Origin of the sequence: Flavobacterium sp. SORGH_AS_0622 (assembly GCF_030818825.1) — a bacterium.
Lineage (GTDB): Bacteria > Bacteroidota > Bacteroidia > Flavobacteriales > Flavobacteriaceae > Flavobacterium.
This window is the reverse complement of record NZ_JAUTAX010000001.1, coordinates 2,998,918-3,056,588: the sequence shown is the minus strand read 5'-3', so window position 1 is coordinate 3,056,588 and position 57,671 is coordinate 2,998,918. Positions and strand designations below refer to the sequence as shown.

General features: G+C 33.9%; 45 protein-coding genes (2 of these 45 only partly in view). 31 read left to right on the top strand and 14 right to left on the bottom strand.

Features of this window, described 5'->3' with window-relative positions; translation table 11 throughout:
- On the bottom strand, window positions 1-433 hold the start of the coding sequence (locus tag QE431_RS13010; protein ID WP_307296548.1) for a TolC family protein. Its footprint begins 953 nt before the window's first position; 433 of the gene's 1,386 nt are visible here — the first part of the coding sequence; it begins with the start codon at window positions 431-433; its stop codon lies beyond the left edge, outside the window.
- Window positions 434-608: 175 nt separating this feature from the next.
- Here QE431_RS13010 and QE431_RS13005 point away from each other — a divergent pair, with 175 nt between their 5' ends.
- From QE431_RS13005 to QE431_RS12990, 4 genes are all read left to right on the top strand, one after another.
- Window positions 609-1,646 carry a sensor histidine kinase gene (locus QE431_RS13005; protein ID WP_307296546.1) on the top strand — a complete coding sequence of 346 codons (1,038 nt, stop codon included), beginning with the start codon at window positions 609-611 and terminating at the stop codon, window positions 1,644-1,646.
- Entirely contained in the window at window positions 1,643-2,347 is a 705-nt protein-coding gene (locus QE431_RS13000) for a LytTR family DNA-binding domain-containing protein (RefSeq protein WP_307296543.1), read from the top strand. Before QE431_RS13005 ends, QE431_RS13000 begins: the two co-directional genes overlap by 4 nt.
- A gap of 136 nt (window positions 2,348-2,483) precedes the next feature.
- The gene (locus QE431_RS12995; protein WP_307296540.1) at window positions 2,484-2,957 is read left to right on the top strand and encodes a PepSY-like domain-containing protein; all 474 of its coding nucleotides are present in this window, start codon (window positions 2,484-2,486) and stop codon (window positions 2,955-2,957) included.
- Between the two features lie 59 nt (window positions 2,958-3,016).
- On the top strand, window positions 3,017-3,469 hold the full coding sequence (locus QE431_RS12990; protein ID WP_134141907.1) for a hypothetical protein: 453 nt from the start codon (window positions 3,017-3,019) through the stop codon (window positions 3,467-3,469).
- 325 nt (window positions 3,470-3,794) lie between these two features.
- Here the strand turns inward: QE431_RS12990 and QE431_RS12985 are convergent, their stop codons facing one another.
- The 10 genes from QE431_RS12985 to QE431_RS12940 all read right to left on the bottom strand — a co-directional run bounded on the left by QE431_RS12985 (window position 3,795) and on the right by QE431_RS12940 (window position 13,799).
- The gene (locus QE431_RS12985) at window positions 3,795-4,559 is read right to left on the bottom strand and encodes an SDR family oxidoreductase (protein ID WP_281865940.1); all 765 of its coding nucleotides are present in this window, start codon (window positions 4,557-4,559) and stop codon (window positions 3,795-3,797) included.
- Window positions 4,560-4,706: 147 nt separating this feature from the next.
- Window positions 4,707-5,432, bottom strand: a complete 726-nt coding sequence (locus QE431_RS12980; RefSeq protein WP_307296536.1) for an SDR family oxidoreductase — start codon at window positions 5,430-5,432, stop codon at window positions 4,707-4,709.
- A 326-nt stretch (window positions 5,433-5,758) separates the two neighbouring features.
- Window positions 5,759-6,682: an AraC family transcriptional regulator gene (locus tag QE431_RS12975; protein ID WP_307296533.1), complete on the bottom strand. Its 924-nt coding sequence runs from the start codon at window positions 6,680-6,682 to the stop codon at window positions 5,759-5,761.
- 177 nt (window positions 6,683-6,859) lie between these two features.
- Window positions 6,860-7,423, bottom strand: a complete 564-nt coding sequence (locus tag QE431_RS12970) for a 2'-5' RNA ligase family protein (protein WP_307296530.1) — start codon at window positions 7,421-7,423, stop codon at window positions 6,860-6,862.
- Between the two features lie 21 nt (window positions 7,424-7,444).
- Entirely contained in the window at window positions 7,445-8,614 is a 1,170-nt protein-coding gene (locus QE431_RS12965) for an alginate export family protein (RefSeq protein ID WP_307300547.1), read from the bottom strand.
- A gap of 34 nt (window positions 8,615-8,648) precedes the next feature.
- Window positions 8,649-8,816 carry a hypothetical protein gene (locus QE431_RS12960; protein WP_307296528.1) on the bottom strand — a complete coding sequence of 56 codons (168 nt, stop codon included), beginning with the start codon at window positions 8,814-8,816 and terminating at the stop codon, window positions 8,649-8,651.
- 3 nt (window positions 8,817-8,819) lie between these two features.
- Window positions 8,820-10,607 (bottom strand): amidohydrolase, encoded by a 1,788-nt coding sequence (locus QE431_RS12955; protein WP_307296526.1) that lies wholly within the window; start codon window positions 10,605-10,607, stop codon window positions 8,820-8,822.
- Window positions 10,608-10,757: 150 nt separating this feature from the next.
- Window positions 10,758-11,447, bottom strand: a complete 690-nt coding sequence (locus QE431_RS12950) for a hydrolase (RefSeq protein ID WP_134141916.1) — start codon at window positions 11,445-11,447, stop codon at window positions 10,758-10,760.
- Window positions 11,448-11,672: 225 nt separating this feature from the next.
- Window positions 11,673-11,987 carry a hypothetical protein gene (locus QE431_RS12945; protein ID WP_057116199.1) on the bottom strand — a complete coding sequence of 105 codons (315 nt, stop codon included), beginning with the start codon at window positions 11,985-11,987 and terminating at the stop codon, window positions 11,673-11,675.
- A 780-nt stretch (window positions 11,988-12,767) separates the two neighbouring features.
- Complete coding sequence (locus QE431_RS12940) at window positions 12,768-13,799, bottom strand: AraC family transcriptional regulator (RefSeq protein WP_307296524.1); 1,032 nt, start codon at window positions 13,797-13,799, stop codon at window positions 12,768-12,770.
- A 107-nt stretch (window positions 13,800-13,906) separates the two neighbouring features.
- On the opposite strand from QE431_RS12940, the gene QE431_RS12935 reads away from it, so the two are divergent.
- The 3 genes from QE431_RS12935 (at window position 13,907) to QE431_RS12925 (ending at window position 19,073) form a co-directional block, all read left to right on the top strand.
- Window positions 13,907-16,300 carry a TonB-dependent receptor gene (locus QE431_RS12935; RefSeq protein ID WP_307296523.1) on the top strand — a complete coding sequence of 798 codons (2,394 nt, stop codon included), beginning with the start codon at window positions 13,907-13,909 and terminating at the stop codon, window positions 16,298-16,300.
- Window positions 16,301-16,322: 22 nt separating this feature from the next.
- Window positions 16,323-17,555: a DUF4374 domain-containing protein gene (locus QE431_RS12930; RefSeq protein ID WP_307296521.1), complete on the top strand. Its 1,233-nt coding sequence runs from the start codon at window positions 16,323-16,325 to the stop codon at window positions 17,553-17,555.
- 75 nt (window positions 17,556-17,630) lie between these two features.
- Window positions 17,631-19,073: a PepSY domain-containing protein gene (locus QE431_RS12925; RefSeq protein WP_307296520.1), complete on the top strand. Its 1,443-nt coding sequence runs from the start codon at window positions 17,631-17,633 to the stop codon at window positions 19,071-19,073.
- 82 nt (window positions 19,074-19,155) lie between these two features.
- Here QE431_RS12925 and QE431_RS12920 read toward each other — a convergent pair whose 3' ends face one another.
- Complete coding sequence (locus QE431_RS12920) at window positions 19,156-20,094, bottom strand: alpha/beta hydrolase (RefSeq protein WP_307296519.1); 939 nt, start codon at window positions 20,092-20,094, stop codon at window positions 19,156-19,158.
- A 406-nt stretch (window positions 20,095-20,500) separates the two neighbouring features.
- On the opposite strand from QE431_RS12920, the gene QE431_RS12915 reads away from it, so the two are divergent.
- The 9 genes from QE431_RS12915 (at window position 20,501) to QE431_RS12875 (ending at window position 31,586) form a co-directional block, all read left to right on the top strand.
- Entirely contained in the window at window positions 20,501-21,970 is a 1,470-nt protein-coding gene (locus tag QE431_RS12915) for an MFS transporter (protein WP_307296518.1), read from the top strand.
- A 47-nt stretch (window positions 21,971-22,017) separates the two neighbouring features.
- A complete protein-coding gene (locus QE431_RS12910; protein WP_307296515.1) occupies window positions 22,018-23,334 on the top strand; it encodes an MFS transporter in 1,317 nt (438 codons plus the stop codon).
- A gap of 98 nt (window positions 23,335-23,432) precedes the next feature.
- Window positions 23,433-24,272 carry a 5-dehydro-4-deoxy-D-glucuronate isomerase gene (gene kduI / locus QE431_RS12905; protein ID WP_082586765.1) on the top strand — a complete coding sequence of 280 codons (840 nt, stop codon included), beginning with the start codon at window positions 23,433-23,435 and terminating at the stop codon, window positions 24,270-24,272.
- 4 nt (window positions 24,273-24,276) lie between these two features.
- Window positions 24,277-25,068: a gluconate 5-dehydrogenase gene (locus QE431_RS12900; RefSeq protein ID WP_057116191.1), complete on the top strand. Its 792-nt coding sequence runs from the start codon at window positions 24,277-24,279 to the stop codon at window positions 25,066-25,068.
- Window positions 25,069-25,092: 24 nt separating this feature from the next.
- Window positions 25,093-26,496: a glucuronate isomerase gene (uxaC, locus tag QE431_RS12895; protein WP_307296509.1), complete on the top strand. Its 1,404-nt coding sequence runs from the start codon at window positions 25,093-25,095 to the stop codon at window positions 26,494-26,496.
- A 63-nt stretch (window positions 26,497-26,559) separates the two neighbouring features.
- Window positions 26,560-27,582, top strand: coding sequence for a sugar kinase (locus tag QE431_RS12890; RefSeq protein WP_307296506.1), 1,023 nt, complete (start codon window positions 26,560-26,562; stop codon window positions 27,580-27,582).
- A gap of 10 nt (window positions 27,583-27,592) precedes the next feature.
- Complete coding sequence (locus QE431_RS12885; RefSeq protein WP_057116188.1) at window positions 27,593-28,261, top strand: bifunctional 4-hydroxy-2-oxoglutarate aldolase/2-dehydro-3-deoxy-phosphogluconate aldolase; 669 nt, start codon at window positions 27,593-27,595, stop codon at window positions 28,259-28,261.
- A 219-nt stretch (window positions 28,262-28,480) separates the two neighbouring features.
- Window positions 28,481-29,926 carry a tagaturonate reductase gene (locus QE431_RS12880; protein WP_307296502.1) on the top strand — a complete coding sequence of 482 codons (1,446 nt, stop codon included), beginning with the start codon at window positions 28,481-28,483 and terminating at the stop codon, window positions 29,924-29,926.
- Between the two features lie 37 nt (window positions 29,927-29,963).
- Window positions 29,964-31,586, top strand: coding sequence for a UxaA family hydrolase (locus QE431_RS12875; RefSeq protein WP_057116186.1), 1,623 nt, complete (start codon window positions 29,964-29,966; stop codon window positions 31,584-31,586).
- 351 nt (window positions 31,587-31,937) lie between these two features.
- On the opposite strand, the gene QE431_RS12870 is transcribed toward QE431_RS12875, so the two are convergent.
- Window positions 31,938-32,966 carry a LacI family DNA-binding transcriptional regulator gene (locus tag QE431_RS12870; protein ID WP_057116185.1) on the bottom strand — a complete coding sequence of 343 codons (1,029 nt, stop codon included), beginning with the start codon at window positions 32,964-32,966 and terminating at the stop codon, window positions 31,938-31,940.
- 285 nt (window positions 32,967-33,251) lie between these two features.
- Here QE431_RS12870 and QE431_RS12865 point away from each other — a divergent pair, with 285 nt between their 5' ends.
- The 14 genes from QE431_RS12865 (at window position 33,252) to QE431_RS12800 (ending at window position 55,649) form a co-directional block, all read left to right on the top strand.
- The gene (locus tag QE431_RS12865) at window positions 33,252-34,697 is read left to right on the top strand and encodes a glycoside hydrolase family 28 protein (protein WP_307296497.1); all 1,446 of its coding nucleotides are present in this window, start codon (window positions 33,252-33,254) and stop codon (window positions 34,695-34,697) included.
- A 33-nt stretch (window positions 34,698-34,730) separates the two neighbouring features.
- Window positions 34,731-37,835: a TonB-dependent receptor gene (locus QE431_RS12860; RefSeq protein WP_057116183.1), complete on the top strand. Its 3,105-nt coding sequence runs from the start codon at window positions 34,731-34,733 to the stop codon at window positions 37,833-37,835.
- A 12-nt stretch (window positions 37,836-37,847) separates the two neighbouring features.
- Window positions 37,848-39,521, top strand: coding sequence for a RagB/SusD family nutrient uptake outer membrane protein (locus QE431_RS12855; RefSeq protein ID WP_307296494.1), 1,674 nt, complete (start codon window positions 37,848-37,850; stop codon window positions 39,519-39,521).
- 100 nt (window positions 39,522-39,621) lie between these two features.
- The gene (locus tag QE431_RS12850; protein WP_307296491.1) at window positions 39,622-40,560 is read left to right on the top strand and encodes an alpha/beta hydrolase; all 939 of its coding nucleotides are present in this window, start codon (window positions 39,622-39,624) and stop codon (window positions 40,558-40,560) included.
- Window positions 40,561-40,591: 31 nt separating this feature from the next.
- The gene (locus QE431_RS12845; RefSeq protein WP_307296488.1) at window positions 40,592-41,812 is read left to right on the top strand and encodes a glycoside hydrolase family 105 protein; all 1,221 of its coding nucleotides are present in this window, start codon (window positions 40,592-40,594) and stop codon (window positions 41,810-41,812) included.
- Window positions 41,813-41,834: 22 nt separating this feature from the next.
- A complete protein-coding gene (locus tag QE431_RS12840) occupies window positions 41,835-43,058 on the top strand; it encodes a glycoside hydrolase family 105 protein (protein ID WP_281865918.1) in 1,224 nt (407 codons plus the stop codon).
- Window positions 43,059-43,385: 327 nt separating this feature from the next.
- The gene (locus QE431_RS12835; RefSeq protein WP_307296485.1) at window positions 43,386-44,975 is read left to right on the top strand and encodes a glycoside hydrolase 43 family protein; all 1,590 of its coding nucleotides are present in this window, start codon (window positions 43,386-43,388) and stop codon (window positions 44,973-44,975) included.
- Window positions 44,976-44,981: 6 nt separating this feature from the next.
- Entirely contained in the window at window positions 44,982-46,982 is a 2,001-nt protein-coding gene (gene pelA / locus QE431_RS12830; RefSeq protein ID WP_307296481.1) for a pectate lyase, read from the top strand.
- A gap of 110 nt (window positions 46,983-47,092) precedes the next feature.
- Window positions 47,093-48,448, top strand: a complete 1,356-nt coding sequence (locus QE431_RS12825) for a glycoside hydrolase family 28 protein (protein ID WP_307296478.1) — start codon at window positions 47,093-47,095, stop codon at window positions 48,446-48,448.
- Between the two features lie 202 nt (window positions 48,449-48,650).
- Window positions 48,651-49,394, top strand: a complete 744-nt coding sequence (locus QE431_RS12820; protein ID WP_307296476.1) for a rhamnogalacturonan acetylesterase — start codon at window positions 48,651-48,653, stop codon at window positions 49,392-49,394.
- Window positions 49,395-49,965: 571 nt separating this feature from the next.
- On the top strand, window positions 49,966-52,974 hold the full coding sequence (locus tag QE431_RS12815) for a hypothetical protein (RefSeq protein WP_307296473.1): 3,009 nt from the start codon (window positions 49,966-49,968) through the stop codon (window positions 52,972-52,974).
- 22 nt (window positions 52,975-52,996) lie between these two features.
- On the top strand, window positions 52,997-53,383 hold the full coding sequence (locus QE431_RS12810; protein WP_057116173.1) for a hypothetical protein: 387 nt from the start codon (window positions 52,997-52,999) through the stop codon (window positions 53,381-53,383).
- A 460-nt stretch (window positions 53,384-53,843) separates the two neighbouring features.
- On the top strand, window positions 53,844-55,166 hold the full coding sequence (locus QE431_RS12805) for a glycoside hydrolase family 28 protein (RefSeq protein ID WP_307296470.1): 1,323 nt from the start codon (window positions 53,844-53,846) through the stop codon (window positions 55,164-55,166).
- A gap of 306 nt (window positions 55,167-55,472) precedes the next feature.
- The gene (locus QE431_RS12800; protein WP_026729959.1) at window positions 55,473-55,649 is read left to right on the top strand and encodes a histone H1; all 177 of its coding nucleotides are present in this window, start codon (window positions 55,473-55,475) and stop codon (window positions 55,647-55,649) included.
- Window positions 55,650-55,791: 142 nt separating this feature from the next.
- Here the strand turns inward: QE431_RS12800 and QE431_RS12795 are convergent, their stop codons facing one another.
- Window positions 55,792-56,547 (bottom strand): response regulator transcription factor, encoded by a 756-nt coding sequence (locus tag QE431_RS12795; RefSeq protein WP_307296448.1) that lies wholly within the window; start codon window positions 56,545-56,547, stop codon window positions 55,792-55,794.
- A gap of 214 nt (window positions 56,548-56,761) precedes the next feature.
- On the opposite strand from QE431_RS12795, the gene QE431_RS12790 reads away from it, so the two are divergent.
- Window positions 56,762-57,671: the 5' portion of a serine hydrolase gene (locus QE431_RS12790; protein ID WP_307296446.1), read on the top strand. It continues 269 nt past the right edge of the window; 910 of the gene's 1,179 nt are visible here — the first part of the coding sequence; the start codon lies at window positions 56,762-56,764; its stop codon lies beyond the right edge, outside the window.

Here is a 57,671-nt window from a genome sequence, read left to right as displayed (position 1 = left end):
CCTGCTCTAAATCTTTTTCTTTGGCCTGAACATCAATCTTAGACAAATTGATTTTTTCTTTCATTTTTCCAAACGTGAAAAAATCCCAGTTCATGTTGACCAGATAAAGTGCGCCAAACGCTGAGTTCCAGTTTTGTTCAGGTAATGGAAGTCCTGATGAAGCAACTCCAAGTCCTCCAAAACCATAAAGAGGTCCGTTTTGTCCGTTTACAGTTCCGTAATCTTGCTGCGCCGACAAATTTAAGTTAGGCAGATAATCACGACGAGATTGTTTTAGAGTCTCTTTTGATGCATTGGTGTAATTGTTTTTTGCTCGGATGGAACCGTAGTTTTCAAGCCCAGTTTTTATTGCTTCTTTTAAAGAAAGGGTCTGAGAGTAACCAATTGAGGCAAAAATCAATAAAAATAAAATGGTAATTTTTTTGAAATACATAAACTCAAGGTGTGATATGAAATGTTTTTTGATGAAACAAATTTATTTCTCTTACGCTGATAAAAGTCATGTTAAGTGATGTACTGCACTAGTAAATGACGAATTGAATTTGTCATTTTTTGAAAAAAATAATTAAATATTTGTTCGTACTTTGTAAACTATTTCCAAATTAAGAATGAACAAAAAAGTCGATAACATATTGGATAACAAATGGTGGCAGGAGGTTGCCGTTGTCCTTTTTTCATTTACAATTTATACCTTAAAAAATGATTGGATGCTATTTAGTTCATTCATTTCTATTTTAATGGGGGTATTTTTCTATTGTATTTTATACATGCACGCCCAATTTAACCGTTTCTTTCTCCTTCCAATTTTATTCAAAGCAAACAAACCTTTTACGTATATCATATTGACATTGTTTGGAGTTTTTGTGTTTTCTGTCATATTGTACGAAATCACAATGCTGGATATGTTTGCCAAATGTCATTTGTATCAAAACTCACATCAAAGAAGTTACGCTTATCAATTGGCCAGCGTTTTAGGAACTTTAGTCTGTATTCTGAGTCCGATAATTGTATTTAAATTTTATCGTATCCACAGAAAACAAACCGATGCGGCTTTATTGTTCAATCAAATGCAGTTAAATTCTTTGAAAGGACAATTGAATCCGCATTTTTTGTTCAATACTTTTAATACACTTTACGGAATAAGTCTTCAATTTCCAGACCGAACACCAGATTTGATCATGAAAGTTTCGCAGCTCATGCGTTATCAATTGGAAAGTAACAGTAAACAATGCGTTTCTTTAGAAGACGAATTGGAGTTTATAAACAGTTATGTTCAGCTTGAAAAAGAACGTGTTGGCTATCGCTGTGACATTACATTTGATGCTGATATTGACAACGAAAACGCTTATAAAATTTCGCCAATGCTTTTAATTGCATTTGTTGAAAATGCCTTTAAACATGGAACTTGTGCAATAGAAAACTGCTATGTAAAAATTACAATTACGGTAAAAGAAGGGTTACTACATCTGCATGTTACCAATTCGATTCCGAAGAAAAACGATGTGATTTCGACCAAAATCGGCTTAAAAAACACAATCGAACGTTTGAATTTAATTTATGGGAAAGATTATAAATTAGATATTCAAGACGATAAACAGACTTATATTGTTGATTTGGAAATACAACTTAAAAAGTTTGTAGGATGAGAGAAGCAAAAAAATGCATTATTGTAGACGATGAACCAGCGGCGCATTATGTTTTGGCGAATTACATCAAACAGAATCCGCAGTTAGAATTGGTTTTTCAAGGCTATAATGGCATTGAAGCAATGAATTATCTTAGAGAAAATACAGTTGATTTGATGTTTCTGGATATTAATATGCCTGAAATTTCTGGAATGGAACTGCTGAAGATTCTTCCAACCCATCCAAAAACTATTTTAACAACCGCTTATTCTGAATTTGCTTTAGAAAGCTACGATTACGGCGTAATTGATTATCTGCTGAAACCGATTTATTTTCCAAGATTTTTAAAAGCAATTGATCGTTTTTTTGCCACAGAAAATGGAAAACAAAAACCAGAAGAAGCAATTAATTCGGTTAACGTAAAAGTCGACGGCTACTTAATGAATATCGAATTGGATCAGCTTTTGTTTGCGCAGAGTTTTGGGAACTATGTAAAACTGCATACAATTAAAAGAACTTATCTGGCATCGATTACAACAACTGAATTTGATAAATGCCTGCCAGAAAAAAGTTTTATGCGTATTCATAAATCGTATATAGTTGCCTTAGATAAAATTGAGGTTACTGAAAAAGATTTTGTGGTGATTAAAAATGAAAAAATTCCAATAGGAATTACTTATAAAAGAGAGCTAACCGATAGATTAAAAAAGCTGGAATTATAAATTGATTTCTGTTTAAGTGTTTGTTTTTAAGATGATTAATTTGCGTTCATTAAAAATGTTGTTCACTTCATTTGTTCTTAATTAAAAAGTAGTACTTTTAATACGTTATTTAAAGTTTAATTTAAAAAATGAAGCCATGAAAAACGTGTTTTTGACTTTTACTTTTTTATGCAGCAGTTTTTTAATTGCACAAGAAGGAACTAATATGAAAAAAGTAGTTACACCTCCAGAAGTTGTGAGACTTGCTTTTGAAAAGGAATATCCGGGTAAAGTGCCGGTTTGGGCCGAAGAATATGTGGGAGATGACAATGATGAAATTCGTTACGAAGCACGATATAATGTAAATAACACAACCAAAGCATTAGCGGTTTACGACAATTTGGGTGCTATGAAAGCTTATGAATTACAAATTCCTTTAAGCCAGCTGCCACCAAAAGCACAAGCTTATTTAAAGAAAAATTACCCGGCCAAAGCTATTCGCGAAATTGCAGTTGTTGTAGATTATAAAAAAATAACGACCTATGAAGTTGGAATTGAAAAAGACGCCAAATTCTATGATATACAGTTTGATAAAGACGGCGGTTTTAATGTGATAGTAGAGAAAAATTAATTTCGTAGGAAAATTATTAATATTTGTTTAGTTTTATATTTTTAATTTAAAATCTAAGCATGAGAAAAATTATTTTATTCGCCTTTGTAATTTATAGTAATTTTCTAATTGGCCAAAATGGGATTATAGTGCCGCCAGAAAATATTAGAACAGCTTTTGAAAACCAATATCCGCAAAAGAAACCAGTTTGGGATATTGAATACGGTAAAAATGAAGATATCATTTTTGAAGCAAAATTTAATGAAACAGCAAAAACAATTGCTTTTGCCCGATATGATAAAGAAGGAAATTTTAAAGCTTACAAAACACAAACATTATTAACCAAACTGCCGAAAAAAGCACAAGCTTATCTTAAAGAAAATTATCCCGTTAAGTCTTTGAAACAATTTTTTGCTGTCGTAAATAATTTAAATATAAAAAGTTATGAAGCGGGAGTGGTCAAAGATGCAAAGTTTTACAATGTAGTTTTCGATCAGGACGGTGAATTTTATAAAAGAATCCAAATTAGGTAAACTTCTTACTAATTCAAATATATTTGAAATGACAAACCCGATAAGTTTTTAAAGCTTATCGGGTTTTGTTTTTTATGGGTTAAGAAATTAAAAGTTAAAAGTTAAAAGTTAAAAGTTAAAAGTTAAAAGTTAAAAGTTAAAAGTTAAAAGTTAAAAGTTAAAAGTTAAAAGTTAAAAGTTAAAAGTTAAAAGTTAAAAGTTAAAATTACCACTAACCATTCCACAATCAACCACTAACCATTAACCATTAACCATTAACCACCATCAACCACTAACCATCAACCATTAACCATTAACCATTAACCATCAACCATCAACAATTAACTTAAAGCATCATCCCACCAGAAACTTCAATGCGTTGTGCATTTATCCAGCGAGCTTCTTCAGTACATAAAAAAGCTACGACACCACCAATATCGTCAGGTAAACCAACTCTTCCTAAAGCGGTTACAGAAGCTATTTGTTGGTTCATTTGTTCATTATCGCGAACCACTCCGCCGCCAAAATCTGTTTCGATTGCGCCTGGGGCCACAACATTTACTTTGATTTTTCTAGCGCCTAATTCTTTTGCCTGATATTTAGTTAAGGTTTCAATTGCCCCTTTCATTGCAGCATAAGCAGCATAACCAGGGAACGAGAATCTAGCTAAACCTGTAGAAATATTTACGACTCCGCCGCCGTCATTCATTATATTTAATCCTTTTTGGGTTAAGAAAAACGGACCTTTGAACTGAATATTAGTCAATTGATCAAATTCCGCTTCAGTTGTTCCAATGAAAGAATTGTGAATTCCGATTCCAGCGTTGTTTACCAAAAAGTCAAATTTATCAGTATTAAAAACACTTTTTAAAGTTGATTCTACTGCTGTAAAAAATGCATCAAAAGTACTTGACTCAGCCACATTTAATTGAAGCGAAGCCGCTCTCTGACCTAAATTTTCAATTTCTTTCACCACCAAATCAGCTTCTTCTTTTTTGCTGTTGTAAGTGATAATTACGTCAATTCCTTTTTTTGCTATTGCAATTGCCATATTTTTTCCTAAACCTCTGCTTCCGCCTGTAACCAGAGCTATTTTTGTATTTACTGCCATTTTTTATAATTGTTAATTTGTGAAATGTATAATGTAAAATGTAAAATGTTAGTTGTAAGATGTGAAATGTAGATGTGAAATTTTTGTCATGTTTTTTTAAGGTAGAATTCCTTTTTTGCATCTCACATCTCACATTCAACATTTTACTTAATTAGAATGCAAAGCCTCAAATGATGCCTTCAATTCTGGTACACTTGCGTTTAATCTGGTTTCGCTGGTTCCAAAGGTAAGTTCTGTTCTGCCTTCTTTTAGTTGTTCAAAAATAGAAACAATAAAATCGTTTACACTTGGATGTGCGTCGTGTAAACCAACTCCACCCAAATCTGTATTTAGTGCCGGCGGAATAATTTCGATTACTTCGATATTTTTCGCTTTTAATAAATGACGAAGTGAAATCGTAAACGAACGGAAAAACGCTTTCGTAGCCGAGTAAACCGGAACTTTTGCAAAAGGGGAAAATGCCAATCCAGAAGTTACATTCATAACTGTTTGTAAAGATTTTAACTCTATAAATAATGAAGTTAAATGTAAAGGAGCTTCGATATTTGTCGAGATTTCAGCTTTCATACTTTCGTAAAAACCAGCATCTGTAACAGAAATCCATTTTTGAATTCCAGCATTATTGATTAATACGTTTAAGTCCGGATGATTTTCAGAAATCCATTTGTAAAGTTCGATTCTTTCTTCTTCTAAAGATAAATCGCAGACTTTTGTTATCACCGATGGAAATTTTGCTTTTACTTTGTTTAAAACAGATTCTCTTCTGCCGCATATTATAACGGTATTGTTTTCTTGAATAAATCGTTCAGTAAGTCCAAGTCCGATACCGCTTGCACCACCCGTAATTAAAATTTTGTTGTTTGATAAATTCATCTTTTCGATCTTTTAAATTGATAAGACAAAGGTAGGAGCAAAGTAGATTTGGGAATTGTAAATATCAAACCGATGTTTGCGAAATTCAAATCAGATAACTGAAATTCATTTTTTTTTAAATTCCAAAAATCCAATTCTTATTTTATGTATTCCTGAGCGAAGTCGAAGGACACGCACAGAATATACTTAAAGCATAGTCTTTGCGAGGAACGAAGCAATCTCACTTGCTACAGGTACTCATACTAGTGCGGTTGCTTCGTTTCCTCGCAATGACAAGTATTGCGCGTATTTGTATAATCTAAAATCTAAAATCTAAAATCAACAATCTACAATCTAAAAGCCAAAGGCGTCAACGACGTTTGTTTCTTAAAGAAATTAGAAAAATGCGCTAATTCTTCAAAACCAAGTGAATAGGCAATTTCAGAAATATTCCAATCGGTTTGTTTCAAAAGGATTTTAGCTTCGTTTGTTAATCGGCTGCTGATTAATTCTGTTGTGGTTTTTCCAGTGTTTTCCTTTAAAACCTTATTTAAATGATTGACATGAACTGATAGTCTAGATGCAAAATCTTTGGCAGTTCGCAATTCTAATCTTTGATTTGGAGATTCAATTGGGAATTGCCTTTCAAGCAATTCCGCAAATAAAGAAGATACTCTCGCAGCAGAATTATGTTTAGAATAAAGTGCTGTTATAGGCTGTAATTTCTGTCCGAAGTGAATTAATTCCGCAACATAATTTCGAATTAAATCGTATTTATAAATATAATCAGAATTGATTTCTTTTTGTATTTTGTTGAAAATCACAGCAACTTCTTCAACTTCTTCATCAGATAATTGAAATATAGGATAACCGTCTGAAGCGAAAATAGGAAGTTCGTCGAGATCGATTCCGCTTTTGTTTTTGGATAAAAATTCGCTGGTGAAAACACAAAACTGTCCCGATTGGTTGGTGTCTTGCGGTAAATAGTTGTACGGAATTTTTGGTGTTGCAAATAACAATCCCTGCTTTTCTATATCGATTATTTTATCGGCATATTCGGCTCTGTTTTTCCCGCGAATCAAACTTATTTTGTAGTAAGCCCTTCTGTCATAAGGCATTCCAGGCTTTCCTTTCATGCGTTCCAAAAGCTCTTTGATATCAAATACATTAAAATGACCAATTTCTTTTTGAATGTCATTTGGAAGTAATGATTTTGGTTCAACTGAAGAGCCTTCGGTTATATCCTGATAAAATGAATCTAGAGATTTCATATTTATAAATTGTAAAATTCAAATATACGAAACATTTTTTTTAGTTTTAGGTTTCAGGTTTTTTTAGTTTCATGTTGCTTTGCTTGTGTTTATTTAACCGCAAAGAACGAAAGGTTTTCTCGTAAAGTTCAAAAAGAAAACTTGCGTTCTTTGCGTAAATCTTTGCTAACCTTGCGGTTAAAATAAACTTCCCTGAATTAATTCTGGCTGAGGATTACTGCCAAAAGGAAATATTTCTAAGATAAAATATTGTTTTTTAATCGGATCAAATTCTCTTAGTATAATAGCATCACATAAAAATTCCATGTTAATTGTAGTGAATAAATCACGGGCAATTTTGATGTTTTCAGGCGTTAGATTTCGTCCTATTGAAATATGAGGATCGTCGCTTCTGTCTTTACTGGAAATCAGAAGTGTTTCCTGAATTTTTTTCATCATAGGTTTTAAATTTACTTTAGAATCTTCATTAGGAGATATAAAGAAAGCCCGACTTTCCTCATACGCATCAAAATGATCTAAATAAATTTGTATTGGAATTAAAGTGTCAGCGATTTTAGAAAGCTTTTGTATGAATTTTTCAAGCTGATTTTCACTCGCTTTAAATCCACCAATTGTAATATGTGCTACAGAATTGCAGCTGCTATACCATCCAATTTTATTGAATAATTCTAATTTTAGTTTTTTGATTATCTCAATTCCATCTTGTGAGGGATGAAAAACAACTGAATATTTCTTTTCCATTGCATCAGCTTTTCTGCAAATTTAAAATTTAAACTGAGCAGTCAAAGCTGAATAAAAATAATCTTTTCCTGAACCGGCTTCTTTTAGGAAAGCTCCGGCATTAAACCAAGCACCTTCAACGGAAAGCGTTAAAAAGGAATTTACGTTATAATCAAAATTAGCGATCAATTGTGTTCCTATAAAACGCTCGGTTGTGTTGTCTCCAGAGTATAGTAATTGCATGTTTGGAGCATATAAACCGTCATGAATTGAACTTCTCCAGAAAATATCATAATCTATCCCGAAGCCTAAATTTTTTGTTAGATCGAAAGCAATCGATGGGTGAATGTCAATTAAATTCGCTGGACCTATTAACCCAACCAATCCAAAATAAGCGCCTTTTGGATATAAGGGATTGAATGTTTGTAATGTATTGTCGCTATTATTTTTATCTCCAGAAATAAACTCGGTTTTTAAACCAATTTCAGGACTGAATTTTACATTTTCAAAAGTATAAGATGTGTTTGATGAAAGTGTCCATGCTGCAATATTTTGAGCGTTTATTTTTCCAAATTGATACAATCCTTCAAAATCGTATTTCCAGTTTCCTTTTGTTTTCCAAATTCTGGTTCCTATCGAATGTCTTGTTTCTTCACCAACTGCATTATCAAAAACAGCTCGGTTTTTCCATAATCCTAAATAATACAAATCGATATTTTGGATAAAAGGAACTTTATGAATCACCGTATAACTTCCCCAAAGTTTAGCATTGTCATTGAAATCATCATTAAAAACACCAGCTCTGTTAGCAACAGGATGAGAGTAAAAAGCATCTGTTTGCCAGTTGTTGTTTTTATAAAATAGTTTTACTCCGTCAAAGGCAATTCGGCTATTTGGTCTTTCGCGAACGCTTACTAAGCGCTGTGAGCCGTAAGCCATTTCTTGTCGACCAACTCTAAGAATTAACTGCTGATTTTTATTTTGAATGAAATCAACATCTAAAAAAGCCTGATGAAAATCCAGTTCGTTCTCATCCACCGGACTTGGATCTATTTTGCTGTTGGCAAGACTGCTTTGGAATTCAACAAAAGTCCTGAATCTGCCAAAATGTATATCGGCATTTAATAAATAACGTGAAAGTAAGTAGCCGTCTCCGCCAGTTGTTTCGTCGCCCCATTTGTCATTAACGGTATAAAAATATTGTTCTCTGATTTCACCGCCAATTGAGGCGTAGTATTTATCGTTTTTACCTAATGGAATATATTTGATTTTCTCGTACCAGTTTTTTCGTCGAATCGGGTTTTAGATATTGGAAATCATCCTCATATCGCAGCTTTTGAAAAACTGGTTTTTGTTGTGCATTTGCAGAAAAAAAGATTCCCAAAAGCAACAATAGTAAGAATGTATTTTTCATGATTTAATTTTTTTGGTAACCTCCAAAGTAATTTACCGGACTCCAGTCTGGAATTGCTTTTTGGGTTTGCTTGGCAAAGGTTCTAAAGTCATTATCGGCATATACTACTTTTCCGTTTACGACTGTTAGTTTGGATTCGATGTTAAGTATTTTTTCTTCAGAAGTTGAAAAATAATCGTCGGAAAGAATCGCAAAATCGGCTAGTTTATCTGCAGTCAGCATGCCTCGGTCTTTTTCGATATTGATTAATTCGGCACTTCCGTAAGTAAATAATTTTAAAGCGGTTGTTCTGTCTACGATATTTTCGTCATTCATATATTTTAAACCGCCAAGTGTTTTACCAGTAGTTAACCAGTATAAACCAACCCACGGATTGTAACTTGCCACACGGGTTCCGTCAGTTCCCATTCCGACTTTTATTCCCAATTCTAAAATTTTCTTAAGCGGAACTGTATTTGCAGCAGCGGTTTTGCCATATCTTTTAATGAAGCTTTCTCCCTGATACGCCATTCTGTGCTGAATTGCTAATCCGCCATTTAAGGCTTTTATTCGTTTTAAATTTTCTACAGAAACCGTTTCTCCATGATCAAAGAACCATAAAAGGCCGTTTAAAGGAGTTTCCTTGTTAATGTCTTCGATGACATTTAAAAATCTTGTAATGCTTTCGTTGTAAGTCGCATGTATTCTAAATGGCCATTTGTTTTTTACTAATAATGATAAAACTTCTTTCAATTGTCCTTCCATCGCTGGGCTTAATTCAGGTCTTGGTTTGTCGAAGTTTTCAAAATCTCCTGCGCTCATAACCAAGTTTTCTCCGGCGCCCTGAACGTGATATTCTACTTTGTCCGAATGATGATCGTCATCACAGCCTTCACCAATTTCAACAGTATTAATCCATTTGGTGTAATCGTTTAATTCGCTTCCTGCTTTTTGTGCAAACAAATAATAAGGCATTCTGATGGTCAAATCACTGTCTTTGCATAAACCGTTTGTTACGCCGTAATCGTCTGGAAAATTTTGAAATCCACCTCCTGCATCCATAATAGCGGTTACGCCAAGACGATTCATTTCGGTCATAAATTGCTTAGTCGAATTAAATTTTTCATCCTGAGTTAATTCTGGAAGTTTGGCAAGAGTAGAGTAGAGGATAAAAGCATTCGGCTCAGCAATTAATAATCCGGTTGGATTTCCGTTAGCATCTTTTTCAATTAATCCCGCATTTGGATTTGGCGTATTAGAATCAATTTTTAATGCTTCTAAGCCTGCTTTGTTTAAATAAGCGTGTCCATATAAATGCAGTACAAATGTCGGAACATCGCCGCTTGCTTCGTTAATTTCGGCCAAAGTTGGCAGTCTTTTTTCTTCGAACTGGTAAGCATTCCAACCGCCTACAACTCGCACCCATTGTCCTTTTGGAGTTCTTTGTGCTTGTTCTTTCAGCATGGCTAACGCTCTTTTTAAAGATCGCACTCCATCCCAGCGTAATTCGGTATTGTAGAATCTTCCGCCACGGATAATGTGCATGTGAGAATCAAATATTCCAGGAATAATTACTTTTCCTTTGGCATCGATTATTGTTGTTGCTTTATCTTTTAACTTTAATATTTCACTGTTTTTTCCCGTTTTAAGAATTTTTCCATCAGCAACAGCCATCGCTTCAACGATTGTGTTTTTATTGTCCAGAGTGTGAATTACTGCATGATGAACAATTAGTGTGGCTTTTTTGTTTTGCCCGAAAATGGGAAGAGAAATGATTAAAAGAAGGGCTGTTATTTTAGAAATGAGTTTCATGGTTGTGGTATTTAAGTGGTTTTGGAGAGTGGGTTTTAATTAAAAATTGAGAATTAAAAATTAAATTTCAGCTCATCTTCCTGGAAAAATAAACTATAGATTTTAAATATCTTTTAATTTTTAATTCTCAATTTTTAATTTAAAATAAAATTAGTGTTTCAACATTTCGTGAGCATATTGTACGCCTACACCATAAGCGCCACCGTATTTTTTAACTAAATCTGTCACAGGTACATAAGTTTCCTGACGACCCCAATCGCGTTGCAATTCTAATAAATACTGTAATGAAGTTATTGGGTGAGCGCCAGCTTGAACCATACGTGTTACGGCCATTTCGTGCGCTTCTTTAGAAACGTCTCCGCTTGCATCTGTAATTACATAAACATCATAGCCTTCGTTGATTGCTGATAATGCTGGCCCAACGATACAAACGCTTGTCCATAATCCGCCAAAAACAATTTTCTTTTTACCTGTTGCAATAATTGCTTTACGTGCAGGAGCATCCTCCCAAGTGTTCATTGTGGTACGATCAATATAGTTTGAAGTTTTTTGCGGGTAGAATTCTTCGATTTCTCTAAAAACAGGTCCGCTGAATGATTTTTCTGCAACTGTTGTTACGATAGTTGGCACTTTGAATATTTTTGATGCTCCAGCAACAAGGGCTGTATTGTTTCTAAGTTGATCGATTGGAATGTTGCTTACTGCAAATGCCATTTGGCTTTCATAATCTACCAGTACCAATGTATGGTTTGTTGGATCTAATAATGCTGGACTTGGCTTTTGAGCGAATCCGATAAATGTAACTAATAATAAAACTGCGGTAAGGATTAATTTTTTCATGATAATTTGATTTTGTTGTGAATAAATGGTTTTTAAAAATTATTTAGTATTTGATTTTCAGTGTTTTGCATTCAAATTAAATGCCTTGTTTGTAATGTATTGATTTTAAAAGGTGTTTCAGAAAAGGCAATAGTTATCCTAACGATATATCGTCAATCAAATTGGATATTTCGTGAATGAATTATTTTAAAGCTTTAATGAATTTTAAAAGGAAGATTCTGGCACCTAAATTTTTCCTTTTAGATGTAATCTGTGGAGAATTTCAGATTTTAGTAAACCGCTTCCTCCACCAAAATGTTCAATTACTTCTACATCTGGCTGATGTTTTAAACAAAATGAAGTAAATTCTTTTTCGATATGATCTTCGATTCCGGAACTCAATAGAACAACATCGATTTTGTGATTCTGAAAATATTCTTGAGCCTCTTTCTCATTGTTGAAAGAAACAGCGTTCCAATCTTCATAAGCATTTACAAGGCGAAGTAAAATGGCCAGAATTGCTTCGTTTTTTCCGAGTAATAAGAATTCAAGTGTTTTCATTTTTTTTAAGTTTCTGAGATTCTGAGTGGCTAAGGTTCTAAGTTTTTTTTACTTAAAAAATTAGTTTGGGCAGAACTTCTAATTTACTTTACAAATTTATTTCTTTCGTTTTTGTTTCGACTTAATCTAGAACAAGAAAAGATTTTATGTTTCAAATATTTTTTCTTTGTTTTCTATTTCAGTTTTTGACAGAACTTGTAATTTACTTTGCAAATTTATTGGTTCTTATCTTGCTTCAACTTAATCTAGAACAAGAAAAAAAATTAAGGCTTTCATACCTTTTCTCTTTTTGATTTCAGTTTTTGATTGAACTTATATTTTACATTACAAAGATAATTTAAGAAGAAAAAAACAGCTCTTAATCTAGGACAAGAAAGTGTTTTAAAGTATGATTTCACAATTTTAAAAAAGAAGATGAGTTTGAGTTGTGTAAAAAAAATGTTAAACTTTAAAATTTATTTTATTGATAAACAGTTTGTTAGTTTGTTTTATTGATAAGAAGCGCCTAGCTTTTTCTCAATATGAGGAAAACCGTAAGGTAATTGCTTTTGTGAATTATAACTTTGACATATAGAAATTTGAAACAGTGGCACTCTTTACCTTTTTAGATGTCATTTAGAATTTTTATAAAAAACTGTTTTTGGAGAAACGTTTTTAGAATTTAATTGACAGATTCATTTGATCGTGGGTTTTGTATATAAGTTTGCAATATACATTAATGTCGAATTTTTAAGGGTTTTAAGATTAAGTCGACGGACATAATTTTAAGACCCTTTTTTTTTACCACAAAAATGAAAAACCTATTAACCAAAATTGAATAATGTCGGTATTGATTTTAAATTTTTGTGGAGAAAAGCCGTAATAGCTTTTAAATGCGGCCGAAAAATGAGAAACATCTTTGTATCCGCATTTATAAGCAGCTTCGCTTACGGTTGCTGTTTTGCTTTGAAATAACTCTTTGGCGTGTTCCATTCTAAGTTTGATAATATAGCTTTTAACGGTTGTACCAAAACAAGCTTTAAAGCCTTTTTTTAATTTGAATTCGTTTAGCGAAATAAGTCGTGAAAGTTCGGGCAGGGTAGGTGTGTTTCGATAATCGTTGTCTAGTATTTTTTTTGCTTCCAAAAGTTTGTTGTATTCTTCTTCGTCAATTTTTTCTTTTAATGGAGGTTTGGTAATTATTGCTTCGAGCTGGTGAATTAGAAGTTCTTTAATTTTGCTTTCAATATAAATTCTCTTGAGTGCACCTTGACGCGTACAATTTTTTATTTCGTGTGTAACCCATTGAATTGCGGGCGAAAAAGGAAGATATTTTGAGTTTAAATAACTGGATTCTTTTCTAAGAATGTTTTTTGAAAATTTTTCATGTAGCTGCCAATCTTCATTAATGATATTGTAATAAAACTCCTTTGATAAAATAATAGACAAGTAATTTATTGGTTTAAAAGGTGGAATTGTAAATGAAGCTTTAAAATTACTGGTATAAAAAATATTGTGTGTATTTTCTTTAGAAAACTTTTCGCCTTCTAACTGGTCTATTTGAGTTTCTACATTGCTGCTGTAAATAAAATTCATAATAACAGATTCTTCATCTATTTCAAAAATGACTGTTTTTGAGCTCGAATAATACATTTGGGTATCGAGTATAACTAAGCCTTCTGTAATTAAATGCCGGCTGCTAATTTTCTCTGAATAGTTGTTTTCTATATTGATATTCTCATCTGTTAAAATGCTTTTTGGACAATATTTATCTCCAATTTGAATTTTAATTATTGGCGTTTCTGGTGTTAAAAGTGTGGCTTTGATTTTCAAAATTTAATCCGTTTTTACAAAATAATAATCCGTTTTTCCCTATCTTTTTTCAGGTTGTTGATGGTAATTTTGCGACAAAGTTATTTATAATTAGTCTAATTAAAGATATGTCAACTCAAAAATTTTTATTTTTTATTTCATTTTTCTTCTTTTCGTTCTTATCATTTTCCCAGCAAAATCAAGCTGTTACCGTATCTGGACAAGTTGTTGAAAAATCTGGGCAAACAATTCCATTTGCCACAATAGTTATAGAAAAAACGGGTTTAAGTATGGTTTCAGATGAAAACGGGAAGTTCATTTTTAATAATGTTAAGCCAGGAAAACACACATTAAAAATTTCGGCAATCGGGTTTTCAAGCTTTAAAAAAAACATAGAAGTATCAGATGTCAGCATAAATATTCCAGTTCAGTTAGAAAGTGAATTACAAGAGTTAGAAAGCGTAACCGTACTTGGAAGAACACCAACCGAAAAAGTAAATAAACAAGCTTACAGCGTAACAGCAATTGATGCTAAAAAATTACACAATTCAACATTGGATTTGTCTCATGCCTTAGATCGTGTTTCTGGAGTTCGTAACCGCGAAGCAGGAGGAGTTGGTTCGAGATCTGAACTTTCTATAAACGGATTTTCGGGTAATCAGATCAAAGTTTTTATTGACGGAGTGCCAATGGATAATTTTGGTTCTTCATTTCAAATGAATAATATTCCAATCAATCTTGCCGATCGTGTCGAAGTTTACAAAGGAGTTGTACCAATTTGGCTGGGCGGAGATGCTCTTGGAGGTGCAATTAATATTGTGACTAACAGCAAGCCAAGAACTTTTGTAGATGCTTCTTATTCTTTCGGATCTTTTAATACGCATCGTTCTAGTATCAACGCAGGCTATACGGCAAAAAGCGGATTCACAACAGAAATCAATGCTTTTCAAAACTATTCAGACAATAATTATTGGGTCAACGTAGACGTTGCCGATTTGAATACGGGAGCTTATTTCCCCAATCAGCGCGTAAGACGTTTTCATGATAAATACCGCAATGAAACTGTAATTGTAAATATTGGTGTAACAGGAAAAAAATATGCCGATAAATTAATGATTGGTTTTACTGGAGGAGAAAATAAAGCTGATATTCAGACTGGTGCAAGAATGGTTAGCGTTTTTGGAGAAATCTACAGAAGAGGAAGTATTGTTATGCCGACTTTGAAATATCAGGTTAAAGATTTATTTACCAAAGGTCTTAATGTTAATGTGACGGGTAATTACAATTTTGGATTCGAACAAAATGTAGATACAGTTTTTAGAAGATACAATTGGTTTGGAGACTATAAACAGTATGAAGGTACTGGCGGAGAAAGAAGCCGTACACTTCGTAAATTTTATAACAATAATGGTGTAGCGACTGCAAATGCAACTTATACGCTGAATGAAAGACACTCATTTATGATCAATAACACTTTTAATACTTTTGACCGTAAAGAGAGTGATGAACTAGTTCCTGAATCTTTGGTGTACAAACAGCCTAAAAAGACACAAAAAAATGTTTTAGGTTTAGGGTATAAACTGGATTATAATGAAAAGTGGAGTACTTCTTTATTCTTAAAAGATTATTCATTAAAAACTACTTATTCAAGAAGTTACAATCCTTCTGGAAATGCGGGCGATATTGCTTATCAAAAATATGTTGATAATACTTCTACAACAGGATATGGTGCCGCAACGAGTTATTACATAAAGCGTAATCTTCAGGTAAAAGCTTCTTTTGAGAAGAGTTACAGACTCCCGACTCCTGAAGAAATCTTCGGAAATGTAAATGATAATTTAGAAGGAAATCTGGCTTTAAAACCAGAAACTAGTAACAACTTTAATATTGGTGCAAGTTATCAAACGAGTTTTAATGTAAAAAATGCGCTGTCATTTGATGTGAATCTTTTACATAGAAATGCAACAGATTTTATTCGTCCTACCTTGAATAATAATCAAACCATGACTACGAATGTAAACCAAGGGAAAGTAACCAATTATGGTATTGACGGGGAGGTTAGATATTCGTACAGCAACAGGTTTACGGCTGGATTTAATGCCACGTATCAGAATATTAGAAATATGACTGAATATGAGCCAAATCAAAATTATGTTTCTCCATTTTACAAAGACAGAATTCCAAATATGCCATTCCTTTTCGGAAATGCCGATGCAACAGTATTCTTCAATAATCTATGGAAAAAAGGAAACAATTTATCCGTTGGCTACAATTTACTATATGTCCATACTTACTATTTGTCTTGGCCAAGTATGGGAAGCAAGGATAGTAAATTAGAAATTCCGCAGCAGTTCAGTCACGATTTGAATGCAGTTTATACGCTTGCTAACGGAAAATATAATATTGCTTTTGAATGTAAAAACTTCTTAGATAATAAACTCTACGACAACTTCTCCTTGCAAAAACCAAGCAGAGCTTTTTACATCAAACTTAGATATTACTTCAGTAAATCAAATAATTAATTTAATACAAACACATATTACAATGAAAAAAGGGACCAAATTAGCGTTATTATCAGCTGTATTAGCTTTTACAGCTTTTTCTTGCAGCAGTGATTCAGATAAACCAGGCGACACAACAGGTGGAGGGACAGATACTGGAAAAACTAAATATATTATTACTGCGACAACAGGAGCAGCAGGAATTGCAGATTATTTATTAACTGCAGACGATGTTACTACAGGAACTATCACAACTACTGGAAACGGATTGGAACAAGACGGAACGTACCGTTACTATATTACAGCACAAAATAACTTTTTCAGTTTACTTTACGGACAAGGAAATCCTGGAGCTGTAACAACTTACAATTTAAATGCTGAAGGAAAATTAGTGAAGAAATCTGATTTCCAAGCAGAAACTGTACACGTATTTGCTGCTGTAAACAAAGATATCCTAACAATTAAGGTTCCAAGAAGTGGTGCTTCAATTGCTTCTATGTACAAAATTGATGCTGAAAAATCACTTATTATTGGTGAAGCACAGCAGGATACTAAGAAATTGGCAGGAAACGGTGAAAGAGCTTTCTTTACTTGGGCAACTCAGGTTGGAGACAAAGTTTATATGCCATATATGAGTATTAAAGGTGATGGAGTAGATAATTTCGGAACTGTAAATCCAGATAGTACTTGGGTAGCAGTTTACAATTATCCAGAACTTAAATTAGAAAAAGTAATCAAAGATAACCGTACAAGTTACTTAGGAGCTTATTTCACAAACGGATTATTTCAAGATGAAAATGGAGATGCTTACGGTTTCTCTGGAGCTATTGCGACAAGCAATGCTGTTGTGACTTCTACAAAACCATCTGCCGTTGTAAAAATCAAAAAAGGAACTACAGAATTTGACAAGTCTTATTTCTTCAATGTTCAGGAAAAATCTGGAGGATATAAAATTTCTTCTACCTCTTACATTTCAAAAGGTAAATTCTTATTATTAATGTACGGAAATGTTGGAAAAAACAATGGTGCAGTTAAAATGGCTATTGCCGATGTGTACAACCAGACATTTACATGGGTTACAAATGCTCCTGCAACATTAACTTCTGTTACAAGCCGTTATAATATTACTTCTGAAGACGGAAGTTCTGCAATTGTTGGTATCAACACTCCTGATGGAAACTGGATTTATTCTATCAACGGCTCAACAGCTGTTGCTACAAAAGGAATGAAAGTTGAAGGCGGACAAATTACTGCAATTCAGAAATTAAAATACTAATATTTTTTTACCGTAAGTCCTTCTTTTTTATGAGGACTTGCGTTTTTTTTATTTATCCTATTTATCTATCCAATTATGTTTTCTTCTTCAAAACCAAAACCCAATACTAAGAAAAAAAGTAAAAAATCGCTTTTTAAGCGTGTTATGGCCTGGCTGCATTTGTGGCTTGGCCTGGCATCTGGAATTATTGTAGTGATTGTCAGTCTTACGGGCTGTATATATGTTTTCGAAAATGAAATTAAAGATTTTATTGAAGACTGGCGTTTTGTAAAACCACAGGAAAAAGCATTTTTACTGCCATCTCAATTGGTTACGATTGCAGATAAGAAAATGAAAGATAAACATGCGACCAGCGTAACTTTTGGCGGAAAAGACGAAGCAGCGATTGTTGGTTATTTTGTAGAGAAAAAAGAAGAAGGCAGAAAAGGCAGGGGAGAAAGAGCGGAACATAAACGAGACGATAAAAGAAAAAACTTTGCTAAAAATGAAAGTCTAAAAGGAAAGACGGATTTAAAAGCGCAGCCGACTGAAAAAGGAAAAGAAGGAGGTAAAAAAGGAAAAGGAGGAAGAAGAAACGGGACTTTTATTAGTGTTTATATGAATCCTTATACGGGAGAAATCCTAAATGTAAAAACATTTTCGCGAGGAGAATCGCCAGATTTTTTCAGATGGATCTTAAACGGTCACCGTGCCTTATGGCTTCCGTATGACATAGGACGCCCGATTGTAGGGGTTGCTGTCCTGATTTTTGTTTTTCTTTTAATTTCCGGAATTGTTTTGTGGTGGCCTACAAAATGGATAAAATCAATAATAGATAAAAGTTTTAAAATAAAATGGGACGCGAGTTTTAAACGTGTCAATTACGATTTACACAATGTATTCGGATTTTACAGCTGTATTTTTCTTTTTTTCATTGCCGTAACTGGTTTGGTTTGGAGTTTTGGGTGGTGGAGTAAGTCACTATATTGGGTAATATCAGGAGGAACTCCGCTAGTTGAAAATCGAGAATCTCCAAAATCTGATACCACAATTGTCAAGGCATTTAATATTACAACTGCTGATAAAGTATTATTGAATATTAAAAAAGAAAACCCTCAGGCTGCTGGAATCATGATTAGTATTCCTTCGAAACCTGCAGATCCTATTGGTGCTTTTGTTTACAAGCAAAGACATACTTTTTACAACATGGACCGCTATAGTTTTGATCAGCAGACTTTGAAGGAAATTTCGATTAAAACTCCTTTTTCAGGAAAGTATATCGAAGCCAATATTCCAGACAAGATTCGACGTATGAATTACGATATTCATGTAGGAAGCGTTCTTGGTTTGACAGGTAAAATTATTGCGTTTCTCGCTAGTTTAATTTCAGCCAGTTTACCCATTACAGGTTTTATTATTTGGTGGGGAAAACAAAAATTTGGTAAAAAGAAAGCGCCCGCAGCAAAACCCAAAGTGGCCAGTAAAATAATTACTGCCCCGAAATTGAAAAGCAACGCAGCACAAGAAGTTTCTGCTTAAAATATAAAATGTTTTTTAATTCCTTTTTGTTTTTTTTTTGATCAAAAGGCAAAACTTACGAAGTTTTGCCTTTTTTTATTTTTTAGTTATAACCATTGGCTTTAAGCCATTCTACACAATCTCTGGTCCAAAATTTACTGGTATCATTAACTCCTAATCCAAAACCGTGACCGCCTTTTTCGTATAAATGTAACTCTGCTTTAACACCATTTTTTTTGAGTGCTAAGTAGTAATTAATACTGTTTTCTGGAATAACAACTGTGTCATCTGTAGCGTGAATTAAGAAAGCTGGAGGTGTTTTAGACGTAACTTTCTTTTCGTTTGAATAGGAATCAATTAAATCTTCTGACGGATTACTGCCAAGTAAATTAGTCTGCGAACCTTTATGCGTAATTTGATTTTCCATTGAAATTACAGGATACATTAAAATAGAAAAATCGGGGCGTGCACTAACTTTATATGTAGATTCATAAACTTTATCATCATAGTGAGTAGATAGAGTTGAAGCTAAATGTCCGCCCGCAGAAAAACCTAAAATTCCAATCTTATTCGGATCAATATTTAATTTTGCTGCATTTTGTCTTACATAACGAACTGCCTCTTGGGCATCTTGTAACGGACCAACAATTTTATTCTTCATAATCAAATCGTTCGGAAGACGGTATTTCAATACAAAAGCCACAATTCCCAAGCTGTTGAACCATTCGGCTACTTTTGTTCCTTCTTTATCAAAAGCTAAATGCATATAACCTCCGCCGGGACAAATGATTACAGCAGTTTGATTGGGTTTTGCATCTTTGGGAATAAAAATACTTAAGGTAGGAATGGTAACCTGAGTTGTACTTTGCAGTTTTCCGTCAGTAATACTTTCTTTTTCCTTATAATCTGCTGCTTTTATCTCGTCTGGAATTTTATTCCATAACGGAATTACCTGATTCTGTGCACTGCTTGAAAATATTCCACAAAGCAATAGAAAACCCAAAGCAATTCCTCGTAATAGTTGTGTTTTTTTATTTTTCAATTTGTTTGGTAATTATTTGATTTTTAAATATTTATTAACTTTTGTTGTAAAAAAAGTAACCGTTTATTCTAAAAGTAAAATTAGAATAAAATTGATTCTAGAAACATAAATTTCAGGACAATTTTACCCCATAAAAAGGATGAATTTCACCTCTTGGTTTTTAACAAATATATTGTTTAATGTGTAATTTTGTATTCTTTTTTTTATGTAATATGTTTATTTAAATAGTTAAAATAATTTTTTATACAATTTATTTGGATTGTAGAGATTAAAAACTATATTTGTGCAATCGATTACATTATTTATTTCATTGATTGTTAAAATATTGATTTTAACATTTTTAAATAGAAGTAAATGCTATAGGCTGAGATTACCAAAAATTACAAAACTATAATACCCACTTACTATGAATCAAACCGAAACTGTTGCCGTGAATGAGAATGTCAAATCTACAGGAAAATACCGTTGGAGTATTTGTGCATTGTTGTTTTTTGCAACTACAATTAATTATCTGGACAGGCAGGTTCTTTCGCTGACTTGGAGCGATTTTATCGCGCCAGAATTTCATTGGACCAATAATGATTACGGAAATATTACAGCATTATTCTCTATTTTTTATGCAGTTTCGTTACTCTTTGCAGGAAGATTTGTAGACTGGTTAGATACTAAAAAAGGATTTCTTTGGGCAATCGGGATTTGGTCTGTAGGGGCTTGTCTTCATGCATTTTGCGGAATTGCAACTTCAGGAATTATTACAGGCGAATGGTTGGTAGGATTTCACGGTTCAAAAGAAATAATCAGCACTGTTAGCGATACGGCATTGGTAATCAATGTAAGTGTGGCTCTTTTTATTTTCGCACGTTTTGTTTTAGCAGTTGGAGAAGCTGGAAACTTTCCGGCAGCGATTAAAACAACAGCAGAATATTTTCCTAAAAAAGACAGAGCTTTTGCAACTAGTATTTTCAATGCTGGTGCAACAGTAGGAGCTTTAGCGGCGCCAATTACTATCCCTTTTATTGCAAAATCATTTGGCTGGGAAATGTCATTTATTATTATTGGAGCTTTAGGATTTGTCTGGATGGGATTCTGGATGTTTATGTACGATAAACCAGAAAGACATTCAAAAGTAACAGCAGATGAGTTAGCTTATATTCAGCAAGATGACATCGCTGATAGTAAATTAGTGGGTTATGTTCCTGAAACAACTACAAAAGTTTCTCTACTAGAGTGTTTTAAATACAAACAAACTTGGGCATTCGCATTCGGAAAATTTATGACAGATGGTGTTTGGTGGTTCTTTTTATTCTGGACACCGGCATATTTAAGTTCTGTTTACGGAATGGATTCTACACAAGCTGCCTTACCATTGTTTGTTTTGTATATGATTACTTTATTGTCAATTATCGGCGGATGGCTTCCAACTTATTTCGTAGAGAAAAAAGGAATGAATCCATACGAAGGAAGAATGAGAGCGATGTTGATTTTTGCGTTTTTCCCATTGTTAGCACTAATTGCACAACCTTTAGGATATATTAGTTACTGGATTCCTGTCATCATTATCGGAATCGCTGGTGCTGCACACCAATCTTGGTCGGCAAATATCTTTACTACGGTTGGAGATATGTTTCCTAAAAAAGCAATTGCCACCATTACGGGAATTGGAGGTTTAGCAGGTGGAATTGGTTCGACATTAATCAATAAAGGATCAGGAGTTTTGTTTGATCATGCTAAAGAAACAGATATGGTTTTCATGGGATTTAAAGGAATTGAAGCTGGATATTTTATTATATTTTCTATCTGTGCCGTTTGTTATTTAACTGGCTGGATTGTGATGAAAACACTAGTTCCGAAATACAGACCAATTACAAATCTCTAACCAAGATTTCTCAAAACTAACTAACCAACTTAAACCAAAACCACATCATGAACCAAGCTAATGCAGCAATAGGAAAATACCGTTGGACTATTTGCAGTTTAGTGTTTTTTGCTACAACTGTTAATTATCTGGATAGAAATGTAATAAGTTACCTTCGGCCTTTTTTAGCAGAAGCTTTTCATTGGACACCAGAGCAGGAAGTAATTGATTATTCAAATATCGAATTGGCTTTTAAAATAGCTTATGCCTTGGGAATGCTGGTTGCCGGTGGAATTATTGATAAGTTAGGAACAAAATTAGGTTATGCAATTGCAACTGGATTATGGAGTTTAGCAGCAATTGGACATGCGCTGGCAACAGGAACAGGAGGATTTTTAATTGCACGTGTGTTTTTAGGAGTAACAGAGGCAGGAAACTTTCCGGCAGCGATAAAAGCAACAGCTGAATGGTTTCCGCAGAAAGAGAGAGCCTTAGCAACAGGGATTTTCAATTCAGGAAGTAACATTGGAGCTATAATCGTACCTTTAACTGTTCCTTATATTGCAGAAAAATACGGATGGCAGTGGGCTTTTATCATAACAGGAATAGTTGGTTTTATCTGGCTGATTTTATGGTTTTTGTTTTATGAAGTTCCGCAAAAACAGAAACGTCTCTCTCAGGCAGAATTAGAATATATTACTTCTGACAAATTAGAAGAAGTAGAAGAAGAATCAAAAGAAAAAGTTTCGTGGATTAAATTATTGTCGTTTCGCCAGACTTGGGCTTTTGCAATTGGTAAATTATTGACAGATCCAGTTTGGTGGTTTTATCTCTTCTGGCTTCCAGATTTTTTGATGAAAGAGTACAAGCTTACAGCAACAGAAATTATCTGGCCTTGCGCGCTGGTATATATGATAGGAAGTGTTGGAAGTATTGGCGGAGGCTGGCTTCCGTTAAAATTAATAAACAATAATTGGCCTGCTTACAAAGCTCGTAAAACAAGTATGCTCATTTATGCATTTGCCGTTCTTCCCGTTTTGTTTTCACAATATTTAGGAACAATAAATATGTGGTTTGCCATATTGGTTATTGGTCTGGCGGTTTCAGCACATCAAGCCTGGAGCGCCAATATCTTTACGACTGTTTCAGATATGTTTCCAAAAAAGGCAACGGCATCGGTTACAGGAATGGGAGGAATGTTTGGAGCGCTTGGCGGTATATTATTGACTTTAGTAGTACAGAAAAACATGTTTGTGTACTATACTAAATTGGGTAAAATCGAAACAGGATATTTCATTATGTTCTGTATCTGCGGAGCTTCATATTTATTGGCTTGGCTGATTATGCATATTCTAGTTCCGAGAATGAAAAAAGTAGAATTGTAAAGAAAAAATGATCGGCAGTGAAATAAATTTTGGTTTGAATTATGGTTTTTCAATATAAAAAATTAATTTTGTGCAATCGATTACATTAAATAGAAATTATGACAAAATATAGTTCAAGATACGCGTCAAGCCCAGAAGCTGTAAAAAAATATGATACACAACAATTAAGAGAAGAATTCTTAATTGATGACCTGATGCAGGAAGATGAAGTAGTATTGGTTTATTCTCATTATGACAGATATATTGCAGGTTCTGCAGTTCCGGTAAAAGGAGATTTGGTTTTAGAAACTATCGATCCGCTTAAAGCGCCTTATTTTTTAGAAAGAAGAGAACTTGGAATTATTAATGTAGGAGGAAGCGGTTCTGTTGTAGTGGAAGGAACAACTTATGAATTAGGTTTTAAAGATGCACTTTACATCGGAAGCGGGAATAAGGAAGTGATCTTCAAAAGTGATGATGCAGGTAGTCCTGCTAAATTCTATCTGAATTCAGCTCCAGCTCATACCAATTACCCAACTAAAAAAGTAAGTTTAGCGGAAGCGAATAAGCTGCAGTTAGGAACAATGGAAACAGCTAACCATCGTACCGTAAACCAAATGATTATTGGAAGTGTTGTTACGACATGCCAATTGCAAATGGGAATGACAGAATTAAAACCGGGAAGTGTTTGGAACACGATGCCGGCTCACGTACACGACCGTAGAATGGAAGTTTATTTCTATTTAGATATTCCACAAGATCAGGCTGTTTGTCACTTTATGGGACAGCCTCAGGAAACAAGACATATCTGGATGAACAATCATCAGGCAGTTATTTCGCCGCCTTGGTCAATTCACTCAGGTTCAGGAACCAGCAATTATACTTTTATCTGGGGAATGGCAGGTGAAAACTTAGATTACGGAGATATGGATGTTTGTAAAATCACAGATTTAAGATAAGAATATGACAAACTTATTTGATATAAAAGGAAAAGTTGCCCTTATTACAGGAAGTACGCACGGACTGGGAATGGCAATGGCAAAAGGACTTGGAGAAGCCGGGGCTACAATTGTAGTGAACGGAAATTCATCTCAGCAAAAAATTGACGATGCCGTGGCAGAACTTCAAAAAGAAGGAATCAATGCTGTGGGTTATAAATTTAATGTAACAGATGAACAAGAAGTAAAGGCTGCTGTTGAGAAAATCCAAAGTGAAGTTGGACCAATCGATATCCTAATCAACAATGCTGGAATCATCAAAAGAATTCCGTTGTTAGATATGGAAGTTTCAGATTTCAGAGAAGTAGTTGATATTGATCTTGTAAGTCCATTTATCGTTTCTAAGCATGTTGCAAAAGGCATGATTGAAAGAAGACAAGGAAAAATAATCAACATTTGCTCTATGATGAGCGAATTAGGACGCAGCACAGTTTCTGCTTACGCTGCTGCAAAAGGCGGTTTAAAAATGCTGACTAAAAACATGGCTACAGAATGGGCAAAATACAATGTTCAGATCAACGGAATCGGACCAGGATATTTTGCAACAGAACAAACAAAACCAATTAGAGTTGACGGGCATCCGTTTAACGATTTTATTATTAGTAGAACTCCAGCGGCAAAATGGGGAGATCCAAGCGATTTAGCCGGAGCAGCAATATTTTTATCATCAAAAGCGAGTGATTTTGTAAACGGTCACATTTTATATGTTGACGGTGGAATCCTTGCTACAATTGGAAAACCTTCAAACGAAGAATAATTCTCAAATTATATTTTAAAAGACATGAGCGCAAATACATTCATACATGACAATTTTTTATTAGAAAATAAATACGCTGAAGAGTTATATCATAATTATTCTAAAAATCAGCCAATTATTGATTATCACAATCATCTTAATCCGCAATTTATTGCAGAAGATAAGATTTTTGATAATATAACAAATGTATGGATCAATGGCGATCATTACAAATGGCGTGCAATGCGTACATTAGGAATTAATGAGCAGTTTGTAACAGGAAATGGTTCAGACAAAGATAAGTTCTTAAATTGGGCAAAAACAGTTCCGTACACGATGCGTAATCCTTTGTACCACTGGACACATTTAGAATTAGCTCGTTATTTTGATATTTATGATCTGCTGAATGAAAAATCGGCTGAGAAAATTTATATCGAAACTTCAGAAAAAATAAATTCTCAAGCTTACAGCACACAGAATCTTCTTAAAAAAGTAAACGCTGAATTAGTTTGTACTACAGAAGATCCAATTGATTCGTTAGAATATCACCAAAAATTCGCAAACAATTCAGTTGGAATCAAAATGAGTACGGCTTTCAGACCTGATAAAGCCATCTTAATTGCTAATGATGGTTATAATGCATATCTGGACACATTAGGGGATGTGTCCGGAGTTGCAATTAATACTTATGCTGATTTACAAACCGCATTAAGAAAAAGAATTGAATTCTTTAATGCAAACGGATGTAAATTAAGTGACCACGGTTTAAATCAAATTGATTTTGAAGAGTTTACTGAAAATGAAGTAAATGCGATTTTCAAGAAGAAAAGAGAAAACAGAATTTTATCGCCAGAAGAAGCTTTGAAATTCCAAAGTGCGATTTTGATTTTCTTATCAGAAACTTATCATGAATTTGGATGGGTGCAGCAGTTTCACTTAGGTGCATTGCGTAACAATAATGCCCGTATGCACAGAATTTTAGGTCCAGATACAGGATGGGATTCTATTGGAGATTATCCACAGGCACAAAAATTATCTGCTTTCTTAAATGCATTAGACAGCAAAGATAAATTGACCAAAACAATTATCTACAACCTAAATCCAGCTGATAACGAAGTTATGGCAACAATGATTGGAAATTTCAATGACGGAAGCGTTCGCGGAAAAGTACAATTTGGTTCTGGATGGTGGTTTTTAGATCAAAAAGACGGAATGACAAAGCAGTTAAATGCGCTTTCCAATATGGGCTTAATCAGTTGTTTTGTTGGAATGCTTACAGATTCAAGAAGTTTCTTATCATTCCCAAGACATGAATATTTCAGACGTATTTTATGTAATCTTTTAGGAGATGAAATCAAACGCGGTGAACTTCCAAACGACATGGAATGGATTGGAAAATTAGTTGCTGATATTTCATACAACAATGCTAAAGAGTATTTCAAATTTTAATTAAAAGTTAACCGCAAAGTTCACAATCCCGATAGCTATCGGGAGTGGCAAAAAAAATATAATATGAGTAGAGTAGTTGCATTTGGAGAAATCATGCTGCGTTTATCGACAGACAGACATTTACGTTTTTCGCAGTCTACAGCATTTGGTGCTACGTATGGCGGCGGTGAATTTAACGTATGCGTTTCTTTGGCAAATTACGGAGTTAATGCTGAATTTGTTACCAGGCTGCCAGAAAATGAAATTGGTTTTTCTGCATTAAGAGAAATCCGAAAAATGAACGTTGAATCTAAAAACATTGTTTACGGAGGAGATCGTTTAGGAATCTATTTCTTAGAGACTGGAGCAGGAACACGCGGAAGCAATGTCGTTTATGATCGTGCACACAGTGCCATGTCAACTATTCAAAAAGGACAGGTCGACTGGGAAAAAGTGTTGGAAGGAGCTGAATGGTTCCACTGGAGCGGTATTACACCAGCGATTTCAGAAAGTGCAGCAGAAGCTTGTTTAGAAGCAATTAAAGTCGCTCATAAATTAGGAATTAAAATTTCATGCGATTTAAATTACAGGTCAAAACTTTGGCAGTATGGCAAAACTCCAAGCGAGGTAATGCCAGAAATGCTAAAATATAGTAATGTTATTTTAGGAGATATTGATACTGCGTATTTTATGTTGGGAATTCCTAAAGTAAATCCGAATTATCAAGACGAGAAAACGCTTCCAAATTTATATACAAAATTGTTCGAATTTATTCCGAACCTTGAAATCGCTGCTACGACACTTCGTTATTCTGTAAGTGCTTCTCACCAAAGAATCGGCGGAATTTTGTTTGACGGAAAAGCAATTCACAGTGCAGCTGTAAAAGAAGTTACTCCAGTAGTCGACCGTGTAGGAAGCGGCGATGCATTTATGGGCGGATTAATTTATGGTCTGCTGGAATATCAAAATAATAACCAAAGAGCATTAGATTTTGCAGTTGCAGCATGTTGTTTAAAACATACCATTGCAGGAGATTACAACTTGGTTACATTGAAAGAAGTTGAAAATATGATTGATGGTGATGGCTCTGCATTAGTATCAAGATAAAAAAATAAAAATGGCAAAATATTCAAGAATTGAAGTCGCTTCGCAAATGAAAGAAAACGGTATGGTTCCGTTGTTTTTTCATTCTGATATCGAATTGAGTAAAAAAGTTTTAAAAGCATGTTACGACGGTGGTTCTAGATTAATGGAATTTACCAGCAGAGGTGATTTTGCACACGAAGTTTTTGGCGCTTTAAACAAATATGCTTTGGCAGAACTTCCAGGAATGATCTTAGGAGTGGGCTCAATTACAGATGCCGCTTCTGCTTCATTGTACATGAGTTTAGGTGCAAATTTTATTGTAACACCAGTTTTTAGAGAAGATATTGCTATCGCTTGTAATCGTAGAAAAGTATTGTGGTCACCTGGCTGTGGTACTTTGACAGAAATTGCGAGAGCAGAAGAATTAGGCTGTGAAATCGTAAAATTATTTCCAGCAGATATTTACGGACCAGAATTTATAAAAGCCATAAAAGGACCGTGTCCGTGGACAAACATTATGCCTACAGGAGGTGTTTACCCGACTAAAGAAAGTCTGAGTTCATGGTTAAATGCAGGTGCAACTTGTGTTGGTTTAGGTTCGCAGTTAATTTCAAAAGATATATTAGAAAATAAAGACTTCGACGGATTGACTGCAAAAGTTAGTCAAGTTCTTGACATTATAAAAGAGATTAGAAAATAGATTAAGGGGTAATCATGCCGAACTCCTTATTTTATAAGTTTTTTTTAGATTTTTAGAGATTGTAATTGAACATTACGCTTGAAAAATTTTACCCGCCATTCCTCACAGCAGGTTTTATTTTGCTAATCGGGTGTAATGTTTCATTTACAATTTAAAAGGCAGAAATAAAGAAATAAGGTTTGTAAATGGTTATTTATAACGCATTAAAGAAAATTTAAAATGAAAAAATTAAATAGAATAAATACAGGATTAGAAAAGTTACAGCCAATTAAGGTAGTTCAATTTGGCGAGGGTAACTTTTTAAGAGCCTTTGTTGATTATGCTTTTGACAAACTAAATAAAGAAGTTGATTTTAATGCCGGTATTGCAATAGTTCAGCCTTTGAAAGACGGTATGGTAAATATGATTAATGATCAGGACGGTCTTTATACCTTATTTATGAACGGAATTAAAAAAGGTGAAAAAATACAAGATATTGAGTTAATTACAAATATTGTAAAAACTATAAACCCTTATACTGAATTTGCAGATTATTTGGCTTTAGCCAAAGAAGAAGAACTTCAGTTTATTGTTTCTAATACTACAGAAGCTGGAATTGAATTTATTGAAAGTGATACTCCAGACATGCAGCCGCCAGTGTCATTTCCTGCAAAATTGACGGTTTTATTATATGAAAGATTTAAACATTTTAATGGAGATGCTTCTAAAGGAGTTACAATAATTCCTTGTGAATTAATTGATTATAACTCTGAAACACTGAAAAAATATATTTTACAATATGTTGATTTATGGAAATTAGAAGATGCATTTAAAACTTGGGTATCAGATGCTTGTACGTATCATAGTACTTTGGTTGACAGAATCGTTCCTGGATATCCAAGAGCTGAAATTGAAGAGTACAATAGTAAATTAGATTATGAGGACAATTTAATTGTTGCTGCTGAACCTTTTTTCCTTTGGGCTATTGAAGGCGGAGATGATTTAAAATCAAAATTGCCATTTCATAAAACAGACTTGAATGTAAAAATCGTTGATGATATACGTCCTTTTAAAATGATTAAAGTTCGTATTTTAAACGGTGCGCACACGGCAATGGTTCCATTTTCACTTTTGCATGGTAATAAATTAGTAATGGAAACTGTTAACGGAGACTTTACTGGAAAATTTGTAAACAGCGTTATTAGTGAAATTAGTGAAACTCTTGATATGGACAAAAATGAAATTACGGCCTATTCTGAGGAAGTAATGGACCGATTTAAAAATCCATTTATCAAACATGCACTTGCGGATATTGCATTAAATTCTGTATCTAAATTCAAAGTAAGAGTTTTACCAAGTTTATTAGGATATTATAAGGCTAACAAAAAACTGCCTGTTAATTTGACTTTTTCATTAGCGAGTTTAATTCGTTTCTACAAAGGATCGTGGAATGGTGAAAGTTTACCGGTTAAAGATGGTGAAGATATTACAACTTTCTTTAACGGACTTTGGAAATCTGATGATTACGAGAAAATCGCTCGTTTGACATTACAAAATAAAAATTTCTGGGATGAAGATTTAACAGAGATCCCTGGATTAACAAAAGCAATTACAATTGCATTAGAGGAAATAGATGCAAATGGTATTGAAGCTGGCTTCGCTAAGTTTCAAGAAAGAATCAAATAAAAAAACACACAAAAAGAACAAAGAACAAAGGTTAATTATGGCAACGCAGAAAAAATTAATAAAAGTTCATCCTACTGATAACGTAGCGGTAGCTTTGGTAAATCTTACAGCAGGCGAAGTAATTGATTTTGAAGGAGAATCAATTACTGTTGAGTCTGATGTAAAAATGAAACATAAGATTGCAATGGTTCCTTTTAATGTAGGAGACAGAATCATTATGTACGGTGTTTTGGTAGGAAAAGCTAGTGCAAGAATCGAAAAAGGAGGATTGCTTTCTACTTTAAACGTAAAACACGAAAGTGATAAAGTTACTGGTAAAACAGAAACTATTGGCTGGAATGCGCCAAATGTTGATAAATGGAAAGACAGAACGTGGCAGGGCTATCATAGAGAAGATGGACAGGTTGGAACAGAAAATGTATGGTTATTTTTTCCATTAGTTTTTTGTGAAAACAGAAACATCGAAATCTTAAAAGATATCTTTGAGAAAGAGTTGATGAAACCTAAAGAAAACGATTATCAATTGTTGTTGCGTTCTTTAGTAAAATCAGAAACTGGCGGAGCAGGAAATCAAGAAGCGTCAAACGATGCTAACTTGTTCAATAATATTGAAGTTAAATTCATTACACATCAAGGTGGATGCGGTGGAATTCGTCAAGATTCTCACAGTTTAGCGAAGCTTTTGGCTGGTTATGTAAACAATCCAAACGTGGCTGGAGCAACGGTATTAAGTTTAGGATGCCAGAATCTTCAAATTTCAATTTTTAAAGAAGCTTTAGATGCGATAAATCCAAACAGTAAAAAACCTGTTTTAATTTACGATCAGCAGTCTATCGGGACAATTGAAACGATGTTGAGCAGTGTGGTAAAAGATACTTTTGAAGCTATTAAAAAGGCAAACGAAATTAAGAGACAACCAGCTCCATTATCTAAATTAAGAATTGGTTTAGAGTGCGGTGGATCTGACGGATTTTCTGGAATTTCTGCAAACCCAACGTTGGGAGTGTTATCGGATCATTTGGTTGCTTTAGGAGGAACTACAATTCTTTCTGAATTTCCAGAATTATGCGGAGTAGAACAGGAATTAGTAAACCGTTGTGTAGATGATAAAGATGGAAAACGTTTCTTAGATTTAATGCAATGGTACGAAAAAACAGTTGTAGATGCAGGTTCAGGATTTGACATGAATCCGTCACCCGGAAACATCAAAGACGGTTTAATTACAGATGCAATGAAATCGGCTGGTGCGGCTAAAAAAGGAGGAACTTCACCAATTGTAGGAGTTTACGATTATGGAGAATATATTAATGAAGCAGGATTTACATTGTTATGTACTCCTGGAAACGATGTGGAATGTACAACTGCAATGGTAGGTTCTGGAGCTAATATGGTATTGTTTACAACAGGTTTAGGAACTCCAACAGGAAACCCAATTGCGCCAGTTGTAAAAATTTCATCAAACACACAGTTAGCGAATAAAATGTCTGATATTATCGATATTGATACTGGTGGAATTATCACTGGAGAAAAATCAATTGATGAAATGGCCGACGAAATGTTAGAATTTATTATTGATGTTGCCAGCGGTAACATTAAAACTAAAGCTGCAATATTAAATCAAAACGATTTTATTCCTTGGAAAAGAGGGGTTTCGCTTTAATTTTTAGGCGCTAAGGTTCTAAGGAGCAAAGTGACAAAGGTTTATATAGAAGACGCACAATATAGTGCGTCTTTTTTTTTTTGTTAGGTTTATCCGTAGAGACGCACTGCAGTGCATCTATTTTTTATAGAGAGAGCTCCAGTGGAGCAAAATATTTATAGCATTACAATATGACAAGCAAAAGAAGCTCCAGAGGAGCGACATAAATCTAGGCTGTAGAAAAATATGTCGCTCCTCTGGAGCTGTATGCTGTGAATGTTTATTCTTTCCTATAAATATTTTGCTTCTCGAAGCCTGCATAAAAAAAGCCCATTCTAAAATGAGCTTATATAACTTATATAAGGAAAAAAATTAAAAATTAGTTTTGGTAGAAGATTTACGAATATGTAATTCTGGTGCAAGAACCACCTTTTTTTCGATTTTAATAGTATCTGTTTTATCGACTTGTTCTAAGAAAACGCGGGCAGACATTCTTCCCATTTCCAATGGTGACTGATCTACAGATGTGATAGATAATTCCATGAATTTTGTAAAAGGCTCATTACTAAAACCAGCCACACAAAAATCGTTTGGAATATTGATATTGCGCTCTTTTAATTCTTGAATAGCTCCTAATGCAGCAAAATCACTCGAAGAAAATATAGCATCGGGAGGAGTTTCTAATTGCAAAAGTTTATCCACAGCTTCTTTTCCAGCATCGACAGCACTTTTGGTGTAAATAACATATTTTTCATTAAATTCTATTCCGTTATCAAGTAAAGCTTGTTTGTATCCTAAGAAACGGTTTTTAAAGATGTCCAGCGATTGATCTCCAGAAAAGTGAGCAATATTTCTACAGCCTTCATCAATCAAATGTTTCGTGGCTAAATAACCTCCTTTAAAGTCGTTAATAGTGACAGAGCTTACGCCATCGATGTGCTTGCTTCTATCAAAAAATATCAGCGGTACATTTTTTTCTAATACATTTCTAAAAGCGCTGTCATTTTCGTCAGAAACACCAGTTACAGACATCATAATTCCGTCAACCTGCGCATCTACAAGCGTATGAAGGTTTTCATTCTCTCTCTTAATGCTTTCATGTGTTTGACATATAATAACCTGATAGCCATGAGGATAAAGTTCTTCTTCAATTCCCCTGATAACAGAGGCAAAGAAATTGCTGTCAATACGCGGTACAATAACTCCGATATTATTACTTCGACCACTTTTTAAAGCCAGCGCCAATTTGTTCTGCTTATAGTTCATCGCCGCTGCGGTTTTAATCACCAGCTCACGGGTAGCCTCCTTAATTTTAGGATTATTATTTAGTGCTCTAGAAACTGTTGCAGCAGTGATATTTAGTTTTTCAGCAATATCGTAAATAGTTACTTTTTCACTCATTAAAAAAAGTTTTATCGGATTATTTTAGACAAAAATACATTTTTTTTTATTACGCAATATAAAATGTTATCGATTACCATAATTAATAACTAAAACGTTTTATATTTTACAATGATAATAAATTATGTGTTTTTTTAAATTAAATGTAATTATATTTTATAATAAAAATTAAATATATAATTTTTTTATAAATTAATTTGGTGTCTTAGAACAATTTTTCTACTTTCGTGTAATCGATTACACAATTGCTTGCGTTTTCGACTTTAAACAAGAAAATACGACTAAATGATTCCTCCTAAAAACCTCACATTTAATTGGATTGTATTTTTAACTGCTTTTACTGTAGTGGCGGTATCATGCGCAAAGAGAACCTCTTCTGTTTCTTCTAATGCATTGAATCCGTGGAAAAAAATGGATTTGGTTTTAAAAAGTATTCCGCAAACACATTTTTTGGATAAAGTATACAACATAAATAATTTTGGTGCTGTTGCAGATGGAAAAACGCTTAATACGGAAGTTTTTCAAAAAGCAATAAAAGAATGTGCGGCAAACGGAGGCGGACAGGTTTTGGTTCCAAATGGGAAATATCTAACTGGAGCTATACACTTAGAAAGTAATGTGAACCTGCATTTAGAAGATCACGCTGAGATTCTTTTTAGTTTAAATCCTAAAGATTATCCAATCGTTCATACCTCTTGGGAGGGAACAGAAGTAATGAATTACTCTCCTCTTATTTATGCAAAGAACAAAACCAATATTGCTGTAACTGGAAAAGGTACTTTAAACGGTCAGGCTGACAGCACCAATTGGTGGATTTGGTCTGGCGGAAAAAATTACGGCTGGAAAAAAGGGATTCCGTCTCAAAATGATCCGACAAACCGTGAAGTATTGGTCGATATGGCTGAAAAGGGAGTTCCTGTTGCCGAACGCATTTTTGGTGAAGGAAGATATCTTCGTCCAAATTTTATTGAGTTTTTTGAATGCAATACCGCATTAATCAAAGATGTTACAATCATAAATTCTCCTTTTTGGATTTTGCATCCAATTAAGACAAACAACATGATTATTGATGGCGTAACGGTTAACAGCCATGGACCAAATAATGACGGCTGTGATCCTGAGTATTCTCAAAATATTGTAATTAAAAACTGCACTTTTAATACCGGCGACGATTGTATTGCAATAAAATCCGGCCGCGATGCCGATGGAAGAAGAGTGGCAATTCCGAGTAAAAATATAATTGTGCAAAACTGTAAAATGATCGACGGCCATGGCGGTGTTGTTATTGGGAGCGAAATTTCTGCAGGTGTAAATAATGTATTTGTTGAAAATTGTGTAATGGACAGTCCCAATCTGGATCGCGCCATTCGTATCAAAACCAACTCTAAAAGGGGTGGCATTATCGAAGATATTTTTGTTAGAAATCTTGAAGTCGGCACTGTTAAAGAATGTGTTTTAAAATTAAACATGTTTTATAATGTATACGGATCACAAACTGGGAATTTTATTCCAACCATTAGAAATGTAAGTTTAGAAAACGTAAATGTGAAAAACGGTGGCAAATACAGCGTTTGGGCAGAAGGATATGCAGCATCTCCAGTGGAAAATATTACCCTTAAAAACGTGAAAATTCAGAAAGTAGATTCTGTTTATTTATTAAAAAACGTAAAAAACATAAATTTTATAAATACCTACATCAATGAGAAAAAAGTAGAATCAATTAAACACTAAACACTATCAATTAACCAAACTTTAAACCAGACTATGAATTTTAAAAAACTATCAAAGAAAAAAGAAAAATACAGCTTTGTATTTTTATTTTTCCTGAATTTACTGCTGTGTAATACAACAAATGCACAGTCAGTACTAATTGAAGGAAAAATTACCGATGCCGCGGGACTATCACTTCCTGGAGTAAATATTCAGGAAAAAGGAACTAAAAACGGAACTTCAACAGATTTTGAAGGAAGTTTTAAAATGAATGTAACTAATCCAAAAGCCACTTTGGTTATTAGTTATTTAGGCTTTCAAACGCAAGAAGTTACTATTGCCGGAAAATCTAAAATTAACGTAAGTCTTGCAGAACAATCCAACTCTCTAAATGAAGTTGTTGTGGTTGGTTATGGCTCTGTTAAAAAAACTGATTTAACAGGATCTATTAGTACAATCAGTGCTGCAACTATTACGGAAAGAAATACTACAAGCCCATTAGAGGCAATTCAAGGAAGTACACCAGGGGTTCAGATTTCATCTGCTTCAGGACGTGCAGGAGACGGATACAAAGTGGTAATCAGAGGAAATAATTCATTAGTTGGATCATCACCATTATATATCGTAGATGGTGTTCCAGTTGATAATATTGACTTTTTGAATCCGCAGGATATTTCTAGAATGGATGTTTTAAAAGATGCCTCTTCGGCTGCAATTTATGGTTCGCGAGGAGCGAGTGGTGTTATTATCGTAACAACAAAAAGCGGTGCAAATGTAAAATCTGGAATCAACGTAACTTTTGATACTTCTTATGGTAATAAAACTGCCGTGAGAATGCCAAAAATGATGAACGGAGCAGAATGGTGGAAATTCCATCAGGTTGCCTATATGAGTGCAACACCTCAAACACAAACACCTGCGCAATTAGCAGCTTTAGCAGGAAATCAAAGTCCATTATTAGTTTCCCGCGCTAACAACGGTTATAATTTTGACTGGACAGATGCTGTTCTTAAACCAGGTATGACTCAAAACAATTATTTAAATGTTACAGGACGTTCAGATTCTGGTTTGAGCTATAATTTAGGATTTGGTGTTCAAAGCGATGAAGGACTTATCGAAAATGATTCGACTGATAAATATTCTTTTAAATTGGGATTGAACCATAAAATCAATGATAAATTTACTACTGGGGCCAACATTACTGTTGCACGCCTTGATACACAATTAGGAAGTGATTTAGCAATGCAGGACGCTTTCAGATTAAGTCCGCTGATGTCGCCTTGGGCTGTAGATGCACAAGGAAATGAGAAAGTAGGAACACTGTTTTTCCTTCCAGGAAAATTAACTTATCCAGATGGTTCATGGGCAATAAACAAAACCAGTACTGTAAACCCATTAATGGAAATTGCCAATTCATCTCAAACAGAAAAAACATGGCAGACAGTTGGAAATGTTTTCTTCCAATACCAGCCTTTAAAATGGCTTTCGTTTAAAACAACATTTGCAGGAGGTATCGAAAACACTGTTACCAGTACAGCTTATAAAGCGCAGACCAATGCAGGTGTAACCTTAAACGGAAAAAATTCTGCATCAATTAAAAACTTCAACAACTTTAACTACACTTGGGATAACCAGATCGATTTAAAACACACATTTAAAGAAGTACACGATTTTAGTGTTTTATTATTACAGAGTTTGTATTCAAATGTTGATGAAACGTCTTATTTATATTCTAACAATCAGCCTTTTGATGTTGGATCAAATAATATGGGATCTGGAGTTCAGACGAGTTATAACATAAGTTCTGGATATCAAAAGAACACTTTAAGTTCTTATGCAGTTCGTTTAAATTATACATTTAAAGACAAATATCTTTTAACAGCTTCTACAAGATGGGATGGTTCTTCTGTTTTATCTGAAGGTAATAAATGGCAGAGTTTCCCTTCTGTAGCTTTAGGATGGAAAATTAGCAAAGAATCTTTCTTAGCAAATAGCTCAGTTATTTCAGATTTAAAACTTCGCGCAAGTTTAGGTTATACAGGAAACGACAACGTGGCACCTTATACTTCTCAGGCTTTATTGAATCAGCAGACTTTTTATGCAAATGGAGCGAATGTAGTTTCGGGCTGGCAGTCTGAAAATTTAGCGAATCAGAACTTAACTTGGGAAAAAACACGAGAGTTAAACTTTGGTCTTGATTACGGATTCTTAAATAACAGAATCACAGGTTCTGTAGATGTTTATGACAGATTATCAGATAAATTAATTTATAAACAAGAACTACCTCTTGAAACAGGTTATAAAAATACATTTTCTAACGTTGGATCTGTTAGTAATAAAGGGGTAGAAGTTCTTTTAACTACAAAAAATATCAAAAGCAAAAATGTAAATTGGGAAACTACTTTCACGTTTACTAAAAACGTAAATAAATTAGAGTCAATTTACAATCAGGATCAAGTAAGTGATATTGGAAACAAATTAATTTTAGGATCTGAATTAAATCCAAACTACAATTACGTTTATGACGGAGTTTGGCAGGAAAGCGAAGCTGCACAAGCTGCGTCATACGGAATGGCTCCAGGGCAGGCAAGACCAAAGGATTTGAACAATGACGGTAAATTCAATCAAGATGATAGAACTGTAATCGGAAATGCTAATCCAGACTGGCAGGGAAGTTTATATTCTAAATTGACCGTTGGTAATTTTGATTTCAATTTCTCAGTTTTAACGAGTCAAGGACAAACAGTTTTAAGTACTTTCCACCAAAACTTTGCTGATGTGAGCGACCGTGGACGTCAGAAATTAGCAATGGATTACTTTATTCCAACAAACGGGACAGGAATTGAGGCTAATGCAAATAATACAAACCCAAGACCAGGCCCGGTAGCTACTGGAGCTGGAGCTTATTGGACTTCTTTATTTGGGTACTACAGAGACGTTTCTTACGTAAAAATTAAAAATATATCTTTAGGATACACATTAGATTCTGAATTATTGAAAAGGCTTAAAATAAGTAATTTAAGAATTTATGTGAATGTTTTAGACCCATTTGTATTTACAGATTTTGATGGATATGATCCTGAATGGGCTGGTGCTGCCTTTGGAGTAAACCGTCCAGCATCAGTGACTACACAATTAGGATTAAGTGTTAAATTTTAATAAGGATATCAAATGAAAAAATTCATCATAATATTAGGAATCATTGCAGGAACCTTAAGTTCTTGCAGTAATTATATCGAAGAAGAAAGTTTGTCAAATGTTCCAGCTGATGGAACTTATAAAACAGCGGCAGGTTTTCAGTTATTAATAAACACAAACTATGCTTGGCTAAAAAGTATTTACGGAGGAAATCCATGGCTTTTTGAAGCAGGAACTGATATGTATGCGGAAGGAAGAACTCCAGAACCAGCAGGTTTGAGCCAGTACACGCTTTTAATTCCGTCCTCAGACAATGTTGCCGATTTGTACAGACCATGTTATCAGTTAATTCAATCAGTGAATAAAGCAATTTATTATTCAACTGTGACCGAGCAAACTTCTAATTTAAATACACTTTTAGGTGAAGCTAGATTTTTAAGAGCTCAGGCTTATTTTCTATTAGTTCAGACTTATGGTGGTGTGCCAATTGTAAGCGAGAATATTACAAGCCCAGTTTTATCTTTTACAAGAAACAGTGCAGAAGAAGTATACGAACAAATTATTTCAGATTTAGATTTTGCTTTAGCTAATGTTGGAACTGCTGCTTACAGCACATCTGGAAAAGTCAACAAAAGAGCTGTAAACGATTTATTAGCAAAAGTATATTTAACAAGAGGATATGAAACTTTTGGTAAAGCGGATGATTTTTCAAAAGCTGCCGCTTATGCCGATGCTGCAATCGCTGGACAAACTTTAGCTATCGCTTTCGATCAGCTATTTAAACCAGGAAATGATTTAAATGCAGAAACGATTTTTTCTGTACAGTACGACAAAGCTTCAACAAGTACAGATCCGACGAAATTGGGTAACAACCAGTTTTACTATTTCAGTTCTTATTTAGGAGGGGCAGAAACTGGAGCGCCACTAAGAAGTTACAATTTATGTCCTACAGATTATGCACTAGGTTTATACGAAAAAGGTGATGCAAGATGGAATGCTACTTTTATGACAGAAATTTTAGAAGGGCCTGAAACAACAAATGGCGTTACAAAAACTATTTTATACTATCCATATTACAGAAGTTCAAACCCAGCTTCATTAAAAGTGAGACATTTTTACGAGCCAAAATGGTTTACTCCAGCAGATAAAACAGCTTGGATGACAGCAAATGCTTCTAGGTTAGCTTCGACATTTGTGTACCATCCTTGGGGAGAATACTCTGCAGCACATACGTTAATTAAAAACTTAGACTGCTACACTATTCCAGTTAAGAAATTTGATGATCCAGACCCAACTACTCCTTCAAGCACAGGACCTGTAAGTACAAGAGATATCATTGTAGCAAGATTGGGAGAAACTTATCTTGTAGCTGCTGAAGCCTATTTAAAAGCTGGAAATCCGGGAACTGGATTAGATCGTTTAAACGAAGTGCGCAGAAGAGCAGGAGTAGCCAATGTAACTTTAGCTCAATTTAATATCGACTATATCCTAGACGAAAGAGGAAGAGAGTTATTAGGAGAATACAAACGCTGGTTCGATTTAAAGCGTACTGGAACTTTGGTAGCGAGAGCTTCAGCTCATAATTATAAAATAAAAGAAGCAAATTTTGTTGGTGTTGACGGCAAACTTAAAATTTTAAGACCAATACCACAATCTGCTTTAGATTTAAACCAAAATAAAGATTTTCCTCAAAATCCTGGTTATTAGTAATTTTTTTAGTTTTTTGAGAATATTGTTTTTTTGAAGTAGTTAAGAAAGAGTTTGACTATTTGTCAAGCTCTTTCCTTAACTTAAATTAAGAATTGAAATGCAGAAAGTGAGATTAATTTTAATAGTATTTTTTTATGTAATTGCAGTTCAAAGCCAGCAGTACAAGATTGATACGTCTTATACAATTAAAAGCACTTTTACTAAATTGATTAAGAAATATCCTTTTATCACAATTCCAGAAATTAAGCCCAATCCAGACGTTACAGAAATGTTTGATTTGGTTTATAATAAGGAACAAGATAGGACATTGCATTTTGATGCATTTGTAAATACCAAAAAGAAAAAGAATCCAGTCGTAATAATGATTCATGGCGGAGGATGGAGATCTGGAAATAAAAACCAAATGCAGTTTTTAGGAAAAGAGATCGCATCAAAAGGGTATTCTTGTTTTGCCATAGAATATAGGTTGTCGCTGGAAGCCAAATATCCAAGGGGTGTAATTGATGTAAAAAATGCAATCAGATTTATAAAAGACAATGCAGGAAAATTTAATGTAGATCCTAATAAAATTGCGGTTTTAGGCTGTTCGTCAGGAGGTCAAATGGCAGCTTTAATAGGAACAACAAACGAATATCCGATTTTTGAAGATAAAACTTTTAAAAGTAAACATTCATCAAAAGTTAATGCGATTGTCGATATAGATGGAGTATTAGCATTCAAACATCCAGAATCATCAGAAGGAGATATGGCTGCCTTTTGGCTTGGCGGAAAATCAGATGAAATTCCAGAAAACTGGAAAAATGCCTCTGCATTAACTCATACCGATAAAAATACACCGCCGATATTATACATCTGCAGCAGCATTCCGAGATTCCATGCAGGACGCAATGATATGATTAAAATTTTGAATGAGAATAAAATCTATAATGAAGTGCAGACAATTCCAGATTCGCCGCATTCGTTTTGGTTTTACGAACCTTGGTTTGGACAAACAGTTTCGTACACCGTACGATTTTTAGATAAAATTTTTAAGTAATTTAGAATAAAAATGAAAACCAATACAAACTATGCATAAATCTCTTTCTAAAAAGATTACTATAAAAGCCGTAATTATTTTACTGCTTATTTTCGGTGGGAAAAGTATGGCTCAGAATCAAAATGATTCAGAAAAAGCTGTTGTTCCTTACGATTTAAAATGGTCCGAAAGAACTGCAATTACCATTTTAAACAAATATCCACAGGCGTGGCAGCTCGACGGAAACGAAAAACCAAAATGGGATTATAAAATGGGATTTGTATTGTCTGGTTTTGAGAAATTATATCAAAAAACAAACGACAAAAAGTATTTGAATTATATCAAAGAGTATGTTGATGGAATGATTGACAGCACTGGAAATATTAAAAAATACGATATCAAAGAATACAATATTGATTATTTAAATCCGGGAAAACTGCTTTTCAATTTATATGACATTACAAAAGATTCCCGCTATTTACAAATTATTGGGAAGCTGCGAAATCAGCTGGAAACACAGCCAAGAACAGCGAGCGGAGGATTTTGGCACAAGCAGATTTATCCAAACCAAATGTGGATTGATGGTTTGTATATGGCAGAACCTTTTTATACGCAGTTTACGGTTAAATATGAAAAGGGAAAAAGTTTAGACGACATCGCTAAACAATTTGAATTGGTTCATAATCATATTGTAGATAAAAAAACAGGTTTAGTTTATCATGCTTGGGATGAAAGTAAAGAAATTGCTTGGGCAGATAAACAAACAGGAACTTCGCCAACGATTTGGGGACGTGGAATAGGATGGTACATGGTTGCACTGGTTGAAACCTTAGATTATTTTCCGAAATTACATCCAAAGTATAAAGTTTTGGTAGAATATTTGAATCAGATTTCAAAGAATGTAAATCAGTACAAAAGTGAATCTGGATTATGGTATCAAGTAGCAGATAAACCAGAACTGTTTGGAAATTATGTTGAACCATCAGCTTCAGGAATGATTATTTATGCTTTTGCTAAGGGCGCTAATAAAGGCTATTTACCCAGCAGTTATAAATCGACAGCTAAAAAATCATTTGACAGTTTTGTAAAAGAATTTGTAAAAGTTGATAAAAAAGGAGAAATAAATATTCTGAATGTTTCTTCGAATGTAGGTTTAGGAGGAAAACCTTTTCGAGACGGAACCAACCAATATTACCTCACGGCAAAACCAAAAGAAAATGGCGCAATAGGCATAGGAGCATTTTTATTGGCCGCAATAGAATTAGAAAAATAAAAGAATTTAAATATATTTTGAAATGAAAAATACTAGAAAACAAAGTTATTTGATGTCGGTTTTAATGATCTGCGTTATGACATTTACAAGTTGTAAAGTAACTTCTCAAGAACCAGCAAAAAAAGATATTGTAATAGGAAAGAATGCGAAGTGGTCAGATAAAATGGCATTAACTTTAATGAAACGCCATCCAGAAGCATATATGCTGGACGATGCCAAAAAACCAAAATGGGATTATGTACATGCTTTAGTTTTACATTCTATCGAAGAATTATACAAAAAAAATCCAGATCCTAGATACAAAGCTTACGTAAGAGGTTACGTAGATGAGTTGGTTCAAGCTGATGGAACTATTAATACATACGAATTTGATAAATACAATATCGATTTGGTTTTACCAGGGCGTTTACTTTTTGATGTTTATGAGTCTTCAAAAGAAGATAAATACTTAAAAGCAATGCAGTTAATTCGTAAACAGCTTACAGAACAGCCAAGAACACAAAGTGGAGGATTTTGGCACAAGCAAATCTATCCAAATCAAATGTGGTTAGATGGTTTGTATATGGGAGAGCCATTCTACGCAGAATATACTGCTAAATTTGAAAACGGAAAAAGCTTTGATGATATCGCCAAACAATTTGAATTGATTCAGCTTCACGCGACAGATCCAAAAACAGGATTGTTATACCACGGATGGGATGAAAGCAAGCAAATGCCTTGGGCAGATAAACAAACAGGAAATTCTCCAAATTTTTGGTCTAGATCATTAGGATGGTACGTAATGGCTTTGGTTGATGTTTTAGATTATATGCCAAAAGATCATCCAAAACAAAAAGAATTGGTGAAATATCTAAACAATGTTTCGGAAGCATTACTTAAATTTCAGGATAAATCTGGTTTGTGGTATCAAGTTACAGACAAAGTTGATGGAAAAGGAAATTATTTAGAGGCTTCTGGTTCGGCTATGTTTTCGTATGCTTTTGCGAAAGGAGCAAACAAAGGATATTTACCAGCTAAATTTAAAAAATCAGCCAATAAAGCTTTTGACGGATTAACTAAAGTTTTAATCAAAAAAGTAGATGAAGATGGCGGAATCACTTTAACAAACTGCTGCCAAGTTGCAGGTTTGGGAGGAACTCCATATCGTGATGGATCTTACGAATATTATGTAAACGAAAGAAAAAAAGACAACGATCCTAAAGCTACAGGACCTTTTATTTTAGCAGCTTTGGAGTTGAATCGATAATTGTTAATTGTTAATGGTTGATTGTTAATGGTTGATTGTTAATGGTTGATTGTTAATGGTTGATTGTTAATGGTTGATTGTTAATGGTTGATTGTTAATGGTTGATTGTTAATGGTTCATTGTTTATGGTTCATTGTTGATTTTTAATTTTTAATTATTAATTGTTAATGATTGATGGTTGAATTTAATTGAATACTTGGAGTAGAAATTTTTGTTTTCTGGAGCGAATTCGAAAGGTCGCATGAAGCTCTGCTAAGAATAATAAATAGAATCCTGACAGGTTTTTAAAACCTGTTAGGATTTCTTTGAAAGACAATACTTTTAAAAATGAAAAATATAAAAATCATCACTTTTCTTCTTATAGTTTTTTCTTTACAGAAGAATAGTGCGCAAGTCTGGGTGCCTGATAATGGAGATGGAACTTATACAAATCCAATCATTCATGCCGATTATTCAGATCCAGATGTTGTTCGCGCAGGCGATGATTATTATATGACAGCTTCATCGTTTAACTGTAATCCGGGATTACCAATTTTACATTCTAAAGATTTGGTGAACTGGAAAATTGTTGGATATGCACTTACCAAACAGCCGCCCTTTGAAACATACAATAAAGTACAGCACGGAAATGGGGTTTGGGCGCCCAGCATTACTTATCACAATAATGAATTTTATATTTATTATCCAGATCCAGATTTTGGAATTTATATGATTAAAGCCAAAAAAGCAGAGGGACCTTGGTCTGAACCGCTTTTAGTAAAAGCCGGTACAGGATTAATAGATCCGAGTCCGCTTTGGGATAATGATGGTAAAGCTTATTTAGTTCATGCTTTTGCGGGAAGCCGTGCGCAGATTAAGAGTTTACTGGTAATCTGCACCATGAATTGGGAAGGTACAATTGTGAATAATGACGAAGTAATGGTAATTGATGGGAATGCTGGTGAAGAAACAATAGAAGGACCAAAATTTTACAAACGAAATAATTACTATTACATTTTTGCACCAGCTGGCGGTGTTCCTACAGGCTGGCAGACTGTTTTAAGATCTAAAAATGTTTTTGGACCTTATGAAAAGAAAAAGGTTCTGGAACAAGGATCGACAACTATAAACGGTCCGCATCAAGGCGCTTGGGTAACAACTCCAACAGGCGAAGATTGGTTTTTTCATTTTCAGGATAAGGGTGCTTACGGACGAATTGTTCATTTACAGCCAATGAAATGGATAAACGACTGGCCAGTTATGGGAGAAGATTTTGATAAAAACGGAATTGGAGAACCAGTTACCACTTATAAAAAGCCAAATGTAGGAAAGAAATATTCAATCGAAATTCCAGCAACTTCAGATGAGTTTAACGAGCCAAAATTAGGATTGCAATGGCAGTGGCAGGCCAATAAACAAATCAATTGGGGATTTCCAACAAGTTTGGGATACTTTAATTTGTTTTGCAATACCACGACGACAAACATTTTTAATGCTCCAAATTTATTACTGCAAAAATTTCCGGCAGAAGAATTTACAGCAACTACTAAACTAACTTTTAATGCTAGGTTAAATGGCGAATCTACAGGATTAATCATTATGGGATTGGATTACAGTTATCTCTGTTTTAAAAACGATAACGGAAAATTATACCTGAATCAGAAAACTGGAACTTTTGCTGATTCAGTCTCACAAACCGAAACAAAACCCATATCAATAGAAAGCAATACCATTTACCTTAAAGTAAAAATAAAAAAGGGCGGAATCTGCAGTTTCTTCTATAGTTTAGATGATAAAAATTATCAAGTTATAGGAAGTGAATTTACAGCAAGAGAAGGAAAATGGATTGGCGCCAAAGTTGGTCTTTTTGCTTTAGGCGAAGAGGTGAAAAATGATTCTGGAAATGTTGAAGTAGATTGGTTTAGAGTAACGAAATAATAAGAAATGATGCAGTTAAAAAAACAAATACTATTTTTTTTATGTCTTTGCAGTGTTGCTGTAAATTCTCAGAATACTTATAAAAACTGGTCTGAAATTATTCGTAAGAGTGATGCAGCTTGGTTTGCTTCGGCGGATGCCAAAAGAATAGCAGAAAACGTTCTACTGTACCAACGAGATATTGGTGGCTGGCCAAAAAACATACAAATGCAGCAAGAGCTGACTGAAAAGCAAAAGAAGGATCTAATAGCGCTTAAAAAAACAGCCCTAGAAACCACTACAGACAATGGAGCAACTTGCCAGGAAATGCTTTTTATGTCAAAAATATATGCTCAGGTAAAAGACGAACGTTATAAGGAGTCTTTCTTAAAAGGATTAAATTATTTACTAGAAGCCCAATATGAAAATGGAGGCTGGCCTCAATTTTATCCCTTAAAGAAAGGATATTATACGCATATTACCTACAATGATGATTCGATGGTTAATATTCTAAATGTAATAAAATCGGTGGCTGATGAAACCAATTATTACAGTATTAAACCTTCAAAAGAAGTTGTTGAAAAATGCAAAAAAGCATTTAATAAAGGAATCGACTGTATCTTAAAAACACAATACAAACAAAATGGAGTTTTAACAGCATGGTGCGCTCAGCATGACGAAATTACTTTAGCCCCAGCAAATGCAAGGGCTTTTGAATTGGCTTCTTTAAGCGGTTATGAATCGGCAAAAATTGTATTGCTTTTAATGTCTTTAGAAAAGCCGTCAGCAGAAGTTGTGACTGCAGTCAAAAGTGCTGTTGCTTGGTTTGAAAAAACTAAAATTACCAATTTAGAAGAAAAAAGAGTTGTAAACGATGCAGGGAAAGTAATAGATAAAAAAATGATTCCTGCTGTAAATGCTGGGCCTATTTGGGCAAGATTTATGGATTTGGAAATCAATGAACCTTTCTTTTGCGATCGTGACGGAATCAAAAAGAAGTCGATTGATCAAATTGGAGCAGAAAGACGAAACGGTTATTCATGGTATTCTGATGCGCCAAAAGAAGTTTTAAAAAGATTTCCAGATTGGGCAGTAAAAAACGGGACAAAAGTTTCGGCTTCAGAAAAGAAAAATGTAACCCTAATTACGGTGGCACAAGATGGTTCTGGAGATTTTACAAAAATTCAGGATGCAGTATATGCGTGTCCAGCGTTCCCTTATGAAAAAGTTACTATTTATGTAAAAAATGGAACTTACAACGAAAAAGTCCGTATACCAGAATGGAACACGAATGTAATTTTAAAAGGCGAAAGCAAAGAAAATACAATCATTACTTTTGATGATAACTTTTCAAAAATTAGTTTAGGTCGAAATAGTACCTTTTATACGTACACACTTTTGGTAGAGGGAGATGATTTTTCGGCTTTAAATTTAACTATAAAAAATACTTCAGGAGAACGTGGTCAGGCTATTGCATTGTCTGTTGTGGCAAATCGAGTTAAAATTTCAAATTGTAACCTTTTAGGAAATCAAGACACTTTGTATTTATCAGGAAAAGACGCAAAGCAGTATTTTAAAGATTGTTATATAGAAGGAACAACCGATTTTATTTTTGGAGGTGCCACAGCTTTATTTGAAAATTGTATTATACACAGTATTAAAAGTTCATACATAACTGCTGCTTCAACTCCAGAAGGAACTGATTTTGGTTTCGTTTTCAAAAATTGCAAACTAACGGCAAATCCTGAGGCGAAAGATGTTTACCTGGGAAGACCATGGCGTATTTATGCCAAAACGGTTTTTATTAATTGTGAAATGGGTAAACAAATTAAAGCAGAAGGCTGGGAAAATTGGGCAAAACCAGAAGCAGAAAAAAAGGCCTTTTATGCAGAATACAATTGTAAAGGTGAAGGTTTTCAACCGTCGCAAAGAGTGAAATGGTCGCATCAACTTTCTAAAAAAGAAGCAGATCAGTATTCAATAGAAAATATTCTAAAAGACAAGATCTTGAATTGGTATTTGAGGTAGAGTTTTAGTCCCAGTTTTCAGTCTCGGTCTCAGTTTGAAAACTGTGACTGAAAACGGCGACTGCGACTGAAAACTGAAAACTGAAAAACAGCTATTAAAACTATAAAAAAATGAATTCTAAATACTTATTTCTCCTATTTTTTACCTGGGTTTCTTTTTCCCAAAACAGTGATTTCCCTTCAGAAAGAGTAGATTCTATAGTGAAAAGAATTCAGCTGCCCGTTATTCCTGCTTATCAGATAAATGTGTTGAAACTTGGTGCAAAAGGCGATTCAATTACGGATAACAAAAAAGTTTTTGATAAAGCCATGGCTTTGTGTAAAAAAAATAACGGTGGGACAATTATTGTTCCTAAAGGAATTTATAAGATCAACGGCCCAATTCATTTTGTCAGCAATGTGAATTTAAAAATTGAGAAAGGCGCAAAAATTAAATTCAGTGATAATCCAAAAGATTATTTGCCATTAGTTTTAACCAGCTGGGAAGGAACAATGCTCTACAATTACAGTCCTTTACTATATGCGAATGGTTGTACCAATATTTCGCTTACAGGAGAAGGGACAATTGATGGCGAAGGTGGAAAAATATGGAAAACGTTTAAATCAAAAGAAGGCGAGGGCAAAAACCGCAGCCGTGAAATGAATCATAATAGTACTCCAATTTCAGAAAGAAAATTTGGTGAAGGTTATTTTTTAAGACCGCAAATGATTCAGTTTTTGAATTGCAGGAATATTTTAGTAGAAAACATTCGAATCGAAAATTCGCCATTCTGGTGTCTGCATCTTTTAAAATCAGAAAGCATTACGATTAGAGGAATCAGTTATAAATCATTGAATCATAATAATGACGGAATCGATCCAGAATATGCAAAAGATGTTTTAATTGAAAATGTGAACTTTGATAATGGTGATGATAATGTTGCCATAAAAGCGGGACGAGATCATGAAGGAAGGGCCAATACAGCAACACCAAGTGAAAATATTGTAATTAGAAATTGTAATTTCAAAGGACTGCATGGTGTCGTTATTGGCAGCGAAATGTCGGCTGGTGTTCGCAATGTTTTTGTTGAAAATTGTAAAACAGCAGGTTATCTTAAAAGAGGAATTTATCTGAAAACCAATGCAGACAGGGGAGGTTATATTAAAGATATTTTTGTGAGAAATATAAAACTCGATGAAGTAGAAGACTGTCTTTACATTACAGCCAATTATCACGGAGAAGGTAAAGGCTTTCAATCGGATATATCAAATGTACATTTTTCTGATATTACCTGTAACAAAGCTTCAGAGTCGGGAATTGTAATTCAGGGTTTTCCAGATAAAAAAATTAGGAACATATCCTTAAAGAATATTGAAATCAAATCGGCAAAAAATGCGTTGTCAAACGAGAATGCAGAAAATGTTCTAATGACAGATGTTTTTATCGGGCAAAGAGCTGGTGTGCCGTCGGCGGTTTCAAAAAATTAGTTTTTTTTGAAGGTTCAAAGGCTCAAAGGTGCAGAGTGACAAAGGTTTTCTGTAGAGACGCACAGCAGTGCGTCTACGTAAGAATTTCAATAAAGAAAAATAAACAAAAAAACTTGGCGCCCTTTGCGTAACTTTTTGCGCTCTTTGCGATACAAAATAAATCAAATCTCAAATTTTAACAAATCACAACCCAAAGCAGCAAATGAAAAAATACATCTTACTAACACTCCTAATCACTACGGTTAGTTTTGCTCAAAAAACAGCAGTTTATTGTATTGGAGATTCTACAATGGCTAATAAAAAAGATCCAGATCGTAATCCAGAACATGGATGGGCGCAGGTGTTACAGCCATTTTTCAATGATAATATAGTTGTAATAAATAAAGCTGTAAATGGAAGAAGTACTAAAAGTTTTATTAATGAAAAACGCTGGGATTCTATTTATAAAAAATTAAAAAAGGGGGATTACGTTTTAATAGAATTTGGACATAATGACGAAAAAATAGAAGATTCCACTCGTTACACTAATCCTCATACAAGTTACCGCTATAATCTAATTCGCTTTGTAAAGGAAAGCAGGGAAAAAGGAGCTATACCCATATTATTGACTTCAATTGCCAGACGTAATTTTAATGAGAAAGGTGTATTAGTTCCCACTCATGGAGACTATCCTTTTGAAACAAGATTAGTGGCGCAGGAATACAAAGTACCATTTATTGATTTGGAGTACTATACAGAATTACTGGAGCAATCTTATGGTCCAGAAAGATCAAAACAATTGCATTTACATTATAAAGCTGGTGAAAATCCTTATTACGATAAAGATAAGGCAGATGATACACATCTTTCTTTAAAAGGTGCTACCGCAATAGCTCAAATTGCTGTAGAACAAATAAGACTTTTAAATGACTCATCAATTGATAAACTTAAAAAGGGAATAAAGTAATTTTTACGTTAGCAACTATATGTGAAAAGAGAGAACTTTGGTTCTCTCTTTTTTTATAAACTTTTTTTAATCTTTTTTAGTGTTAAAATTTTATTAATATGCTGAAATTGAGTACTTTTATGTTTTAAAAATAAAAAACTATTAATTTTGGTTATAAATCCTTAGTAAGATTATTCACTCTTGTTCTATAGCCATTACTACAAGCCACACTTAGAGAGCTATATTTTTTTATTACGCCAGTATCTTTTTTATAAATAATTTTTAAAATTATTGTTTAACTATTTGTAATTAAGTCTTTTTAATTATTCCTTAGTTGGTGTTGCGTTTATTTGTATTATCTAGGAAATCTTTGCTCCTAAATAAATTTCTTTTCCTATAACTTTTTAAACTTTTAAAGGTAATTGGAAAATTTAATCAGCTAAGAACTTATGTTTGTTTTATAAGTGTTTGTAAATGATTAAAATATAAGATTTTTTAATTATGAAATAGTTGTTTTAAAAACAGCATATCTTTTATCCTTAACAAAAGATATTGTGTTCAAAGTAAGTCTGTTTAATTAATTAGAACAATTATGAAGTCAAAAATTACTTTACTAATATTTTTAATGATTTTGCCGGTAATGAGTTTCATGAATAATGAGGCTTTTGCTCAAACTGTTTCAGGCGTTCCGAGCAATACAGGTTGTTTTAATAGCGGAATTATTACTGCTAGCAATACAGGTTTGGGAGCTACACCGCAATATCAATTATTAAAAGCAGGGGTTGTAGTTGCTCCAGTTTCTGGAGATCCTACACAATTTACAAACAATAATGTTTTTACAGGATTAAGTTCGGGAGTTTACGTTGTAAGTGCTCGGGCAACCGCTGGCGGCACTGTATTCTCCAGCGCTAACATTACAGTTACTGATGGCTATACCGCTATGAATGTTGCTACGCCAACAAAAGTGGCAGATTGTGTGGGAGGAACAACTTCGTTGACCTCGACAGTAACAGCTGGAAAAGCACCTTATACTTATACTATTGCAACCCAGGCTGCTCCAGGTGTGATTTTACAGAATAGTGGACCAATTAGTGCAACTACTTTTACTTTTAATCCGTTAGGAGTGAGTAACTATTTAGTAAGCGTGACTGATGACTGCGGACAAACTATCACAGGAGCAACATCTATTTCTAATCCGACTGTAACAGTAAATGATTTTAAATTAGGAAGTTTAGCTTATCCTAGTTTTAATACTACAAATAACTGTTCTACGCCTCTAAATGTTATTAATGAATTATTATTTCAATATACAGCCAATAGTACGACTATTTCACCAAGTGATGCTGCAAGATTTAGCTGGAAAATATTGTATCAGGGACAGTTGTACGGTCAGGATACAAACGCTGATGGATATAGTGATGTGGGTGGAGCGGGCTATTCTCCATTGCTTAATACTGTTAGACTTCCATTAATTGCGACAAAAGCAGGTGTATTAGCTGAAATTGCAAGTGCATCTATGAAAGTTGTATTAAGTGACAATTGTGGTAATACCAAAGAATTTAATGTAACCCAATATAATAGTGGAGGTACGATGGGGCCAACAAATTGTGCAGGCGCAGGATTAATTAGGGCGGTACCTAATAGGTTGAGCTGTTTTCCTTTGAATGTTACATTTACTAATATTGCAAATCCTTCAGATATTGTTACAACCACAATTAATAGTACCGCACAGCTAATTACAGGCTTTACCGCAGGAGCAACTTATCATGTAACGTATATAGATGCACAGGGCAGCACAACAAGAAGTTTCGATACACTTCCTGTATCTCAAAATATATCTATTCCAGCAGCTTCTACATTTACAATTAATCAGGTTTTAACGGGGGTTCAGCAAAATTTGAATGCGTTGGGATACGGAAGGTTAATTCTAACTGTATCTCCGGTTCAGGCAGGTGATATTATTAATTATACGGTTACATCTTCAGATAATCCTTTAGTTCCTGTAGGATATACAAGCAGTACACCCTTAAATGCAACTTCAGGAAGTGCTACATTACCAAGAGTAAACGCCTCAGATCCTTTAGATTATTGGCCATCTGGTCATTATACTTTAGATATGACTATTCCTTGTGGTACAAGAACCATAAATGCTACAGTTTCAGGTTATAATGCTACTTTAAATGGAAATACAATTACTCCAGTTTGTGGAGGATTTAATTACGTAATGAATGGAAATTTTGATAGTGTTAGTGCTTACCAAGTTATTATTGTTTCCGGCCCATCAAGTGTTGGCCAGGTTAGAGATTTAGCTAGTAATACAGCATCACTTCCTTTCAACGGATTAAGTTACGGTACTTATGTCTTTGGCTTACGTATAAAAGGAGGAACCGTTAACGTTCTTACACAAACTTTAACCTATGATTCTAATAATGTTATTAGTGTAGATAAAACCAATACTGGTGGTTATGTTTGCAGCAGTGGTGCGACTAATGGAACTTTAACTATTGTAGCAACATCAAATTCACCTGCCCCTGGAAATGTTTTGGAATATGCTCTTAGTACAGATGGCGGAGCTAATTTCAGTGCTTATCAAAGTGCTAATACTTTTCCTGGTTTGACTGATAATACCTATTTTTTTAGAATTAAAGACGGTTGTGGAAACGTCATAACTCAATCTGCACAAATAGGTGTGGCGGCAGCTCCAACTGCAACCGCTAATAATATTTCAAGTCCAGCAACATTTTGTAATTTAGGTACAGGCACATTACAATTAGATATAGATACGGTGGGAGCAATTTCATATTTATGGACTGGTCCGGGAATCACTCCAGCTAATGAAACACTTAAAAGTCCTCTAGTAAATTATTCTGCTCTATTGGTTGGAAACAATAATTATACTTGTTCGGTAACTTTTGGTCCGCCATGCAGCAGTACTACAGTTTCAAACTTAACAGTCGTCATTACAGCTCTTCCTAATCTTTTGATCACAGATCCAGCAGCTGTCTGCTTTCCAAATACAGTAAATATTACGGCGCCTGAAATAACTGCTGGAAGTGAAGCAGGGATGACATATTCTTATTTTACAGATGCACAGGGGACGGATCCAATAGTTGATCCTACAATTATTGATGTTAGCGGTACTTATTATATAAAAGGTACTAACGCTACTTGTAGTAATATACAGCCTGTAACGGTTATTATTAATCCATTGCCTGTTGCGGGAATATCGTATACAAGTACACCATATTGTCAAACAGGTACAGCAATTGTAACTCAAACAGGTGTAACAGGAGGAACTTACAGTGGAGATACGGGTTTAATTATTGATGCTGCCACAGGAACAATAGATTTAGCTGGTTCGACTTTAGGAAGTCATATAGTTACTTATAGTTTTACAGATGGTACCTGTTCTAGTACAGACATTGCACAAATAGAAATAAATGAATTACCAACTTCAACAATTGCTTACTCAAGTGCCCCATATTGTAATAGAGGTACAGCCGTTGTAACTCAAACAGGTGAAGCAGGCGGCACTTACAGTGGAGATACTGGTTTAATTATTGACTCATCAACCGGAACAATAGATTTAGCACTTTCTTGATAATAAAGGTGTTTTTCTAAAAATGTTTAAAAGAAAATTTAAAGATGAGTTTGAGTTTTCAGAAAAATCTTTTTTTGGAAATAATGAAGAGGAAGAAGCAAAGCAGTATGATCGAATTGTTTACGTTGTACATACGCGAGAAGAATTACTAGGATTTCTTCAAGAAAATAAAACAACAAATGTATTAGTTTGTTTATTTAATAAACAGTTTTATCCAAGTTTGGCTTTTTTAGTAAATAACGTGGTTTTGTTTGATGAATCCAAAACGAGTCGGGAAATTTTCAAAGAGCTGCAAACTTTTTTTAAAAGCAAACTGGATTTTAAAAACGAAAGAATTTCCTTCTCGGGATCAAAATTATTACAGACAAAGGCAGATGATTATTTTAAAGCCATGTATTTTTTAATGTAATTAGTTTATTTTTTTTATATTTTTTTAGTGCACACATTTTGATTATGACTTGATTTAAAGTTGTGCATTTTATGCAGTATAAATATTGTTCTTTATCCTGCATTTTTTTTTTGCTATCCTGAAATTCTTTCTAACAAAGTTTTTTATTTGAAGTGTTATAATAAAAATTAAAACCCTTACATTGTTCTAAAAAATAAAAATCAGATAGAATGAAAAAAACAATGTCAATTTATCTTCCCATTACTTAATTATCTAAAAAAGCGGTTTTGATAAAAAGGAAGCGTATCGGAAAGATTAATTAGAAAAATATTTATTCTATTTTGATAAAGAAATTAGCTATTATGCGATTGTAGCTTGGAAGTTAAGTGTGAATAAAGATTTAACGATTAGTTTATCGAAACAGCTTTCGCCCAAAATAAAAGTTGAAAACAATAATTAACCGATAAAAAATGTTTTTGAAATGAGAAATAATCTTTTAATGCTATTTATTATAGGAGTATTTAATTTCTCTTTTTCACAGCAGCAAACAGAAAATTTTCCTGATGGAACTCCAATAGCTAACTGGTTTAAAGAACATCAAAAATTAAAGCTTGAAAATTTAGGAAAGCAATATGTAATTACAAATTTTGGAGTTAAAAACGATAGTACTTTACTTCAAACCAAAACTATACAAGCTGTTATCGATAAAGCATCGGAGAACGGAGGCGGCGTGATTGTGATTCCGCAAGGGGTGTTTTTAAGCGGTGCTTTATTTTTTAAACCAAAAACAGTTTTGCATTTGGCAAAAGACGCAGTTTTAAAAGGTTCTGATACTATCGCAGATTATCCAATAATGCCCTCGCGTATGGAAGGACAGAACTTAGATTATTTTCCTGCTTTGATTAATGCCTATGGTGTGGATTATTTTTCTATTTCTGGCGAAGGCACAATAAATGGAAACGGAAAAAAGTTTTGGGAAGCTTTTTGGAAAAGACGCAGTGAAAATCCAGATTGTACTAATCTTGAGGTTTCAAGGCCAAGATTGGTTTTTGTTTGGAACTCTAATAATGTACAGTTTCAAGGGGTAAAAATGGTCAATTCTGGTTTTTGGACGAATCATTTTTATAAATGTAAGAATGTAAAACTGCTCGGACTTCATGTTTTTTCACCGCACATTGGCATCAAAGCGCCAAGTACAGATGCCGTCGATCTCGATGTTTGCGAAAATGTTTTGATAAAAGACTGCTACATGTCTGTTAATGATGATGCAGTTGCTTTAAAAGGCGGTAAAGGACCTTATGCGGATCAAGATAAAAATAACGGACCAAACAAAAATATTATAATTGAAGACTGTACTTTTGGGTTTTGTCATTCGGCTTTGACAAATGGGAGTGAAGCGATTCATAACCGTAATGTTATATTTCGGAACAGTAAAATTGAAGGCGCTTCAAGATTGCTTTGGCTAAAAATGCGCCCAGACACTCCACAGCGGTATGAATACATTTTGGTTGAAAATATAAAAGGTGAAGCCGAAACTGGTTTGGCAATTTTTGCTTGGCGACAATTTTATGATTTAAAAGGTCGTGCAGATATTCCTTTGTCTTATGGCGATCATATTACTTTGAGAAACATTGATCTTAAGTGCAGTAATTTTTACGGAGTAGAAAAAGATCCCAATGTTCGCTTGACTAATTTTAAATTTGAAAATTTAAATATAGAAACTGTAAAAACTAAGTTTGATAAAAGCATTATCGACGGTGTTATTTTAAAAAATGTATACATCAATAAGATGTTGATCGAGTAAAATTTCCTTTTTTTGAGTAATTTTTCCACTTTTAAGGCATACAACACAGCGTTCTCTGCTATATTTTCATACATTTTTTTAGTAGAACAAAAGCTATGTACAAAGCTTCAAAAGGATTATGATTATTTTGTTTTGTAAATAAGTATTTGATTGCTAGTCTTTTGTGTTTGCTGCGTTTTTGCAAAATTATGAGGTCAATTTATTGTAAAGAAAATGAATGAAAAACTGCATTAAATTTAACAGCAATTTTGTTGTAACTATCACACAAACTTTTATTTTTGTGGCTTAATTTAACAATATATAAGCATGAAAGATTTATTAGTAAAAATCAACGCCGAAATTGACACATTTAAAGCAGAAGCTGAATCTTTAACTGAAAAAGGAATTAAAGCAGCAGGTCCAAGAGCACGTAAAGCGACTTTAGAAATTGAAAAACTTTTAAAAGAGTTCAGAAAAGTTTCTATCGAAGAATCAAAAAAATAATACAATTAAACCCCATCATCAGATGGGGTTTTTTTATGGTTTTTGTTTCGTTGAAAATTAAGAATTAAGATACTTAGATACTTTTTATTTCAGAAAAAAACTCTGAGCCTTTGTTCCACTGTCACTTTGCACCTCAAAAAAACTATATCCACTTCAATTTTGCAGCAAGCGTACATGCCTCAGCAGTATTGTTGACTTTCATTTTTTCCAGAATGTTTTGCCTATGGCGGCTTACAGTATTAATACTTATAAATAAAAGAGAAGCAATTTCTTTACTTTGTTTTCCTTTTTGGAGCATTTTTAAAATTTCTTTTTCCCTAGCCGAAAGAAAAGAGGTATTGCTAGTTATATTTTCCTCTACAATATTTCCGTTTGCTGTATTCATAATGGCTCCTTCATATTGAAGAGCTAGAGAAAAATCAAAATTATAAAGACAAAGAGCCAATTCTACATCTTCATATTGATTTGAAAAATAAAACATTTTGTGCACGAGAGACTTTCCAGACGTTTCATCATTCATTCTCAGTTTGCTAGTGATACAAAAATCCTTTCTTTCCTCAATAGAAACCGTTTTTATAAACTGAAAAAAATGGAGTTCCAAAAGATATTTTTGCAATACATCGTCAGAATTCAATTTGCCAAAAAGTTCATCTTCCCATATACTTTCTATTTCCTGGACTTGATCTTTCTTAAAAATTCCTAGTTCATCCGTAATTTTACCAGAATAGATATAACTTTTGTTATTATATAAATCGCTTAGCACCGCAATGCCGTTTTCTAAATTAGCAAAATTCTGCGCAATTTTTTGAAACGCTTTTAAATCTTTTGTAGGATGTAAGCTATCCGAGTTTTTTTGCTCCAAAAGCTGTTTGCTCAAATCATCTTTTATGCTTCTCATAAAAATGGTTATTTATCAGTATTGTCTTATGCTTTAACGGCTAATATATTTGTGTGATTATAGGACTGAAATATAGTAAAAAATGGTTTTTAAATTAATTATAAAATTCTTAGTCATTTTATTTGATTTATTGTCAAGTTGTTTTGCTTGAGTGTATTACTCAAAAAAAATGATAAAATCAGCATTAATTAGTAACACTGAATACATCTTAATCATGAAAAATCTTCTTCTTGTTATTTTTTTTATAAATATAATTTCTGTTCAAGGACAAAATCCGGTCATTAAAAGACTTGATGGAAGCACAATTTCTGCTGATAGTTTGACCGTTGCAATTGAAAACCTTATGGGTAAAGCCGATGTAAAAGGATTAGCTATTTCTGTTTTTAATGCTAAAAAACCTGTTTATATGAAAACTTTTGGTTTGAGTAATATCGAAACAAAAAAGAAATTAGAATTGCAGACAAATCTTTATGGAGCCTCTTTTAGTAAAGCTGTATTTGCTGTTTTGGTTATGAAATTGGTTGAAGAAGGCGTAATAACCTTAGACAAACCACTTCAGGATTATCTTCCAAAACCCATTTATGAATATGATTTTAAAGTATGGCATGAAGATTTTAAAGAATTAAAATCGTATCCTGAATACAAAAAGATAACGGCAAGAATGTGCCTAGATCATACATCGGGTTTGCCTAACTGGCGCTGGTTTGAAACAGATGAAAAGCTTAAAGTTAAGTTTGAACCTGGAAGCCGATACAGTTATTCGGGTGAAGGGCTTACATATCTTCAGGTAGTATTAGAGAAAATTACAGGAAAACCTTTGGAAGAACTGGCTCAGGATAAAATATTTAAACCGCTTGGGATGAATTATTCAAGCTACCGCTGGCAGGATAAATTTGAGAAAGATTTTGCCTACGGATATGATAACGATGGAAAGGTTCAGGAAAAAGATAAAGACAACGCGCCAAGAGGAGCGGGAACACTTGAAACTACGATAGAAGATTACAGTAAATTTATAACCGCTATTTTGAACAAAAAAATACTAAAAGACAAGTCGTACAAAGAAATGTTTAGTCCGCAGATTCGTATTCGCTCCAAAAATCAGTTTGGGCCAGGAGCATTAGAAG

Coding starts and splice junctions, on each gene's coding strand:
- QE431_RS12910 (WP_307296515.1), top strand. CDS start 22,018: ATGAACCAAGCTAATGCAGCAATAGGAAAATACCGTTGGACTATTTGC.
- QE431_RS12935 (WP_307296523.1), top strand. CDS start 13,907: ATGTCAACTCAAAAATTTTTATTTTTTATTTCATTTTTCTTCTTTTCG.
- QE431_RS12875 (WP_057116186.1), top strand. CDS start 29,964: ATGGCAACGCAGAAAAAATTAATAAAAGTTCATCCTACTGATAACGTA.
- QE431_RS12890 (WP_307296506.1), top strand. CDS start 26,560: ATGAGTAGAGTAGTTGCATTTGGAGAAATCATGCTGCGTTTATCGACA.
- QE431_RS12855 (WP_307296494.1), top strand. CDS start 37,848: ATGAAAAAATTCATCATAATATTAGGAATCATTGCAGGAACCTTAAGT.
- QE431_RS12930 (WP_307296521.1), top strand. CDS start 16,323: ATGAAAAAAGGGACCAAATTAGCGTTATTATCAGCTGTATTAGCTTTT.
- QE431_RS12800 (WP_026729959.1), top strand. CDS start 55,473: ATGAAAGATTTATTAGTAAAAATCAACGCCGAAATTGACACATTTAAA.
- QE431_RS12945 (WP_057116199.1), bottom strand. CDS start 11,987: ATGAAAACACTTGAATTCTTATTACTCGGAAAAAACGAAGCAATTCTG.
- QE431_RS12990 (WP_134141907.1), top strand. CDS start 3,017: ATGAGAAAAATTATTTTATTCGCCTTTGTAATTTATAGTAATTTTCTA.
- QE431_RS12970 (WP_307296530.1), bottom strand. CDS start 7,423: ATGGAAAAGAAATATTCAGTTGTTTTTCATCCCTCACAAGATGGAATT.
- QE431_RS12880 (WP_307296502.1), top strand. CDS start 28,481: ATGAAAAAATTAAATAGAATAAATACAGGATTAGAAAAGTTACAGCCA.
- QE431_RS12865 (WP_307296497.1), top strand. CDS start 33,252: ATGATTCCTCCTAAAAACCTCACATTTAATTGGATTGTATTTTTAACT.
- QE431_RS12885 (WP_057116188.1), top strand. CDS start 27,593: ATGGCAAAATATTCAAGAATTGAAGTCGCTTCGCAAATGAAAGAAAAC.
- kduI (WP_082586765.1), top strand. CDS start 23,433: ATGACAAAATATAGTTCAAGATACGCGTCAAGCCCAGAAGCTGTAAAA.
- QE431_RS12915 (WP_307296518.1), top strand. CDS start 20,501: ATGAATCAAACCGAAACTGTTGCCGTGAATGAGAATGTCAAATCTACA.
- QE431_RS12825 (WP_307296478.1), top strand. CDS start 47,093: ATGAATTCTAAATACTTATTTCTCCTATTTTTTACCTGGGTTTCTTTT.
- QE431_RS12805 (WP_307296470.1), top strand. CDS start 53,844: ATGAGAAATAATCTTTTAATGCTATTTATTATAGGAGTATTTAATTTC.
- QE431_RS12840 (WP_281865918.1), top strand. CDS start 41,835: ATGAAAAATACTAGAAAACAAAGTTATTTGATGTCGGTTTTAATGATC.
- QE431_RS12985 (WP_281865940.1), bottom strand. CDS start 4,559: ATGGCAGTAAATACAAAAATAGCTCTGGTTACAGGCGGAAGCAGAGGT.
- QE431_RS13000 (WP_307296543.1), top strand. CDS start 1,643: ATGAGAGAAGCAAAAAAATGCATTATTGTAGACGATGAACCAGCGGCG.
- QE431_RS12955 (WP_307296526.1), bottom strand. CDS start 10,607: ATGAAACTCATTTCTAAAATAACAGCCCTTCTTTTAATCATTTCTCTT.
- QE431_RS12925 (WP_307296520.1), top strand. CDS start 17,631: ATGTTTTCTTCTTCAAAACCAAAACCCAATACTAAGAAAAAAAGTAAA.
- QE431_RS12835 (WP_307296485.1), top strand. CDS start 43,386: ATGAAAAATATAAAAATCATCACTTTTCTTCTTATAGTTTTTTCTTTA.
- QE431_RS12995 (WP_307296540.1), top strand. CDS start 2,484: ATGAAAAACGTGTTTTTGACTTTTACTTTTTTATGCAGCAGTTTTTTA.
- QE431_RS12950 (WP_134141916.1), bottom strand. CDS start 11,447: ATGAAAAAATTAATCCTTACCGCAGTTTTATTATTAGTTACATTTATC.
- QE431_RS12960 (WP_307296528.1), bottom strand. CDS start 8,816: ATGAAAAATACATTCTTACTATTGTTGCTTTTGGGAATCTTTTTTTCT.
- uxaC (WP_307296509.1), top strand. CDS start 25,093: ATGAGCGCAAATACATTCATACATGACAATTTTTTATTAGAAAATAAA.
- QE431_RS12850 (WP_307296491.1), top strand. CDS start 39,622: ATGCAGAAAGTGAGATTAATTTTAATAGTATTTTTTTATGTAATTGCA.
- QE431_RS12810 (WP_057116173.1), top strand. CDS start 52,997: ATGTTTAAAAGAAAATTTAAAGATGAGTTTGAGTTTTCAGAAAAATCT.
- QE431_RS12820 (WP_307296476.1), top strand. CDS start 48,651: ATGAAAAAATACATCTTACTAACACTCCTAATCACTACGGTTAGTTTT.
- QE431_RS12795 (WP_307296448.1), bottom strand. CDS start 56,547: ATGAGAAGCATAAAAGATGATTTGAGCAAACAGCTTTTGGAGCAAAAA.
- QE431_RS12975 (WP_307296533.1), bottom strand. CDS start 6,682: ATGAAATCTCTAGATTCATTTTATCAGGATATAACCGAAGGCTCTTCA.
- QE431_RS12980 (WP_307296536.1), bottom strand. CDS start 5,432: ATGAATTTATCAAACAACAAAATTTTAATTACGGGTGGTGCAAGCGGT.
- QE431_RS12870 (WP_057116185.1), bottom strand. CDS start 32,966: ATGAGTGAAAAAGTAACTATTTACGATATTGCTGAAAAACTAAATATC.
- pelA (WP_307296481.1), top strand. CDS start 44,982: ATGATGCAGTTAAAAAAACAAATACTATTTTTTTTATGTCTTTGCAGT.
- QE431_RS12860 (WP_057116183.1), top strand. CDS start 34,731: ATGAATTTTAAAAAACTATCAAAGAAAAAAGAAAAATACAGCTTTGTA.
- QE431_RS13005 (WP_307296546.1), top strand. CDS start 609: ATGAACAAAAAAGTCGATAACATATTGGATAACAAATGGTGGCAGGAG.
- QE431_RS12900 (WP_057116191.1), top strand. CDS start 24,277: ATGACAAACTTATTTGATATAAAAGGAAAAGTTGCCCTTATTACAGGA.
- QE431_RS12815 (WP_307296473.1), top strand. CDS start 49,966: ATGAAGTCAAAAATTACTTTACTAATATTTTTAATGATTTTGCCGGTA.
- QE431_RS12845 (WP_307296488.1), top strand. CDS start 40,592: ATGCATAAATCTCTTTCTAAAAAGATTACTATAAAAGCCGTAATTATT.